The sequence below is a fragment of the Brachyspira alvinipulli ATCC 51933 genome (genome assembly GCF_000518245.1).
Taxonomy (GTDB): Bacteria; Spirochaetota; Brachyspiria; order Brachyspirales; family Brachyspiraceae; genus Brachyspira; species Brachyspira alvinipulli.
Map to the genome: position 1 here is coordinate 1 of NZ_JADF01000023.1, position 48485 is coordinate 48485.

Here is a 48485-nt window from a genome sequence, read left to right on the forward strand (position 1 = left end):
TGTGTAAACTTCCCAATTAATAACTATATATAAAAAAGCTATGTATATTGTTTTGCTTATATATTTGTTTTTTAGATTGTATATTTCTGTTTGATATTTTTTTATAGCCTCCTGATAATTAAACTGTTTTTCAGTAGGTACTTTTATATTTAAATTATTAAGCAGTTTTTCTTCATTTATTTCTTCGCTGCTTAATATTTCTTTTTTTACTTCTTTTATTTTATTGTCAAAATTAGAATTAATATTGAACTGATGCCCGTCTTTATGCTTAGCTTCAATATTAATATCTTTCATCTTGTCTTTAACATTTCCAAAAATATAATAAAGAAACCTTAAAAATAAAATAAAAGCTAGAAACCCTGCCATTATTGAAATAAAAGTGTATAAATCCATTTTAATCCTTTTTTTAGCTTTCTAATATTTTTAGTATTCTCTCAAATCTTTTCTGTCTGTCAGCTAAACCATTGTAACCGCCGTTTATGAGTTTAGTTACCGTTTTCACATCTCCTAATTTAGCATATAATCCGCATTCCTTTTCTCTCCAAAAAAGTAATGCTATTTCTATTGCTGTGTTAGGTTCTTTTGCTAAATCCTGATTATTAACTAAATCAGCATGTATTTTTTTTGCCGTAGTAATTATAATTATTTTTTCCTGTAAGCTGAATAATTCCTCTTCCTCTGTATTTGTATCCTTCATCTTTAGCATTACCTAATCTTCCGCCGTAAACAAAATCGCCTATTGCTTTAGCTCCTTCATTACATAATCTTTTAGCATTTTCTAAAGTGCCTACTCTTTTTTTAAAAACTTCAAAAAGTCTTTTAGGGCTATAATTAAAACTCTCTTCAAGTCTTTTATAATCATTGCTTTCATGTGTAGTCTGTGCCAAGAACATTGCTTTTTCATTTGCGTCTGTGATGGCATATTTATTAAAAGCATTATTCAAAGGCTCTAGCCATTTTTCATCTATTCCGATTTTTAATATTTTTTCTTTATTTATCATATTATTGCTATGTTCGCCTCGCCTAAAAGTTCCGAGTAATTTTATTACTCGGAGGCTTCGGCTCACTTCCTCCTTTAACTTTGTTTTGGGTATTCTTGTTTTATTATGTCTATTTCTGTATTTATGGCATCAAGAATTGCTTTATCCTCATCAGATAAACTGTCTTTATTTTTATTTAAAAAGTTTCTCATTAATTCTATTACTTGCTTATCTGTTTTATTATTGTATTCTTTTTCACGTTCAGCATTCATAATTGTATTATATTCTTCTTTAGTAATTAAACTGTCATTTAGTTTTTCTTCTGCTGTTTTTTCTACTATTTCGTTGTTAACGATTTTTTGAGTTTTCTCTATTGTTTGAATAACATCATTGATTAAAACTTCATTTTCTTTTAATATTATTAATCCTTTTTCAATAGCTTCTTTATTTGAAAGTATTTTGTCATTAACAACACGATTTAAATTAAGTCCTTTATAGTAATAATCTTTTTTCTCTTCTATCCTATAATTAGATTTATAAATACTTTTCTCTTTTATCTTTTCTTTATCATCAATTTTTATCATCTCTACAATGACATTATTTTCATCAATCAATACATATTCTTTTTTGTTCATTGTTGTTATATTCGAACTCGCCAAATATATAATCGGTAATTTATTACCGATTAGGCTCGTTCTCATTTTCCTCCATTTATTGTTATATTTTCTATAATCTGATAATCAATACTCCAAGCTGTCAGTTGTTTTTGTGTAATAAAATGCAGGGTTTAATCCTTTTCTAAGTGTTTCAGGAGCAGTATTGTAATATAATTTTTTTTGTACTCAATATATGAACGAATTGGGAATTATATATATCATAAGTAGAACGAGGGGCTACAATTACAGTATTATTATTTGCCTCTAATATAGAGTACCATTCATATATAGCAACATATCAATTTCCCATTCATTACTATCTGTATTTAATATCTCATTTTTTTGAAATTGTTTTTCAAAAGCACGGTAATAAATAGGCTTTTTCCCACTATCAGCATTATAATAATAGGTCCCAGTCGGATGTTCCTCTCCGTCTGCTATTATGTCTAATTTATCAAGCCGTTCTGTTAAAGCCTCACCTAATTGCTGAACATTAGTAACTGCCGCAGTAGTAAGATCTACAGTAGAGTTTTTATCAGGTGTTAAATTAAGTGTAAATACATCATCAGTGTTTATTGTGCTTCCGTCCTGATATGCTATAACTAAATCAACCGCATTTTTATAAGAGGCATTTAGCATAAAATAGTATTTTACCGCTTTGCCCGTGCTTGATGTAATTTGAGTTGTATTTACATAGCTTCCAGTCGAAACTAAATTAAAATAGTCATTTAGAGTTGCTATAAAGCTGCATAACGATGTAGTAGCTGAAGAATCGGTACCTGTGCCTGTTAAAGTGCCAACTAATTTAACAAAACCATTATTATTTTGAAGATTTAAGTATGATAAATAATTAGTAGCAAAATTTTCTCCTGCTCCTACAAAATATGTATCAATAGAATGAAACTGCCTATTTTTTATAGTTAATGTAATATTATATGTACTACCTGTATCAAAATCAGTATTATCTGTTTTTGATATAAATATAATTTTATTTCCGTTTAAATCAATATTGTTACCTGCTGTTAGACTGCCTTGTTTGTCAGATTTTAATTTCTCTATTGCTTTTTGAACCGTATTTGTATTGTTTCCAAAGCCTGAATTAGTATCATCATAAAAAGTATTTGAAGCTTTATTTAAATAATTTATTTTTTGGAATTGTAATAATTCATCAAAAGTATAATTCTCAGAAGTAACTAAAACCAAATAACAAAAGTCATCTTTTAATATTATTTGATTTTTATAAACTTTTTTTATATTATCATTCCATTCTATGATTTCCTCAATAGGTTTTAATACATCATTTAAATTAGTAGCTTCTTCATAAGTAAAATCACTCTGTACAGTAAAGAAATTATTATTATATTCAACTAAATCATTTATTTTATATTCAGTATTTAATTCTATTTTTTTGAATGGTGTTATTAAATTACAATTATTTATTAAATAATAATCTGTATCATCGCTTGTAAAATCTTTAAAAACTCTATAAAGATAGCCGTTATATTTTATAATGTCATTGATTTTATAATCCGTATCCTCATAAAAATTTTTAATCGGAGCATTAACATCAATAACATTTAATTTCTTAGCAATCTCATCAAACATAAATGCTGAAAAAGTAGAGCTGTAAGTTGTGATTGTGTATTTAAAATTTTTATTTAAATCAGCAGACGGAAAGAAAATTATACTTTTGAAATTAATATCATTTTTTACTAAATATATTTCATTATCTTTAACATCTACGCTTTTTAAATTCTCTAATTGTTCAAGAAGTACAGGATATACTTTTATATCATCAATTAAAAACTCCATTTCTTCTAAAGCTCCATCAACAGCATATCCAATATCTGCACAGAATAACCTTTGTCCTTCAAAAATTTTTACTTGTACATTATTTTTATTAAGTTCAAGTTCTCCTTTAATTGTATCAAGTTCAAAAGTATTTTCACTTATTTTATATTTAAAAGGCGCTTGTATATTATTCTCATTTAACATATTATATTTTCCTTGTAAAATTATATTTGTACTTTTTTATGTTGCTTTTTCAAAAATAATGATTAAAAAAGTAAACTATAAGAGGTTTTGTTTTTTTATAAATGTATTATAATAGTATAAATGGTGTGTAATGATAAAAAAAGTTATTTTAATTATATTGTCTTCTATTATGTTGATATCATGTTATCAATCATCTAATGGTAAATATAATCCAATTGTATTACCTACTCCAGATCCTAATATAAATGGCGAGTATGTAAAATATGATCCTATGGATATTGTAATATATGCATTTGGAGAATATGATACATATAAAGAATATTTTGTCTCTTCTCATAAAATAACAGAATACAAATGGAAGAAAGAAGGTGAAAAATATTATCATAGAGTATTTAATGCAAATGAAGGATGGAGACAATTTAATTTAGTATATATAGATGCCAATACTATAATGATAGATGGTGTTAGATATATTAAAAAATAGATAGCTAGTTTTCCGTATATTCTGTGAAAAAACTGTAAACTATAGTAGGGGAGCTTGGCTCTTTTAAAACAACTTCTATACTTGCACTTCCATTTTTTGGAGTGAAATTATATAAATAGAAGTCTACTGATAAAGCACCAATTGATACAAATACATCTCTCATAAATATATTATTTTTATTAGGAGTGCTTATATTTATAGTATGTTTTGAGGTTACTCCTCCTGTTCTTCTATAAGATCCTGAATAAAATTGTCTGTATACCTGTTTATTATTATATTTATAAGGCATTTTGACAGCTTCATTTTTATTTTGAATATTAGATTCTGATAAGTTATTTCCGTCTCCTATTTTTTCATAAATATCTTTTATATAATTATTTATTTGTTCTATATATGACGGTACTCCTGTAGTTCTTTTAAACATTTCATTTAATACAGCACTTGTTATAGAAGTTGTTATATAGCGTCCGTTTATTATTCTAAATTTCTTACCAGCATAAGATGAATGCAGAAAATAAGTGCCTCTAAGCCCATCTTTATTGAACCAAAATACTTGATTCTCTTTAGGCATATACTTATCATTTCCAAGTTCGCCTATAACATTTTGCAGATCCATTATTTTTTGATTATTATCCGGATCTATTACAGCAAAATTACCGTCATTTAAAAATGATAATGATGTAGTTAAAAGTCCTGTACTTACAGCTACATATCCTGCATTAACAAAAGGTTCTGAAGCTGGTATTTCAAAATCTAAATTCTGAACTATCTGCAAAGCATTCTCATCAGTAAATGGATTATATGTATTTGAAAGTCCGAAATAATTTAATATAGTGCCTTTCTCACTTGATACTATTATATTGCTCATACGTTTTTTTATCTCCTAAATATTTGAACTTAATAATTGCTCTAAATTTTTTCTTCTCTCTTCCTGTTCATATAAATAATTAGTGAGTTTAACATTCATTTTTGCAAGTTCTAAATTTATATTTAAAGCATTATTATCAAATTTATAATCAATAGTGCGTACATTCATATTCACTATCCTTGAGCCTACATCAAAAAAGCATATAAATTTTTCATATAAAATATTTCCTCTCTCAGATGTTATTATTATATCTCTTTTATCATATCCCTTTACATCAAATACTCCAAATCCATTTATACAATACTTCCTTTGCAAATTATTTTTATCTTCTATTTGAAATACTGATGATATATTATTATTACCCTCTCCGTCAGAAAAGAATATTACTATCTTAGTTATATTATATGACTGATTGCAAATTTCTTTATAATATCTGTCTATATCAGTAAGTGCTACGGAATACTGCTGTTTGTAGCTTGGGTATTTTCTGTATTCTATTTCATTATCAATATCAATGATATCAGAAGAATAAAGTTCATTTAATCTGCTTTCGGTAATTGTAAACTCATTAAAATCTATTACCTGATAAAAATTATTAACAGGTTTTAGTATGCATTCTACACATTCATTTATATAAATATCCTGTTTCTTAGTATCAAGGCTTTTTATTTTTACAGTTTCTTTTTTTACTTGATTGGTTAAAAATTGATAAGCAAATTCATAAGCTAAGTCATAAGTTTCCAATTTGTAGCCTAATTCAAAAATATCAGTTTTTATTCCTATTTCTTTTTCTAATGGTATAGGCGGATATAATTCATCAGCTCCTACTATCTTTGGAAGAGTTCTGTATACTTCTTCTTCATTCCCTTCATCATCCGTAATTGTTTCTTTCATTTTTATAATATATCTGCTTACCAAATTGTCGGAGTCTACTTCATATTCGCTTTCTGCAAAATGATTGTTATGCCAATTTAATTTTTTATTTGGAACATCTAAAAATTCTTTAAAATAAAAATTGCTGTCAAAGTCTACTCCCCAGCACCAAGTACCGGATAAGTTTTCTTCTACTTCATCCAATATATCAGATATGTTTCTTCCGTTGAAAGACATTGTTATTTGCTTATTATTATTAAGATTAATATTTTTTAAATCAAATATTATCCCCATTTCTTTTATTTTTTCTTCTAGTGATAATACAATATCCAAAGCTCCCATTGTTGATTCTAATATTAAATTTCCCTGTATATATTGATGAAGAAGTTTTCCCCAAATAGGTATTATTGTTAAATTAAGTCCGGCATCATCTATACTCTCTACATATCCTGCAAATCTTTTTTGCCCATGAAGATAATATTCAACTTTATCATTAATATTAAAATAGTTTACCGGAATATTAAAACTTATGCTTCCGGTATCTCCTCCTCTTTTATTAACTTTAAACTCGTACGAAGAATAATTTTCTATATAGATATTGTCATTAATTTTTATATAACTTCCGCTTTCTTCAAAACTTATATATGGTGCTGGGGGAAGTTTGTATATTTTATCTCTAAGGAAATGATAAGGCATTATCATATTAAAATACCTCTTCTATATCTTATAGAAGCATTTAGACAAGTTTGATTGCTTTCTAAATAAAAAACATTGTTTCCTGGGTTTAATTTTGGCTGTATGCCTTTGTAATTATATGATACTCCGTCTATGGTTAAAGATTTTCCGTTAAAATCGATATTATATACTCCGTTTCTTAATTCGGCATGGCATTGTATTCCAAAATTTTGTCTGTTTGCAAATAAAAATTCAAGTACTCCTCCTACAACTAAAAACTCCAAATTAAAATTAATTGGAACAGGTACTAAGCTAAGAGATTTATAATTTATATCCTGTTTGGCATCCTCTGTTATTAATAATTTATATTCTTCCTCTCTTTGTCTTAAAAATGTTTTATCTAATGCTTCCAGAGAAATATCTACAACTCCCAAATTATTTATATATTTTATATTGTATCCGCCTACAGATTTTATAATATATTCTGATTCATAAATTTCATCATTAAATATGGTTCTTAAAAAATATCTTTTTATACTGCTTGATAAAATCATGCTTGTATATTTTGAATATTGTTCTTCTATTTTTACCCAAGTACCTAAATCATTTTTATATTCGTATATTGGAATTCCTATATTAAAAGATCGGCCTGATGATATATCGCCTATTCCTGTTTTGATACTGCTTTCAATAACTTTGTAATCTGTTTTTATATCGTCTGCCTTTATGTTTTGAGCCATATTGATAATGTCAAAAATTTCTTCTGTATATTTATCTCTTACTACTAATTTAAAATCAAAAGCCATAATAATACTCCTATATTATAAGCAAATAATATAAGAAATTATAATTATTATTGTCTTTGAATATTATCATAATTTAAAACTTTAATGACACACCCCGCCCTGCAGTATTTTTTGTTTAATAAAACAATAAAATCTATTTATACATTTTATTTTTATATAAAAAGCAAGCCCGCCCAAGTTTTAATTAGATTTTGAATTTCTATACCGCACGGTTAATAAATTTTTATATATAGTTATAGTTTTAATTATTAATTAATTTATATCTATAATTTTGTTAAACGTGCGGTATAATAAGTAATAATATAAAAAATACTAGGGCGGGTGTTAAAATTCTATTTAAGATGTAAGAAATAAAAAAATAAAAATTATGAATTTAAGTTAATAAAAATAAAGGGCGGGGTATGTTATTAGTGCTAAAAAATAAATAGGCAGCAACATATGAAATATTACTGCCTATTTTCTATTTAATTATTGATTTTCTTCTTTTTCATTTGACCAGTTTTCTCTAGGTTCTTCTTTATCCTGAGGAGGTTCTTTTCCTGTTTCAAGATATTCTATAGCAGCCTTTAATTGCTTGTCATATTTAAGATCATATATCTCTTTATAATTATCTAAATTACGTTCATTATATATTAAACGCTCAAGAAGATAATCACTAGGTACTATGTTTTGTTTTAAAAGCTCTTGCTTGAATGCAGGCAAAGCAGTAGCATCTGAACTTTCATTAGGATATTTTTTGGCGTATGCTGTTATTTGTCCTCCTTTTCTAAGCTCAGTTAATGCTGTTATATCTGTGCTGCTTAATTTAGGTTCTACTACTACAAAGTCAGGAGTTAATCCTTTACCATGAAGTCTTCTTCCATTAGGAGTGTAATAATGTGCTACTGTAAATTTGAAAGAAGTATTATCTCTGCTGTCCAATGGAAGTACATATTGAACGCTGAATTTACCGAATGTAGTTTCACCTAAAAGTTTAGCTCTTCCGCTGTCTTGTAATGCACCTGAAAGTATTTCTGATGCAGAAGCACTGTACTGATTAACTAAAACTATCATATCGCCTTCAAGCCATTCATCGCCTTTTTTGGAAGCATAATAATCCTGATTTTCATTTTTAGTTCTTCCTCTAGTATATACTATTTTTCCGTCTGTTAGGAACTCTTCTACTATATTTATTGCAGTATCAAGTCTTCCGCCAGGATTATTTCTTAAATCAAGTATAAGTTTTTTCATGCCTTGTTTTTTAAGATCTATTAATGCATTTTCTAAATCTTTAGCAGTATCATCTCCGAAAGTAGTTATTCTTATATATCCGATTGTGTTATCAACCATTTTGTATTTAACACTTTTTATTTCTATGATTGCTCTTGTAAGAGGATATTTAATAGGTTCAGCTACACCGTCTCTAACTATTGTTAAAGTTACTTTTGTGCCTTCTTTTCCTCTCATTATATTTGCAGCATTATCAACAGACATATCTTTTGTGCTTTTGCCGTCTATTTCTATAATAGTATCTCCGGATAATATTCCAGCTTTCTCACCCGGGCCGTCTTCTATAGGAGAAACTACCATTAATCCTTTATCAGCATTTTTAGATATTGAAAGTCCTACACCACCGTATCTTCCGGACATTTCAGTATTTAATGCGGTATTTAATTCTTCATCTAATAGAAATGTGAAAGGGTCATCAGTAGCTTCAAGCATTCCTTTAATGGCACCGTACATTAATTTTTTTGTTGTTACATTGTTTGTATCAACGAAGTTCTGCTGAAGTGTTGCAAAAACTTTTTGAAACAATCTGCTGTAATAGTAAAAATCATTATCTGACTGAGGGCTTCCCTGCTGAGCTATTGCAAGAGAAGGGCTTTTAAAATTAAAAAATGAAATTGCCACTACAAAAATTAAAAGAAATATCCATAAAAGTCTTTCTTTGTTTTTCATCATGTTTAAAATCCTTATGAATTAAAATGTATTTATAAAAATCTGTATTGATTACTGAAATATATAATATATAAGTTAATTATAACATAAATAGTAAAAAATTCATATATAAAAAACGATAAAAATACTATGATAACTTAATAGTTGTAAGTAGATTTTTATGTAAAAATGCTATATTATAAAGGATAATATATTCGGATTAAAAATTATGGATAAAAACAGCATAAAAATATTTTTTCTAAAAAAAGAAATAAGAAGATTAAAAAATAAAGCTGAAAATACGGACTTAAAGGAAATAAGAAGCGATTTAGTATTAGAGGCAAAAAAACATATAAAAAATATAGTAATCCGTTTTGATGATGCTTTAATTTCTGATAATATTGATGGTATGATAGATGAACTCAATAAAGAGATAAATTCTTTTAATGATGAGATGAATATCATAATGAAAAATAGTGCTAATATATCTTCATTAGTTTATATAATGGAGGATGTAAATGAAGAGGATTATTATAAGAGAAGAACATTTATAGAAAATATTAATGCTGAGGATAATGAGTATTTTAATAGATTTGCTGATAATAAATATATTAATGATGAGTTATTAGAGAGAATTATTTTATTAGATGAGAAAATAGAAGAAGCATATGCAAATAATAATAAAGAAAATATAAAGAATTTATTTAAAGAAAGAGCAGAAATATACAATCAATTATCAATGCAAAGCTATGCAGTAGAAGACTGTAATAAGGCTATAGAAATTGATGTGAATGATATAAACTTAAAACTTTTGAAACTAGATATTTTGAAGAAAGATAATAAAGTAAATGCTGATGATATAATAAAATGCTATGATGATATAATTAATTTGGATAAGAACAATTTAGAAAGCTATTATAAAAAGATAGAATATTTACAGAGTTTAGTCGGAAGACAAAAAGAAATTATTAATTGCTGTAATGAAATATTAAATATTAATTCTAATATAATATAAAAGCTCTATGCATTATTGCTGATGAGTACAGAAAACAGGCGGATAAAACTTCAAATAAAAATGATTTATAAAAAGGCATTGGAATATTATAATAAAGTAAAAAGTTTAGATGAAAATTATAATAATATTCAATATTATGAAGAATACTGCTTAAATAAAATAAATCACGATGATAACCTACAAAAAGAAATAAAATATTATTATGATAAAACAGAGGCATTTTTTGAGATTGGAAAGTATCAGAGGCTTTGAATTGTGCTGATAAAGCTGTTTCATTAGATGATAAATATTATAAGTCATATTATCTTAAAGGCTGTTTATAAAAAAAAATGAATAAATATGATGAAGCTATAGTATGTTTTGATAAAGCAATAGAAATTAATGATAAATATACCAACTCTTATTATAATAAAGCTTTAATTTTATTTGAACTTAAAAAATATAATGAATCAATAGAAGTGATTAATATGCATTTAAAAATTGATGATAAAAACAGTAATTCTTATTATTATAAAGGACTTTCTTTGTTTGAATTAAAAAATATGATGAAGCATTAAAGAGTTTTAAAAGCACAAATAATTTTTATAAATATGATATGTATTATTTTATGGGAGAGATTTATGAGATAAAAAATAACTATTAAAGAAGCTATTAAATATTATGAAAAAGCTTTAAAAAATTATAAAGAAAAAAATAATTCAAGAGATTATTATATAATGGGTATGATATTATATAAATTATCCGAGTTTGATAAGGCCATAGATAATTTTAATAAAGCATTATCATTCATATTTGAAGATAATAAAAATACTGAAGATATTTTGAATTACTGCAATAATATTTTAAAACTTGAAAAGAATAATAAAGTTTTTTACGCTTATAAAATAATAGCTTTGATTTTGTTAAACGGATATGATGAAGCATTATCATTATATAACAATATATCAAAAAACAATAAATCTTTAAGCAAAGATAAACTTTATCAAAAAGCTTTAAATATATTAGAAAAAAATGAAATAGATTTTAATGATGAAGATAATGAATATATAAATAATGATATAGAAAGCCTTAGAGCAGAAATAAATTTATTAAAGAGCAAAGAAGAATACGATTCAGTTATAAAAATTTATGATAAGATAATAAAGTTAAACCCAAATAAATATAGAAAATTATAGAGAAAAAATAGAGTTCTTAGAATATTTAGCTAATAAATTATTAATGTCAGAGAAAAATATTATGATTTAGTCATAGAATGTTATGACAAGTTAATAAGGTTAAACCCTTTAGAAGCATATAAAGGTAAAGCTGATATATACAGAATATTAGGTATTGAATATTATAATGATAGAGAACAATATTATAAATTAGCTATAAAATATTATGACAAGGCTATAGAGTTAAAGCCTAGCAGTAAGCTTTATAGTTATAAGAGTTATGTTTTAAATCTACTAAACATGCGATCTGAATCTGATGAGTGCAATAGAAAAGCTGAGGAGTTAAAGAAGTTAGGAGAATAATTTTTTAGTGTATATTTATTTTTTGGCTGCTCTTTATTCTGGGGTTGCTTTCTAGTATTAGATATCTTTTTCTTCGTTCTTTTTTGTTTCGTCAACGCTGCAGGCGGACTTCCTCAAGAACCAAAAAATCCGACTTACTTTTTTGTTAAAAAAGTAAGTCAAAAATATAACTTGTATTTTAATCAATATCTAGTATTATAAAAATATTCATTATTTTATTAAGAGGTTTTTATGCCGAAAGTTTCTGTTATGCTTCCTATATACAATGTTGAAAAATATTTGCCTAAATGTATAGAGAGTGTTATTGCTCAAACATTAAAAGATATAGAAATAATATGCATTAATGACTGCTCTAATGATAATTCAGAGAATATAATCAGAGAATATATGAAGAAAGACGATAGAATAAAAATTATACATAATGAAAAAAATATCGGAGTTGGATTTTCAAGAAATATCGGTGTTGATTGCAGTAATGGAGAATATATTTCTTTTATAGATTCTGATGATTTTATAGAAAATGATTATTTAGAGAATCTATATAGTACAGCAATAAAGTACGATGCAGATATAGTTTTTACTAACAATATATATACAGTTAATGAAGTTAAAGGATATATAAAGCTTTATTATCATAATAGATTGGAAAAATGGAAAAAAGATTTTAAAGATAAATGTTTTGAAGGAAAAAGTAATTTCAATGTAAGTACAACAGAAAAAGAAAATACACCTGAATATCCGCTTGTCGCTGTTTGGAATAAATTATACAAAAAATCATTTATTTTAAATAATGATTTGAAATTTCAAAATTATATTGTCTCTGAAGATAGTGAATTTTTTTATAAATATTTAGTGTATAATCCAAATATGTATTATAATAACAAAGCTAAGTATTATTATGTTCAAAGAAAATCATCAGCTGTGCATTCTATAGAAAAAGATGAAAAAACAGTATCAGATGCTTTATCTGTATTTAGAAATATATTTAACTTTTATAAAGAAAAAAAAATTAATCTATTAAAAGAATCTAGTTTTTATAATTTTAATTCTTTTTTATTTGTATTTAATAATTATAAAGCAGATAATAAAAATGAATTCTATAAAAAATGCCACGAGTTGATGAAGGAACTTGATGTTGAAATAGACAGAGAAAAGCATGCATTCATGGCTTATTCATGCTATATAATGAAAACTTATGATGATTATAATATTTATGGAGAAAAGATTGAATCTATAAAGAAGAAAGTGTTTGATATTGCTTGGTGGATACCTTCTATCAATTTGAGAGAGAAATATAAAAAAATAAATCTCGATAAACTCGCAAATAAAAATTGGAATAATTAGATTGAAATGTATATTTAATCTGATTATTAATTGAAATCAAAGCTTTTATCTATTAAAAAAAATTATAATATAATTTACAAAGATATAAAATTAATATACTATTATATATAAAATAAATTATAGGACAAATATTCTATGGAAGATTTAGAACAAAAACAAAAGAAAGATTATTTATTAATTAAATTATTTATAGGTATAGTTATTGGTATTGTATTAGGTACATATTCAAGTTCTGCTGTAATTAATGTAATACAGTCTATAAAATATGTTCTTAATCAGGTAATATCTTTTATGGTTCCTTTGATAGTGCTTGGATTTATTGCACCTGCCATAACTAGAATGGGAAGTAAAGCAAATAAAATGCTTGGCGTAATGCTTATACTTGCTTATGTATCATCAGTTGGAGCTGCTTTATTTTCAATGACTGCAGGATATATAATAATACCTAATTTGAATATACCTTCTGCTGTTGAAGGCGGAAAAGAATTACCTGAGATTATATTTAAATTAGATATTAATCCGGTGTTTCCTGTTATAACAGCATTATTTTTGGCTATATGCGGAGGTGTTGCTGTTGTAAAGACAAAGTCAAAATATTTTGAAGGTTTATTGGATGAGCTTAATAATATAATTTTATTTTTAGTAAATAAAGTAGTAGTTCCTATACTTCCTTTTTATATTGGAAGCACATTTGCAACTTTAGCTTATGAAGGCACTATAATAAAAAGTGTTCCTGTATTTATAATAGTTATATTAATAGCAATAGTAGGACATTTTATATGGCTTACTGTATTATATTCAATAGCAGGTATAATATCTAAAAAGAATCCTGCAAGAGTGTTTAAGCATTACGGACCTGCTTATCTTACAGCTGTAGGTACTATGTCATCAGCAGCTACTTTGCCTGTGGCATTAAAATGTGCAAGCAAATCGGATGCATTGGATAAAGACATTGTTAACTTTGCAATACCTATGGGTTCTACAATACATTTATGCGGTTCAGTATTAACAGAAACATTTTTTGTTATGACTATATCAAAAATATTATATGGTTCTTTGCCCGGTATTGGTACTATGATTTTGTTTGTTATACTTCTTGGTATATTTGCGGTAGGAGCTCCGGGAGTACCTGGAGGAACTGTAGTTGCTTCTTTGGGTATTATAATTTCTGTATTGGGATTTAATGATGATGGTACGGCATTGATACTTGCTATATTTGCTTTGCAGGATAGTTTTGGTACCGCATGCAATGTTACAGGAGACGGTGCTTTAGCTTTAATGCTTCAAGGAATATTCAAAAAAGAAATCTAATCTTTATTTATTAAAATATTAATAAAAGGCTTGGTATTAATTTACTGAGCCTTTTTTATTTTTCAAGAACTTATAATCACTTATATTTTTTGCTATAGGTATAGAGATAATAAATAATCTCTGATTTTTTAGAACATTAAATAATTATAAGTATTAAATTGTACATAATTGAAATTCTGTAAATGACAAAACTTATTATTTGGTCTGTTTATCTTTTATGTTTTTAACAATGCAGTTAGATCATTTGCGTTTTTTGCGAAGCGTATCTGAAAGATAAAAACTTTGGCGTGTGCGTCAAAAAAGTTGATAAAATATTTATATAGGAGCTAGTATGCTAAAGAAAAAATATAAAATTTTAGGTGATAGTTTCAAGCAGTATATACCGCTTTCAAAAAATACTTTTGCTGAAACTAAAACTAATAAGATTACAGAAAAAAATATTGATGAGCTAACAAAATCATTTGAAAAAAAGAGCATAGAAATATTTGTCTATAAGGGACATAAAGAAGATGAGGAAAGAGAAGCTATTGGAAAAGTTTTAAGTTTAGAAAAAGACAAAGAGGCTGTTGGACTTTATGCTGTTATAGAATGGTTTGATGATAGCATAACAGAGAAAAAATCTTTTTATCCTTCTATTGAGATGATTGGAAAAAAAATCTTATGAAGATGAAAATTTTATTTACTGGGAGAATTGCAAAATTAAAGCAGTTGCTGCAGTGGAATATCCTGCAAGCCGTAATGTCGATTTGCTTTGTGCTAGTGCAATTATCAGTAATGAAGAAAATATTAATGGAGAGTATATGCAAAAATTAAAAACAGTATTAGAAAAGTTAATTAGCGAAGAAAAAGAAATAGAAAAGCAAGCAAGAGATGAGTTTGTTTATTTGTTTAGAAATGATGAAGAGATTCAGAATATTATTATTGACATTGTAGTAAATAAATTAAAAGAAGATAATTTAAAAGAGAATAAAAGTAATTCAGATAAACAAAATTTAAATAATGCAAATAATGGAAATAAAGAATTAAATCTTTCAGCTATAACTTACGGAGATTGGTGCAATGAATATGCAGAGAGTCAGAATGCAGTAAGATGTTCTTCAAAATCAGAAAGCTCCACATTTATAAAGGCAAGAAAACTTTTCAAAGCTGGATTAAGCAAAGAAGAAATAATGTCAATAGTGAGAAATGATTTAGTACCTATCGGAGTAGGAGGCGGAGAGAAAATCAACTTATCAGCATTAAGCGAAGAAAACAAATACAGCGAGATAGCAAAACTATTTAAATGATAATTATAAAATTATATTCATTGAAAAACTATTGATATTGACTATACGAATTCGTTTTTTGCTTCTTATTTGTTGGCTAGTTTTTGTTTACTACAAATGAAATTTAAAAGCTAATCTAATTATGAAGTAAATTTATTATAAATAGTATTTGTTCAACTTTTTCCCGCCGCAAAAAGTTGCAAAAAGTGCAAGTATAAAATTGATATATTATAAAGTTTTTCAAATATTAAAATTATAATAAGTTTAACGGAGTTTGAATGGCACAAGGTTCTATAATAAAAGCTGGTATTCATAGCGATGAAGCTAATTTACCAAAAAGAGGATTTCCTGTATCAATAAAAGATGATAATGGGAAAGGAGTTTTTTCACTTTATAGTGAAGGTTCAGTGTTTGTTGGAGTTGCTTTGGAAGATGCATTCTCTTATAAAGAATTTGGATTAAAGCCAAATACAATATCAGTTTGCTATGAAGGAATAGTGAATGCAGTTGTAGCTGAAAGTGTTATAGCTGGTGATATTGTAACAGCATCAGATAAGGGATTCAAAAAATCATTAGACGTACATGGAGTAGGAATAGTTATAAGAGGCGGAAGCAATTATGCAGAGATACTTTTAAAAAGTGTATAATATTAATTTCTTATAACTTATTAAATATAGTTTTTTATTTATTATATATCTAAACAACTATATTTTATTAATTTTTTATTGTTTTTTCCCGCAGCACGCCTGCCGACACCATAGGTGGACTTCGTCGGCACACTTCGCGAGGCGGACAGCATCAAAGAACCAAAAAGTGCAAATATAAAATTATAATTTATTATATTAAGTATTTTATATTCATAGCTAATTATTATTTTTATATAAAAATAAGTCTTTTTGTTTCTTGCTGTATGTGGGATGTGCCTGCGGCGTGTATAATCAAAATTTAATTTATAAAGGATTCAAATATGAGCATACCTAATTTACAAAATATACAAAATAAACTTTTTCCAATAATCAATAAAGAAATGCCTAGATATATGGGGCAGACTAATTTTGTGAGTAAATATATACCTGAAATTTTTGTCGGTGTTTCTCAAGGAGCTATTGGAGGAGATTTAGATAATACAGCTTTCAATCTCAAAAATATGTATGGAGGTACTTCATTAGGAGATTTAAATATTTTCAATGAGTATCCTAAACATGAGGCCAGAGTTTTTAAAATGGAGCCTGAAGAATATTATATTGGAATAGATATTAACAGAATAGAAGAAATAAATGAGCTTTATGCAAGAGATGAGAAAAAAGCAGGAGAAGAAATTTTAAATTATATTGCACAAAAACTTGTATCAAGACTTGGACTTTTAAGAGAAAGAAATTTAGCTGCAAAAGTTACAGATGCGGAACTTTACGGAAGTACAAACACTGTTGATTTAACTGCTAAACCAATAAGCACTTGGACAGAGGCTGATATTGATAATTTCTTTTCTTCATTTATAGATTTAGCAAAATATTTGAATTATGCTGTAGGCGGAAATTTATTTAATGATAAGATGGAGCTTCAGGATAATGGACAGAAACTTTATATAGTTATTCCAATAGATGTATATATAAAACTTCAAGGCTTATTCAGATTATTTTCTAATTATATATCAATGATAGGAAATGATGCTAATGGAAAATATAAAGCATTCAGACCAGATATTTTTAATGCAGTAACAAGCGGAATTACTGTTGTAGGAACTGCATTCAGAGTTGCTGATGATCATGAAGTTGATCAAAAGTATCAATTAGAAAATCTCACAGATATATGGACAGGCTCATCAATTTATATGTTTACAACTTCATCTAATGTTTTGGATATGGCTTCAATAAAAGAGGTAGTATATTTAAATCATGATATAAGAGAGGTTGATATATTAGGCAATAATTTGTGGAGAACAAGAACAAAGAGATGCACAGTAGCTTCTAACCCTTACGGCTTCTGTAAAATAGATTTGAGCTTGTCTTAATTTAAATCAAGTATATATACCTAAACGACTATGTTTTGTTAATTTTAGTTTTTTCAATTTTATTGTTTGTGGTGGCTTTGCCCCACCGCTCTGCGTACTTCGTAACCCCACAGTTCTTTTGGTGACCATACGAAGTACGCCTGCGGCGAGAACCAAAAAGACTGCATTTTTAGGATATATCCTATATTTAATAGGTATGTTTTTTAATATAAAGTTATAGCAATTGCGTTTTTTGCAACTTTTTTGAGCGACAAAAAAGTACATTAATAAATATAATTGAGAGGCAGTATGTCAAAGAAATCTTTATTATTTTTTTTAGAGAATAGTATTACAAATAAAGAAATAAAAGCTAATGATTATGTTGTATCAAGAGTGGGTTATTTCTTTAGAGATGTGCATGAAAGAAGATGCAAAGTTATAGTGGAAAGCGATTTAAATATATCTTTAAGCGATTCATTTTTGATTATAAGCAAAGAGGAAGCAGAGGAGCTTATAAGAGAGAAGATGAAGCCTAATGATGTAATAAATTATCTTAAAGAAGAAAATAAAAAATTAAAAGAGAAAATAAAAGAGCTTGAGGCTTGATTTATTTTTTATGTGCTGTCTTAAATTATATTTCATTATATTTGAGACAGTACATTAAAACTAAAAAGGAATTAATATGCAGGAATATATTTATGAGCCTGATATAGATTATTTTAAAAGCATATTTAAAATGTTCAACTATGATGATATCGATACAGAATTTTTAAAAGATCAGCTTAAAAATTATACTATTCAATTTAGAAGAATGATTTTAAATATGAATTATACAGAACCTACGGAAGAAAACGGACTTCCTTTTATATCTATAAAAAATTATATATGCTATGAAGCAGCGAGACTTTTAACAGTTAATTTTGTTTCAAACAGCGACTTAATAAATTTTATACGCACAGAAAGTTTGCGTTTAAAAGAACTTGCTATAAAAGATTTATCAAGCATTGTAGTTGGAGAAAATAGTTATGACAGTGTTCGTTTGGACGGAGATATAAAGAAGCCTTAATAAATATTGATACTATTTAAAACTTTTAAGTTTGTCAATTTTATATTTTTAATTTTTTTTATTATTTGTGGGGACTAGCCCCCACACCCCCACTTCTTTTATTGGTATAAAAGAAGCAAAAGAACTGCATATTTATATTATGTAGTTTTTATATATCCATATTATATTAGTAATTATAAAAAAGGTTATTATATGATACATTTCAAAAATAGTGTTATATATGTTTTAGATAATTTCATGAATTTTATGGCTGATGAATATATAGATTTTTCAGGAAATAAAGTTCATGGAGAAAATAATTTAAATAGCCTATTAGATGATAAATTGAAAATAGATTGTTTCAGTTTAGGTGCTGTTAAGTCTATGAGCAAATCATTTCTTTGGGCTACAATATCAGAAGGAGAGAGCAGAGGAGATAAATCATATATAGGAGATTCAGCAGGTTTTGCAGATGACATATCTTTAAAAGCTACAGTATATAAAGAGCTTAAATCAGGAGAATCATTTCTAGCATATACTATGATTCCTTTAGCACTCAATCAGGCTTCGCGTTATTGGATATCAAAGTTAAATGATGAAGGAGAGCGTATAGCCTTATCGCCTGTTATTAAATGGGAATCTCCTTCTTTTGACAGTGAAAACAATAAAAGACAATTTAATGATTTTTCATCTATAAGAGGCGTGAGTTTTTCTCTTGATATTAATTTTAGAATTATGACTGGGAGTTATTTAAATGAAGTTCTTTACTAATTTAATTAATAAAGCATTTAATAAAAAAGTTTATGATTATGTTCAAAATAGAGATAAACTTTATAAAATAAAAATCACTTCTTCTCCGGAAAATGCTGTCATTACAATGAATGAAGAAGAAAAATATTTTGGTGCTTATAAAAATGGAGAAGTTATAAATTATCAAGTGAGTATGGAAGGCTATCAAACAAAAGAAGGAAGTATAACAGTTGATAATAGAGATGTTTTGGAGAATGTAGTTTTAGAAAGTGTGTAATTATTAAAATATTATCAGCACGCGGTGAATAAAATTGTATATGTAGTTTAAATTATATTAAAATTTGATTTATGTTTTTGTATGAGTTTAACGCGTGTTAATTATGGTGTTTATTTAATTGAAGTTTGGGGTGGGCGGGCAGGGGGATAATATTGAATTTTTAATATTGTAAAGCTAATCATAAAAATTGTGAGCCTATGGCAAGTTTGCTTGACATAGACTTTGAGCGAACAATTTTTATTAGCAATAATAAGAAATAATAATTTTTAAATATTAGAATTGAAATATAAAAGCGAGCCGAAGCCCTTAACTTAATTTATTAACTTAAGCCTTTAGGCGTAGGCGAGCATAACAATAATAAAAAATATTATTTTGAAAATTATATTTTTATTTGTGAGAGTATAACAATGAGCATTTTTGATTTGAAAGGTAATTTAATGAATGATGAGGACGGCTTAACTGTTGTAAGCGGTTCTAGTTATAAAGTTAGAATAGCAAAAACAAAAAATAGAAATGAAAAAGTAGATTTTACTTCCGATGATGTTAAAGGAAAATATTTAATATATCCTTCATCAGTGGGACTTACTCCTACTACAGAATCAATGAGTAAAGAATATGTAGGTGCTCCTTCTTCAGAAAGTTATGCAGGTGCTACTACTTATGCAGGCGATATTTCTTACGGAGCTTTCCCAAATACAAATGCATATTATGCTAGTTTAATTTGGGCTAATGTTCATACAAAAGAAACCACAGGTAATTTACTTTGCATTAACTCTTTTAATAATTTTGCTGTGAGGTTTAATAAATCTTCAGAAGATGAAAGTATTAATATGCTTGAAATTATAACTGAAAATGAAGAAGGTTATAATAGTAATTTTATTGATGTATATGATTCAATGAAGCAGAAAGATTTAATTGAATCTATAAATAAAATAAAATATATGAAAGCATTTTTAATAACAGGAAACGAAGAAGATGAAGTTGATTTTACTAATATAATAAATGAATTAAGAGAATATAACAGCGGAAATAATCAAACAGAATATTTACTTAGTTTTAAAAGAGTTGGCTTAATAGAAAGCGGTGTGTTTAGTGATGAGTCTAAAAAGAAATATCCAAAATATCAAAGCATAATATCTCCAAGGTTTGGGGAGGCACAATATTATAATATAGCTTTGTATGATGGTTCAAAAAATATGGACGGTAATCAATATATAGGATGTGAAAGTAAATCCATGAATTTTAATTTTGCTAATAAAGCTATGACTGAAATTAGTTCTTCTTTATGGGCTTTAGATGAAGTAACAATAGATAAGGATTCTGTTTTGTATGAGGATAGAGCAGAAGAAAGAGATGTTGTTATGGCACAGACTTCAAAGTATCCTACAAAACTTTTTATTAATGGCACTGAAGCTACTTCTGTAAGCGATGTTGCTTTAGCTTTTGAATGGACTAAAGAAGAGAAATATAATATATCTGCTAGAAGATACGGATTTCCAAATTCAAAATTTACATTGAGTTTTTCAGGAAATGCAGTTTTTAATATTCAGTCAAAAGAACTTTTTTATGATAGAGTTTTAAATGGCAACAGACAATCATTTATAATATCATCAAAAACAAGATTTAAAAATAAAGATTATCCTTTTATATTTATAAGTACAGATGTAGGAGGAAGTCCTTCTTTTCCAGCAATAGAGCCTAAAGAACTTTCAATATCTTTAAATAATTTTAAAGCTTCTGAGCAGTCTATCGATATGAACAGTAATTATTTGATTGCATTTACCGATAGAGCAGATTTGTTTTAGTAAAAAGACTTTTTTTATTTATTGACTAATAAAAAACTTTTGTTTATACTTAATATCAAAAAAATTAATTAATATTATAAGGCAATAGTAGTATGCTAGGTAAATTAAAACAAAGCATTAATTATAATGATATGCAGGAGATGAATCGTTATCTTATTATTAAACTTTTGATGCAATTAGGAGTATGTTCAAGGGTAGAATTATCTAAATTATCCGGCTTGAAGCAGGCTACTATAACTAATATTATTAATGATTTTATAAAAATAGGATTAGTTTCTGAGATTGGTTCAAAGAATGGAAGTAAAGGAAGAAGATCTATTGCTATTTCATTAAACAGTGATAGATATAAATTTATAGGAGTGAGATTAACTCGTAAATATATATCTATTGGTTTATTTGATATAATTGGAAAACATTATTTTTTAAAGAAATATAAATTTGATGTTAATGATGGTGTAAAAAATACATTGCATATAATAGAGAATGCTGTTTATGATGTTCTTGATAAATATTCAAAAGACAATATATTAGCAATAGGCATTACATTACCTGGACCTTTTATTAGAACTACAGGTACTATTAGTGTTAATGAGTTTCCTGGATGGGAGCAGGTTTTAGTAGAAGAATATTTTAATAATGTTTTTAAAATACCAGTATTTTTTGAACATGATGCTAAAGCAGGAGTTATGGCTGGTTGGTATTTGAATAAATATAATAATACTAATAAAACATTTGCTTATATAATAGCCGGACATGGTATAGGTGTAGGTGTTATTGTAGATGGTAAATTAATAAGAGGTTCTACAGGTACATTTGGTGAACTTGGTCATACAAGTATAAATTTTGATGGGCCTTTATGTCAATGCGGCAATAGAGGATGTCTTGAAAATTATTGTTCTACAATATCTCTTTCAAGAAGAATTAAAAAAAGATTAGCCTCAGGAGAAACATCAAATTTAAAATATGATTTTGAGTTTTTTGATATAGTTGATGCTTATAAAAATAAAGATCCTATTGTATGCGAGGAAATAAATAAAAATACAGAATATCTTAGTATAGGTATAATAAATTTAGTTAATTTAGTTAATCCTGATGTAATTGTTATTGGCGATGAAATGGTTCATTTCGGGGATGATTTTTTGTTAATGCTTAAAGAAAATGTTAGAAGTAGGATAATACCTGATTTGTATGACAATCTTGATATAAGATTAGGAAGCAAGGATGATGATGAAGTGCTTGTAGGTGCTAGTATTGTAGCTATAGAGGCCATTCTTAGAGAAGGTTTGCTTTTAAATAAAATATCAAAAATGATATAAAATGTTGTAAAAAAATTGACTATTGTGCTTTTTTGAATATACTAATATATATTGTTTAATTGAATTAATTAATATAATTAATTCAATTAATTATATATTTTAAGGAGCTAAAAATGAAAAAGCTAATAGTTATTTTTTCAGTTTTATTTGCCATATTGCTTTTTGTTACATCATGCAATAGAGGTACTGAGCAGAGCAGTGGAAGAAAATTTGGATACACTGCCATGACAATGAACAACCCATTCTTTTTGACAATCTCTGAATCTATAAAATCAGAATTAGAAAAAAATGGTGATACTTTAATAGTATTAGATCCTCAGCTTGATCAAGCTAAACAAATATCTCAAGTTGAAGATATGATTGCACAAGGTATAGAATTACTATTCTTAAATCCTGTAGATTGGCAAGGTGTAAAACCAGCATTAGATGCTGCTAAAGCTGCTGGAATACCTATTGTAAACTTTGATGCAGATGTTTATGATACAGATTTAGTTGATGCTATAGTTATATCAGATAATTATCAAGCAGGATATTTATGCGGAGAAGATTTGGCTAAACGTATGCCTAATGGAGGTAAATTAGCTATTATAGAACATGCTGTTGCTAAATCTGTTTTAGATAGAATAAGAGGATTTTATGACGGATTAGGTGCTGTTAGCAATAAATTTGAATTAGTATCAAGACAAGATGGTTTGGGTCAATTAGAGATAACATTACCTATAGCAGAAAATATACTTCAAGCTAATCCTGATGTACAAGTATTTTTTGGCGGAAATGACCCTATAGCTTTAGGAGTAGTTGCTGCTTTAAAAGCTGCTAATAAAACTGGAGTATTAGTTTATGGTGTTGATGGTTCACCTGAAATTAAAGCTTCTATAAAAAATGGAGAGGCTACAGCAACAGGAGCACAATCTCCAATTAATATAGGTAAAAAATCAGTTGAAGTTGCATATAAAATATTAAATAACGAACCTATAGAGAAAAATATAAGTGTTGAAACTGCCCTTATAGATCAAAGTAATGTTGATCAGTATGGTATAGATGGCTGGCAATAATATTTTTATTTATCTAAAATAATAGTACATATATCATATATGAAAATTATATGATATATGTACATATTTTATATGAGGTTTGTTTATATGGTTAGACTAAAGGCTTTGAATATTTGCAAAAAATTTCCTGGGGTAATTGCCCTTAATAATGCCTCATTAGAAGTTGAAGGCGGAGAAGTATTAGCCCTTTTAGGAGAAAATGGAGCTGGAAAATCCACAATATCTAAAATAGTGTCAGGAGTTTATACAGCTGACAGTGGGGAAATATTTATAGATGATAAACAAGTTAGTATATCTTCTGTTTTAGATGCTGAAAAAAATGGTGTGAGTATAATACACCAAGAAATAATGCTTATACCTGAAATGAAAATATTTGAAAATATTTTTTTGGGAAGAGAGATTAAAAAGAAAAACGGATTAGCAGATGATAAAAAAATGATAGAAGAAACTAATAAGTTTCTTGAAAAATTTAATTTTGATATTTCAGCAAGTACTAAGGTTGGAAAATTAAGTATAGCACAGCAGCAGATGATAGAAATTATTAAAGCTGTTTCATTTAATAGTAATATAATTTTTATGGATGAACCTACAAGTTCCTTGACAGATAAAGAAGTAGAATATTTATTCAAAATTATAATGGATTTAAAATATCAAAATGTAAGTATAATATATATTTCTCATAAATTAGATGAGCTTTTTGCTATAAGTGATAGAATAACTGTTATGAGAGATGGAAGCACTGTAGGAACTGTAAAAACTTTAGATACAAATAAAGATGAACTTATATCAATGATGGTTGGAAGAACTCTCAGCAATTATTATAAAAGAACATTTAAAGATGATAATACTGATAAAGAAAAAGTTCTTGAGGTTAAAAATTTATATGGAAAACCGTATTTGAAAGATATCAATTTTTCTCTTTATAAAGGCGAAATATTAGGATTTGCCGGCCTTGTTGGTGCGGGAAGAAGCGAACTTATGAAAATAATATTCGGCATAGATAAGAAAGAAAAAGGAGAAATATATATAGATGGAAATCCTGCATCTATAAATGATGTGGATGATGCTATTAAATATGGAATAGCTTTACTTCCAGAAAATAGAAAAGAGGAAGGACTTATATTAGAAAATAAGGTTGGATATAATATAACTTTATGCATACTTAATCAATTTATAAACTTTATAAATGTTAATAAATTAAAAGAAAATTCAATAATAAAAAAATATATTTCACAGCTTTCAATAAAAACTAGTTCATCAGAACAGGTAGTAAAATTTTTAAGTGGCGGAAATCAACAGAAGATAGTATTAGCTAAATGGCTTGCTACATCGCCTAAAGTTTTAATACTTGATGAACCTACAAGAGGAATAGATGTAGGAGCAAAATCTGAGATATATGAAATAATGGATGAGCTTGTATCTAAAGGAGTTTCTATCATATTAATATCCTCAGAACTTCCTGAGGTTATAGGTATGTCTGATAGAATAGCTGTTATGCATGACGGGTGTATCACAGGTATTATAGGTAGAGATGAATTTTCACAAGAAAAAATTATGCATTTGGCAACTTCTTAATTTTATTTACAAGGATATTTTATGAAAAAGAATATGAAACTATATATTGAAAAATTATCATCAAATAGATTTTTAAGACCTTTTGTAGGATTTGTTGTAACGAATTTTGGTATACTTTTGGGATTAATATTTATATGTATTTTAATGGTTATATTGACTCCCAATTTTTTAAAAGCTAATAATATTATAAATATATTAAGACAGGTAACTACAAATTTGAATCTTGCATTGGGAATGACTATCATAATTATAATAAATGGTATAGATCTTTCCGTAGGTTCTATAGTAGCATTGTCAGGAACTGTAGCAGGGGAATTAATAGCATTTGCAAATTGGCCTTTGCCATTAGCAATTTTTACAGCTGTTTTAGTAGGAACATTATGCGGATTATTTAATGGTGTTGTGGTAGCTAAAACTCAAATACCTCCTTTTATAGTAACTTTAGGTATGCTTAATATAGCAAGAGGTATTGCTTATGTATCTACCGGCGGACAGCCTGTAAGAGTTATGAATGAGTCTTTTAATATTATAGGAGCAGGATATATAGGTGCTATACCTTTGCAGGTTATTTATACTTTGATATTTGTTATTATCATATCTCTAATTTTGAGAAAGACTAAATTAGGACGTCATATATATGCTATAGGAGGAAATATAACAGCTGCAAGATTCTCAGGTATAAAAATTGTTTTTGTTACAATATTTGCTTATACTTTATCCGGATTTTTATCAGGTTTTTCAGGTGTGGTATTAGCTTCAAGAATGTACTCAGGACAGCCTACAGCAGCACAGGGTTTTGAACTTGATGCAATAGCTGCATGTGTATTAGGTGGTACAAGTATGAGAGGAGGAGTTGGTACTATAGGAGGAACTGTTATAGGTGCTTTGATAATAGGCGTACTTAATAATGGATTAAACTTACTTAATATAAATTCTTTTTGGCAGCTTATAGTTAAAGGTGTTGTTATATTGTTAGCAGTTTATATAGATTTGATGAAAAAAAGATAAAATAAATAATAAAAAACAGGAGAAATAAATGAAAAAGATTATATTAGTTTTTTCTATTTATTTTGCTTCTCTTATGATTTTTATATCATGTAATAGAGGTGCAGAACAAAGTACAGGCAGAAAATTCGGATACACTTGTTTTACAATGAATAATCCGTTTTTCATTACTATTGCTGATTCAATTAAAGAAGAATTGGCAAAAAATGGAGATACATTAATAGTATTAGATCCTCAATTAGACCAAGCAAAGCAGATATCACAAATAGAAGATATGATATCTCAGGGTATAGACTTAATGTTTTTGAACCCTGTTGATTGGAAAGGTGTTAAACCTGCTTTGGATGCTCTTAAAGCAGCTGGAATACCTATTGTAAATTTTGATGCTGAAGTTTATGATAAAGATTTAGTTGATTCTGTAGTTGTTTCAGATAATTTCCAAGCAGGATTTGTATGCGGTCAAGATTTAGTTAAGCGTATGCCTAATGGTGGTAAATTAGCTATTATAGAATATGCTGTAAATAAACCTGTTCTTGATAGAATAGAAGGTTTTTATGCTGGATTAGGGGATGTAAGCAATAAATTTGAATTAGTATCAAGACAAGATGGTGTTGGTCAATTAGAAATATCTTTGCCTATAGCAGAAAATATACTTCAAGCTAATCCTGATGTACAAGTATTTTTCGGCGGAAATGATCCTATAGCTTTAGGAGTAGTTGCTGCTTTGAAAGCTGCTAATAAAACAGGCATATTAGTATATGGTGTTGATGGTTCTCCAGAAATAAAAGCATTTATTAAAAGCGGTGAAGTTACAGGTACTGGTGCTCAATCTCCAATTAATATAGGAAAAAAAGCTGCCGAAGTTGCTTATAAAATATTAAATGGTGAATCTTACGAAAAAAATATAAGTGTTGAAACTTCTCTTATAGATCAAAGCAATGTTGATCAATATGGCATAGAAGGTTGGCAATAAGTTTTTTCATATTTTATAAAGCCTCATACAAAAGTATGGGGCTTTTTAATTTAGTAATTGTCAGTATTTATTTTTTATAATTGAATTATATTTATCTTTTTCTATAGTTATCATATTTGATAAGAATGTGCTGTTTGAATATTCAAAATTAATTTTATTAGGTTTGTATTTAAAATCGAAAGTATTTTTAGATAATGAATATAGATTATAATAAATGTTTGATTGATTGTTTAGAGTGAATTCATTAGTTAAAATATTTTTATTATATCCAATTTCAAATATATAGAAATAATTTTTTATATCATATGAGAAGAAAATATTATTAAAAGAATATAATTCTAAACAGAAAAAAATAAAAATTAGTACAATAGCCTTTCTTTTCATAATCATATTATAAACTTCAAATTAATTATATCAATATAAAAAGTAATTGGAATATAAAATTTTTGAACATATTTTATGGCGATGTAACTGTTGTAGGCTTTTAGTGAAAAATTGAGGAGAATTTAAATCTGCTCCTTATATTTTTTGAGCCTATGACAATTGAAAATTGGCATAGCCTTACAGCGAAAAAAATTAAGGAGTATATAGATGAAAAAATTAGAATTTAAATGCGTTGATTTCTTTAATAGATATATTATAGAAGAAATTGTTTATAAAGATGATGGAGAAAGTATTGTTCCAGTAAAAATATTCAGCCGTTCTACTTTGGGAAATAAATTTAAAAGCGATGATATTATAAGCATTAACCGTCCTAGCTTCAATGAAAATATTAAATATGTTAGAGAGAAAGAAGAAAAAATTATTGACGATGATATTTTCAAATGGCTTGATGTGAAAATAAATAATAATTCTGCTGTAAGTCTTCTTGATGAATGGAGTACAAAAGATATTAATGAGTTTGCTCAGGTGATAAAAAGTTTTTTGCTAGAGAGAAGAATCATGTAATAAATAACTTTCCTGTTTTTTCTTTAATGGAGCAGACAGAAATTGATAATCTTGTAAATTATGCTTTTAAGAATAGGCAGGTTAAATATGATGATTTTTGTTATTTTAATGACGGGCTTATAAGTTTGTATACAGCTTCTTTATTTTGGAATAAAATTATACTTGAGGCTTGGTATCAGGTAATAAGCGGAAGATTTGTATATTGTCATTATGATAAAGATGATTATTTAAGATTTGGACTTAATTATGCTGTATTTAGATTTAAACTTTTGATAGACAAGTCATTTAATGGTATTAAATAAATATTTTGCTAAGAGGTTTTTTATATGATTTTAAGCAGTACTAATAAAGAATTACAGAATATAGAGGCTGGTATAAAGAGAATAAATGCAGCTTATGAAAGCTCTTCATTTTTTAATGATTCAAAAAGTTTATTTGATAATTTCATTAACGGCAGCGAGGATGCAAAAAACAGTGTAGATGATATTGAAGATTCTGTATCCTCTTTAAATAGCAACATAAAAAATATTGATATAAAAAGTTTTTCTAATGGAATAAAAGATTCTCTTTCAAGCATATCAAGTATATATAGAGATTTGAGCGCAAGTTTCTCAAGTTTTTTCTATTATGATTTAAGTTCTTATGATGCGGCAATAGAAGAAGCTAAAAATAAATTGCAGGAGTTTGATGATTATCAAAAAGAATTAAAAGAAAATAAAAAAGCTGAAGATGATGAAGATTATGAAAATTATTTAGCAAGACTTGATGAAGAATTAGAATTAGCAATTAATAATAAAGATGCTATGAGTGCAGAAGCTATACGCATAAAGCAGGAAGAGTTAAAGAAAAAACAGGAAAAGGAAAAAGAGGATTTACAAAAAGAGAAGGATATACAAGCTCAAAGGGAATTATTAGAAAAACAGCTTGCTCAAGCGGAATATAATAAAGCTTATGCTCAGTGGGATAATCAGGTAAAGTTGGCAGAGATGGAAAAAGCAAAAGCAATAGCAGATGCAGTTTTAATTCCATCTCTTGCAATAGCTCAGTCTGCTTTAGGAGTAACAGCTTCATTTGCACAAGGAGGACCAGCCTGTTTTGCGGCAGGACTCATAATATCAGCTACCGCAATATCTTCTGCCCTTGCCGCAGCTTCTGGTATAGTTTCATCAGCCAATGCTTTAGATAGTGTAAAATCTAATCCGCCTCAAGCTCCTAAATTCGGATTTGGTACCGCAGGATATATTATTCCGGATGGCGGATCTGCCATAGTAGGAGAAATGGGAGCAGAACTTATAACTAATAAATCCGGAAAGATACAGGTTCAAAGTAATGCCCAAATGCAGGAACAAGGTTTTTCTAAAGGCGATATTTGGAATGTAACTATAAATGTAGAAAAACCTTTAAATCCGGATGAGGTTTATAAACTTATGAACAGTTATAAAGCTAGAAACAGTCAGAAGTACACAAGATAAAAAATTATGGTTTGTTAAATCTATTGCTGTTAATCAAACTTGATATTATATGGTTTTTAGATTTGTCTTTAGCTTCTAATATTTCATTAACATCATTAATAAAATCTTGAAACTGTCTGTTGTAGCAAAGTTTATGCATAGTGTCTATATCTAAATAATTTCTTTTTTTGGCAGAAAATAATATTTGAGAATCTTCGGGATTATCATAATCTTTATTATTGTTATACTCGCCTCAGCCTATAATCAGCAAATAAATAAATTTATTTGCTGGCTTCGGCTCGTTTTCTAATTAGTCTTTATATTTAATATAAAGTTCATCTTCCATATCAAATTTTTCTATCAGATATTTAATCAAATAAAATTTTCTATCACTGCTATAATTGTTTTCCGCAAAATATATATCATCTATATCTATTGGATACTCAGATCTAAGTTCATCTTTATTTTTTGTTATCTGAATTAAATTTTGCATTTCTTCAGTGAAAAAGAAATTAGGGTTTTGATTATAATAATATTTTAATATATAGCTAAATAATTTTGATACATCAGTAATATTTATTTTCTCTCCATTAAATATTGCATACTCTAATTTCTTACCTGTAGGATCATCTGCTTCAAATATATCTATTTCAGAATTTATCGTATTGTCAATTTTTATATTAGGATATTTCCATATATTTATAAATCTTTCGCTCAAAATATTAAAACGTTCTTCTATTTTTTTAATATTCCACTCATCTATAGTTTTTAAATATTCATTAAGCCAAAGACGGCTGTATTTATATCCTTGTTCTTTATTATCTATATTCATATTCTTCTTCTCAGAAAAAGTTTTATTTCCTAGTTCTCCATTATTAGCTGAAATTGTTAAATTAGCTATAGTATGCAATTTATTTTCCATATACTTATAATCTTCTTTAGATAGTTCTTTCTTCCATTCCTTTGTCGGCTGTTGTGGGAAAATGTGTTCTATAGTATAGTTTGTATCATTGAAACTTACAATCTCTTTTGAATCTCCTTTTTCTAATTTACGAAATAAATACATTTTTCTTTGTTGATTTTTATCTTTATATATATTTTTATCTCTAAGATTATTTTTTATTTCATTATCATTTGGAAATCTAAATTTAGATAAATACATTTCTAATGCATTATAATAATTTTTTTCATCTTTTATTTGTTTATATAATGCGGCAAAAATTTTATTTAATTGACTTGTTTTTATATCACATATAAATCTTCTAAATACAAAAGATTCTATTAAATTAAGAATGTTTATAAATGTATTTTTATCTATAATCTTGTTATTATAATCTTTATATATATTTAAAAAGAATGGATATGATACATTTACCTCTATAGATTTTATATCATCTAACTTTAACGATATATCTTTATCTTTTTCATTTTTAGGGTTGATTAACTTGTTATAATAAATAGAATATTCTTTTAATTCTTCTAAATATTTTTTTATTTCGTCTAAATTGTTTATAGAATATTTCAATTTAAATTCCTCATAAACCCTATTTTTATTTGGAATCTTATTATCTTTACTTGTTATAAAATCTCTAATAAAATCTGATACTATATCCTTATTAAGAGTTTCATCTCTTGCATTTTTTTCTATATATTCCCAATAATTTTCATAAATATATTTTTGTTCCGAAGAATTCAACTTCATTAAGATATAATTTCTTATTAAATCTGCCTGAGATAAAGCTAATCCTGTAGAGTTTAAACTTTCAAATATACGCTGAGGATCATCATATCTTTTATCTAAAGACATATCAACAAATATTAATTTTTTTAGTCCATTTAAAATATTTAAATAATTATTTTCGTCTATAGATTTTTCAAAAAAATTAAAATTATCTATTATATTAGATTTTTCATTAAAATCCATATTTGAAAAAATAGATTTTAATGCTTTATCATTATTTTCTGTTGTTTTTAATTTTATCTTATCATCTATTTTTGCATGTTTATTTACTAAATATAAATCATATATTTCATTTTTTAAATTATCATCTTTCAATTCTTCAGCTAATTTATATATTCTTAAATAAATTAAGATTATAGTTGTTAATCTCTGCTGACCATCTACTATTATCAATTCTTGTACACTTGTCATTGTATTATTATCATTAACATATACTATACTTCCTATAAAATGTTCTCTATTTAGTTTACCAGCATCTTTTATATCATTTAGTAATACTTTACATTCTTTTATACTCCAATCATAATTTCTCTGATAAATTGGAATAACAAACTGAACATTACTCATAGTGATAAATTTATTTAAACTAGATTCATTTGCTTTCATAATTTGCTCCTAAAACTTCATAATATACCTTAATTTTAATTTGCTAAAAAAGAATCATCTTCATTATATTTTCTATTCTCTTCATAATAGAAAGGCATTTTATCTACTCTGTAAACTCCCCAAGTTTTTATACCAAATTTTAAATGATAGACTACTTCTCTAGTATCTTTATTAACTTCCATTATCTGAGCATTGTTTCCGAAATCCAAAAGCATATTTCCATTAGTTAAAAAATCTATATCCGATACATAATGAGAATATAATTTATTATCTGTTTTGTATTCATAAATTTTTTCAGCTTTCCAATTTCCATGAGAACCGCTTATTTTATATTCTATATATCTTGAGCCATTAGGATTTTTCTCTTCATCTCCTTGATTGTCGAACATGCCTATAATATTAGTTGATATTAAAAATAAAGCATGCTGATTCTTAGGTCCGTCAATGTTTCCATCTCCAAGAACTTTATAAGGATCAAGCGATTTTATATCTTTTAAATATCTTCCGTAAGGATTGTATGATTCCATAGTATCTAATGTATCATCTGCCATATACCATATAAGTTCCCATTCGCTGTAATCAACTGCCATAACTGCTAAACTCCTTACGGATAAATAAAGTATATCATTAACTTCATCATATACTAAAGAATTACAATGTGCCCAATCCATAGGAAAATCTTTTTTTCTTCCTATACTGTAATATCTGTTATCTTTATCAAATATTAATTTTTTTAAATATTCTTTTTCTTCTTCATCTCCATTTTGATTAACTATTTTTTTTATCAAATCTCCTACATACAGATCCCTAATCATATTTCCATTAGTATCAACTTCGCAGATTCTATCCTCCACTCCCCATTCCGAATTGGCAAGCATTATATAATTGCTGTCAGAGTTTTTTCTAATAACATCATGGTGAATACCTATATCCAAATTTATAGCATTAAGTTTGGCATTTCCAAGTAAATCGCTTACACCCATAGTATCATAAATTACAATATCATTATCCTCATTAATTACTTTAGCTATTTCATTTGTTAGGTAAAAATTTGAATAATTTACATAGCGTAAATTTCCGTTTCTGCTTACTCCCATTAAAAATACACCTTTTTGACTTCTATTTATAACAGGACTTACAAAATATATTTCTGCATTATTATCTTGTAAATTGCTTATAGAACTTTCATCATTAATATTAAAGAAATATACATTTTCCTCCGGTTCTAAATTTCTTATAACTCTATTAGTGGCAGGTACATAAATTTCATCAATGGATAATTTTCCTACTATTATATTGGTAGTTATTCTGTTAGTACCATTTATTATATGTATAGTATTTGTATTTTCTGAATAAAGCCCATGTATTGCAAAGTTAGAACCGTAATTTTGAGGATAAGTATGTATTATATTTTCATCTCCTAGTCTTCCTTCTGTGATTACGGTAACAGGATAATTATTATTAGTTTCTATTTTATATACTAGTGATAAAGGAGTTTGTCCATTTGGATTTAATATAAGTTCTCCTATTTTATCATCAGGAAGCGGAGTAATTTTATTTGAGCATGACAATAAAGCCAATGATGAAACTATAAATAATAATTTCATGTTTGTTAAAATATTATTAATTTTTGATGTAAAAGAAGATAATAATTTGTTTTTCATAATATAGATGATACCTTAATAAAATATGATTTTTTTTATTCTAAATAATAATACAATTAAATGCAATAAAAATCATATAAAAATTGCCTTTGATTTGAATATATTGTTATAATATCATGCTTTCATAAAATGAACAAATTTTTCTTATATTTGTATTATATGTATAGTATTTATGTATACTTAATATTTGCTTTGTCTGTTTTTATATTTTTCATATAAAAATACCAATAATTAATATTGTAAAAAAGATTTACAATATTATAATATTTTATGGGAACTATTTTTCATATTTATTCGTCTAATAATTAAAGTTTAGATATGTAATAACTTGATATTTTTAACTCTAAGTTTATAATTGAAATTCGTATGTAGGAAAATTAATATAAACTTTTCTAGGAGCGGATAGTGAGATTTTATGCTACTTTAGTTTTAAGTTTATTAGTATTTAGTTTTGTTTTATATTCTCAGGATACAGTGCAGGAAGAGGAAATCGCAACTAATAATAGAATAACCATTACCTTAGAAGATGCTCTAAATATGGCCTTCGATAATGACAAAACATTAAAGCAAGCAGAATATGATGTACGTATAGCACAGGTTCAGAAGGATGCTTCGTTTTCTGATTTGTTTATGCCTTCTTTAAGTATAAGCGGAGGATTGAATTTAGCTGAATCAAAAGAATATTCAATAAATGAGGTAAATACTGGTATTTATTCAAGTCCTGATACATGGTCAGCAAGTGCCACTTTATCAAAAACTCTATTTACAGGGTTTAGAAATTGGAATACTGATAGGGCAAGAGATGTTAATTTAAAGATGCAGAAAGATATTTATTATGATGAGAGGAAAAATGTTGACCTTAATACAAAATTGAATTTCTATAATACTTTTGTAGCACAGGAAAATTACAGAGTATATCTTCAGCAGCAGCTTAATTACAGCAATAGAATGAGGGAAGCATATATAAAATATAGAAATGGTCAGGTTTCAGAGTATGAATATTTGAATGCTAAAGTACAGTATGAAACTACAAAGCCTCAGGTTGTAACATTAAGCAATCAGTATCAAAGTTTGAAATTGACATTTATACGTCAAATAGGTATTACAAATGTTGCGGACGATGTTGATTTGATAGGAAGTATATTAGATGCTACAAATATAACATTACCGGATATACCTTATGATGATTTGCTTACTATTATAATGAACAATAATATAGAATTGAAAAATATGAGCAGCAATTTAGAAATGCTAGAATATAATAGGAAAGTTGCAAGAAGTTATTTATGGCCGACATTATCAGCAAATGCTAATGTTGGAGTTACTAGTGTAGATAAAATAAAGATGAATAGTAATAGAGAATTTTATAAAGATAGAACAGGAGAATTCAGCTGGGGAGTAGGATTTTCATTAAATTATGCTCTTGATTCATTGCTTCCTTTTTCATCTACGGCAAAAGGTGCTGAAGAAATTGAACTTAGTATAAGACAGATGGAAGTTAATTATGAACAATTAAGAGATACTATAGAGGTAAGCAGCAGAGATTTGATTGCCACAGCTAAATCCCAAGCACTTAATTTACAGTCTCAGGCCGAGAACGCAAAGACAGCAGCTTATGCTTTACAAATGGCTCAAAGACAGTACAGAGGCGGTACTTTATCAACACTTGAAGTTAATGACGCCGAAGTAACTTATTTGAATGCACAGCTTGCATATTTACAGGCTATATATGAATATTTTTCAAGCACATTACAAGTATTAAAGCTTTTAGGGGCTTAATATAGGAGATATATGATGAGATTTGAAAGAGTAATTATTTTAATATTATGTTTGACAATATTTTCTGTTTCATGCGGAAAAAATAAGGCAGATTTAAAGAAGAAAGAAAATCCTATAAGTGTATTAGTTGCTGCTCCAATAAAACAGCATTTGGATGAATATTTGGAACTTTCTGCAGAGATTAAGGCTATAAAAGAGGTTGAAATATCATCTGATGTTCCTGGAAAAATAGCTAATATATTGAAATATGAAGGAAGTTTTGTTAATAAAGGCGATACTATAGCATTAATTGATAGATTTGTTATAGGGGCAAATTATGCTTATGCTCCAGCTAGAACTCCTATTTCAGGTTATGTTACAACTACATATATGGCGGTAGGTGCTTCAATAGCCGCTTCTACTCCTATAGCAAATGTTGCTGATATAAGCCAATTAGAAGTGGAAATACAAGTTCCGGAACGCTCTATTGCTGGTATAGAATTAGGACAAAAAGTATTTATAAGAGTTCCTTCATCTCCTAATAAAGAAATAGAAGCTACTATTACAAAAAGAGATTATGCAGTTAATCCTTCTACACGTACTTTAATGGTTAAGGCTTTGATAGATAATAAAGATAGGCTTCTTTTACCTGGTATGTTTTCGGATGTGTCAATATTGCTTAATTCTGCCGATAATGTATTCGTTATACCAAACAGTTCTGTTTTCAGTGATGATGTAGGTAAGAATTATATATATGTAGTTAAAGAAGATAATTCAAATAATCCTCCAGCAGAAGGCAAAGTAACTGAAAGTACAAATATGCAGTATAGAGCATATACAAGAGAAGTTAACATATTATTTACTTCTAAAGATAAAGTAGCTTTAAGCGGCGGACTTGAAGAGGGAGAAGAAGTAGTTATGTTCGGACGTGAATTCTTAAAAAATGGTTCATTAGTTAATAGAATAGAAAATGACCCTACAATATTAGAATATATAACACCTCCTACAACATTGGCATCTGCTCAAACAAATACATCCAATGATACAAATTCAGGAGTAAATAATACAAATACAAAACCTACTAGACCATCAACTGCTACTAGTAAGCCCGCAACAACAGTAATAAATACGAATACTACTAAACCTGCAACAACAGTTAGAAATACAAATACTACTAAGCCTGCTGCAACGGTTAGAAATACGAATAATACAACTACAAGACCTTCTACTTCAAAAGAAAATAATAATACTCAAAATGGTTCCGGAGATGGTATTTATTCTATTGGGGGTTGATTTATATAATTTGATGTAATTGTTTTTTTATTTAAGGAGCGATTTTTTATGAGAAGTTTTATTGAATTAATAGTAAAAAGACCGGTTGCCGTATTTATGGGTATAGTTGCTGTAGTTATACTTGGTGCTGTAAGTTTATCTAGGCTGCCGGTAGATTTTTTGCCTGATATGGAACTTCCTTTTATTAGTATTAGAACAACTTATGATAATGCTGGTCCTGAAGAAGTTGAAAAATCTGTTTCAAAGATTATTGAGGGAGCAGTATCTTCTGTTAATAATATTAAAGAAGTAAGTTCATCTTCTGAGGAGGAAGATTCAAGAGTTTTTGTAGAATTTAACTGGGGAAGTGATTTAGCTTCTGCTACAGCTGATATTAGGGAAGCAATAGATAGAATAAGAAAATCTTTACCGGATGATGCAGAAAGCCCTGCCGTTTATAAATTTTCTACTGATAATATACCTATTATGGAAGTATCTTTCTATGGTACAGAAAACTTATCTGCATTATACAATTTAGTAGATAACCAAGTATTAACAAGTATAGAACAGGTAGGCGGTGTAGCAATGGCTGAGATTAGGGGGGGGCTAAAAACTCAGGTAAAAGTTGATGTTGATATGAACAGACTTCAGGCTTACGGACTTGATATTAATTCTATTGTAAATACTTTGGCATTAGAGAATCAAAATATATCCGGCGGTGAAACTTATGAGGGAGTTTATAAATATACTTTGAGAACTACTGGAGAGTTTAAAAATGTTAATGATATAGGTAATGTTGTTGTGGCATTAAAAACTAACAGTACGCCTATAAGACTTAGAGAATTGGCTACTATTTATGAAGGATATGATGAAGATGGAGATGTTATTAAAGTTAATGGTACTCCGGCTGTTACTGTTTCTATAAATAAAGAATCCGGAGCAAATACTGTTGCGGTTTCTGATGGTATAAAGAAGAGACTTGATACTCTTAATCTTCCGGAAGGAATTAAATATGAGGTATTATTCAACAGTGCTGACAATGTTAATAAAGCTATAAAAGGGGTTCTTGATACTGCTTGGCAGGGAGGTTTATTCGCTGTTATAATATTAATGCTTTATTTATGGAATGTAAGAACAGTATTAATTATTGCTGTATCAATTCCTATGTCTATAATTGTTACATTTACATTAATGTATTTCTTCGGAACTACTTTAAATATTATATCGCTTTCAGGACTTGTACTTGGTATTGGTATGATGGTTGATAACTCCATTGTTGTACTTGAAAATATATTCTTCTATAGGAATAATGGTTATGGTAAATATTCATCTGCTATAGACGGTACTTCTACCGTTGCCCTTGCAATATCAGCTTCTACACTTACAACAATAGCAGTATTTTTGCCTTTCCTTTTTGTTGAAGGTCAAACAGGTCAGATGTTTAGAGACTTATGTATAACTGTTACTGTTTCTATGATAGCTTCTTTGGCTGTTGCTTTAACTATAGTTCCTATGTTGGGTGCAAGACTTGTAACTACAAAAAAATCTAAGCATTTAGTAAAATTTGAAAATTTCTTTGATAAGCATTTTCACTCTAAAGTTAATTTTATATATGAAAAGGTATTAACATATTCTATAGGTCATAAAACTAGAGTTCTAATACCTGTTATATGTTTAGTTGCTTCAGTAATTGTCATTGGTATTATATTTATAGGTAAAGAAGGTTTTCCAGAATCTGATGAAGGCCAATTTAGAGCTCAAATTACAATGCCTGTTGGTACCAGAAAGGAACAAACTTCATCATTTGTTGATAGAATGAGAAAAGATGTAGAAGAGGTTGTAGGCAAGGATTTAAGCAGGGTTCAGACTAGAGCAAGATCTGGTTCAGATGCCAACAGAGGAGAAATCAGAGCTCAGTTAATAGATAAATCTCAAGGCAGAACTATGGAAACAGAAGAATATGTAGAGCTTGTAAGAAAAAAATTATCAAGCTATCCTGCTACAATCAACGTTGACAGTGTTACTAGTATGAAAGGAAGCGGAAATAGCGATTCCAGCGGTATAGATATAGATATAGTTGGAGAAGATTTAACAAGAGCTAGAGAACTTGCTAATAGTGTAATAGCTGCTTTGCAGGATGTTCCAGGACTTAGGGACGTACGTTTGAAAAAGAGTGATGCAAGCCCTGAGCTTAATGTTACAATTAACAGAGATTTAGCTTCTAAAATGGGGCTTAATATAAATACGGTTGCAAATTCTATTAAAACTAGTTTCGGTGGAACTACTGCTACTAGAATGACTCCTGAGAATTCAGATGTTACAGATATTGACGTTATAGTAAGACTTAATGAAAGAGACAGAATCAATATAGATGATGTTAAGAGAATGCTTATACCTACAAGTGCTGGAATGGTTCCTGTTTCTTCTGTTGCCAATGTGGATAAAACTTTTGCTCCTAGCGAGATTAATAGAAAGAATGACAGCAGAATAACTTCTATTACAGCTTCCGGATATGGAAGACCTATGAACCAAATAATGATAGATATTCAGGCTGCTATCAATGAGAAAGTATTTGTACCTTCCGGATTTACTATAGTTTATTCAGGAGATTATGAGGACATGCAGGAGGCATTCGGACAGCTTATACAGGCATTATTTTTGGCTTTAGTATTAGTTTATGCTATTATGGCAAGTCAGTTTGAATCTTATATTGCACCTTTCGTTATAGCTTTAGCAATACCTTTCGGATTTGCAGGTTCTCTTGTATTATTATTAATATCCGGACAAACTTTAAGTGTATACAGCGGTATTGGGGTTATAGTTCTTATTGGTATTGTAGTAAATAATGGTATTGTACTTATTGACTATATGAATCAGCTTATGCATGAGAAGAAAATTAATGGGGATGCTGCTGCTTTAATAGCAGGTCCTAGACGTTTAAGACCAGTTCTTATGACTTCTCTTACAACAATACTTGGTCTTCTTCCTATGGCATTGTCAGGCGGCGAGGGTAATGAGATGTATCAGCCTTTATCATTAGCGGTTCTTGGTGGGCTTACAGTTTCTACTATGTTTACTCTTGTTATAGTTCCTACTGTTTATGCTGCTATTAGAAACAGAATACCTCTTAAAGATTATGAGGCTAAAGATATTGAAAGTAGAGAAACAGCTGGTATTGATGATGCTTTAAGCACACCTGGTAAATAAAAATATAGAAAATAATTAAAAGGCTTGAGTTTTTATAAACTTGAGCCTTTTTTATTTACTAATGTTAATTAAAATTTTAAGCCTAATAAAAACTTGGGCGGGTATGCTTTTTTAATTAAACAGTAAAATTAATTAGAATGCTATTTCTGTAAAGGTATTAAATTTATAAGGGCGGGGTATGTAATTAATTTTTTTTAACTTAAATTACATTTATCCCACCCTTTATATTTTTTGTTTTATTTTTCATTTTTATGTTATTTTTCTTTTTTATTTTATTCTGTTATTTTAGCTGCCCACCCAAATATTTTTTAATTTGTGTATTTTATTAACCGCACATAATACTAAGTTAAAATATATATTTATTTTTGATTCAAATTTTTTTATATTCAAAATTTTGTTTACCGTGCGTTATAGTTAAAATTTTAATAAATAAATCAAAAAAATTTATTTTTTATAATAAAATTTGATTTTTCATATAAAAATCTTATATTTAAAACATATAAAATGATTAATAAGAATAAAGAAAATTAAGGATAAAAAATGAAAACTAAACTATTTTTAATATTAGGAATTTTGATTGTTGCTATATCATGCAGCAGCCCATCAAATCCTACAACAGATTATAATAATACATCTAATACAGTTTCAGATACTAAAAAGAATACTTTGGAAGTTGATGAGTATTATCCTGAATTAGTATATAAAGGTGAAGGCGTATATAGAATTAATGGTGAAACATTTCCTGAAGGAGAAAGTATAAGAATAGAAATATATGATGATAATTCTATAGATGTCTTTAGATCAAAAAAATATTTTATGTTTGAGAATGTTAAGGTAAAGAACAATGTATACACAGCAGAACAATATCATGATGGTTATAGACATACATTTGAGATGACAGTTACAGGAGATAAAGCTAAAGTGGTGTATACTATACAAGGAAATAATGAAAACTATCATTTTGAATCTGATCAAATTGTAAAAGTAGTAAAATAAAGAAACTTATATACTTACCAACATTAATTTATAATATGTTTATATCTTAATAGGTGAATGAAATATTTATAAATTTCTTTCACCTATAAGTTTTTAAATAATATAAAATACCGCATCTAATTATTTTATTATGTTTTTATATCGATAGAAATATAGCGTACATTCTAGAATTAGATTTATATACTGAAAGCACAACAAAATTAATATATTATTATATTAATTAAAATAACTATTTTATTCTAAGCCGTATATTTTTAAGAATTCATTTAATATAGTATGCATTATAATTCTTTTTTTATCATAATCTAGGTTTCTTGTAAGTTCTATACCAAAGGCTTCTATATTTTTTTTAGCAGCATAAAATGTTATTGTTGTAGGCATAGGATAATACATTTGTCTAAATTTAAATTTCATAGGCTCTATTCTTGAGTTGATATTATTTAATACTTTTACAACCTTATCATCAAGTTTTCTGCTGTCATATATAATAGAATCTCCAAAGAATTCTTTAAATCCGTTTCCTTCATGAAGAGTTAAAACAACATCAATATCATATTCATCAAGCATATCCATATATTCTTTTGCCAATTTATCAGTATCAGTTCTATTAATTTTCTTATCGAAAAATCTATTATTGATATCTTGACCTTCTATTGCTCTTGTGTTTAGTCTGTATGCTTCAGGTACAGCAATAGGAACAACAGTTAAACTTCCTTTTTTTATAGGCATATTAAGTCTTTCCATAGCCACATCGGTTCCTACTCTCTCATTTCCATGAGGCACTATTAAAAATATATTAGGACCTTTTTGCGGATGAACTATTCTGTATATTGTGGTTTCATTTTTAGTGCCTTCCATAATTTTAAAGCTGTATCTGTCTATATCTTCATTTAGATGAGTTGCAACTTCTCCTTCTAACTGTCTTGATACGCTTTCTATTAAACTTTTTTCATTTGCTGTAGTTCTGTAAGGTCCGTTCATTGTAGGTATTATTGAAGTTTTATGATGCGGTTCTAAATAGTAGCTCATTCCTAATTCAATTTCAGGGGTAATTTTTACAGCATTATCGCAGGTTATAACAGAAACTTCATTATCATATGAAATAACAGCAAAAGACTTTCCTTTAAATTTAAATACTTTATCGTCTTTATTTATTGTCATTTGAACATCATCATTATGTTTGCTTTTTATGTACATATATCCTGAATGTAAAGTAAATTGTTCATTTTCATAAGTAAGTTTAGAGCTAGGCATTAAGATAATAGATTTTTCCCCATTATCTATAACAATATAGGATTCTTCTTTTGTAGATATAGAAAAATAATCATCAGGAAAACTCTTGTTCAAATCAGAATCTGCATATTCTTCATTAACAATTACAGAAGCTTCTCCCTGTCTTGATATAACTCTGAAACTATTAGCGAATGCAATGCTATCTATTATAAAAAATAATACAAAAAAGATGTATATACTAAGCTTCATATAAAAACCATAAAATAAAGATACTGTTTTTATTATCGTATATTATAGAAAATGCTTTAAATAAAAGTTTTATTTAAAGCATTTGAATTTTTATTGTTCTTTTGAATAAAGTATATTTCCATGAGATATTGTATTCACGTTTTTTATATATTTTGCTGAGGCAGGAGAACCATCATTTTTTAACTTTATATCAAGGCGATAATTATCATCAATATATTCAAAATATATACTAGGCAGTATGCTTGCATTTTTACTGTTATAGGCATTTATAGAAACGCCGTAGTATAAGAGTCCAAGCATTACAGTATATCCGTAGAATCCGTCTCCTTTTGATAAATCAAAAAATGATGCTGGTATTGTTACTTTAAGTTCATCGTTTTCGTAATATGAAACAAAATTTTCCTGTACATCAACCGTTCTTTTAATTCCATTATATATACAGCTTCTTTTTCCCGTATATCCTTTATTTATTCTTTCTTTAGGAGCAGGGGATTTATCAAGCATTCCTACTATCATATCTGAAGAATTTTTATTTTTTATATAAACATATCCTACAGTTTCATCTTCATAGATAGGAAATTGAATCTCTCCAACCCAATTATCATCGCTTATAATATATCCGTAATACCTACCATAATATAAATTTTCTTTTTTAATTTTGCTGCTGTAAATGCTCTCTTTATCAAAATTAACTTTTTCTGATTTGTTTGAAACAATTAAACCTTTTATCATTCCATTATTGATAGTAACATCAACTGGTATATTTCCTGTTTTGTCGGCATTAAAGAATTTCCATGAGGCATTATATTTGCTGTCTAATCCTTTAATTGTGTAACCGCTTTCAGATGATTTAAGAGGAGAAGTTACATTATTAGATTCCTTACTGCAGCTTAATGCAAATAATATAATTATATTAATACAAATTATTTTTTTTATCATACCGTTTATCCTTATTGAATAATATGTTAGCATACATCAAAATATTAATCAATATTATTTATTTACTAATAATAATTATTAAATAATCTTTTTTTACAATACTAATAACTTTATAAAAAAAATAAACATTAAATATTTAATTTCAAATATTCTTTATAATTTATATTAAAAAAGGCCCGAATCTAATTAAAGATTCAAGCCTAATATTCAATAAGGGATACAATTACTAAAGTTATGCCAATAAAACCTGTCCGTTATGTCTTATTGATAATTCCAAAGAGTTAGTTAATCTTATTTTATAGAATTCTATTCTTTTATTAATTTCAAATACATGAGCATTGTTGTATTTTTTCATAATTTTTTTAACCTTGTCAGCTATATTTTTTGGAAGTATATTTTCAGATAATTTGTCATCGCTGCTTATATAGTTCCAAGCTCCGTTTTTATCGAAGTTTATATAAATACCGTTATTTAATTTTATTTCATATTCATCTTTTATTTTGTCTATATAAACTATTTTAGCTTTGCTGTAATTAGAAGCTATAAATCTTCTAATATTTTCTGGTAATTGGCTAGGTGTAATTTTTATAAAAAGTTTTAAGTTGTTAGTCATAGTGTATCTCCTTATTAGTAGTATGTAAAATCTTTTTACAATTATAATTATAGCAGATTGTAAAAATTAAGCAATATTTATTTACAAATAATTTACAATAAATTTACAAAACTTATAGTGAAATATAGTATTGTAATACATATAAAACATATAGAAGATTGTATATTGATAATTAATGTAAAATATATTTACAAATATTATGAAATTAGCTGTAAATACAGTTTTTAATATGAAAATTAGAAATAAATTAAAAAATTTTATTTACATACCCCGCCCTTTATATTTTTTAATTATTTTAATAAATTCCTATTTTAATTTTCTTTATAGCTATAGTATAAAAAGCACACCCGCCCAAGTGTTATTTAAATTTTTAATCTATATTAACGCACGGTAAATAGATTTTTATATTTTGTTTTAGTTAAATTAATAATGGACTCTATATTTTAAATTTCGTTCTGCGTGCGCTATACGTATTATAATTTAAATACGATTAGGGTGGGTGTAAAGAAATCTAATTTGACTAATTAAAAAATAAAATATAAATTGCATATTTAAATTGTAAGTCTAGAGGGCGGGCATATGAAATGGCTGTAATAATAGATTTTAGGTTATATTTATATAATTTTTTAAAAAAAATTACTAAAATCATTAAAGATTAAGAAATATAATGCTTCAAAAATAAGAAATTTAATATAATAGATATTATTTTTTTATAATTTTCATAATAAATTCAATGGCTTTTGTATAGAAATAATAGTATTTCCAAGATTTTTTCATATTTTATGTAAAAAATGTAGTGTATATCGTTTATTCTTAGATTTTTTGAGAAAAAAAGAGAAAAAAATACTAAACTAACTTAAACTTTATTCCGATTAGGTCGAAAATTATTGTATAGCAAAATGAGAGTTCAAGTATTTGACGGTCTCGAACTCCCTGTTTGCATAGTTGATACCATATAATAAATGTATTTATTGGCGTAAATACATTTTGTAGGATTTAATGGTATTTTTGGCAACTTTATATAGTCACTAAGGATTGTCGGAATACCTTAAATTCTCTTTAATATTTTTTGCCAATTAGGCACGGATGCCTTTTTGAATAAATATCATGGAGGATGACGATGATCATCAATAACAATATTAGTGCTATAAATGCACAACGTACTTTAAAATTCAGAAATGTAGACCTTTCTAAAGATATGTCTGCTTTATCTTCTGGATTAAGAATCAATAGAGCTGGAGACGATGCTTCTGGACTTGCAGTATCTGAAAAAATGAGAACACAAATCCGCGGTTTACGTCAGGCTGAAAGAAACACTCAAGACGGTATATCTTTCATTCAAACTACTGAAGGATATCTTCAAGAGAGCCAAGACATTTTACAAAGAATACGTGAATTAGCTGTACAATCTGCTAACGGTATCTATACTGATGCTGACAGAATGCTTATCCAAGTTGAAGTTTCTCAATTAGTAGATGAAGTTAATCGTATTGCTAGCCATGCTCAATTCAATACTCTTAACATGTTAACTGGTAGATATTCTAACCCTAATGAAGGTGGAGCTCCTGTTGCTTCTATGTGGTTTCATATTGGTGCAAACATGGATGAGAGAAGAAGAGTTTATATAGGAACTATGACTGCTGCTGCTTTAGGTATTCAAACTCCTGAAGGTACTGGTGTGTCTATCTCTTCTATAGACAAAGCTAATACTGCTATAGGTTTAGTTGATGAAGCTTTAATGAAAGTTTCTAAACAAAGATCTAATCTTGGTGCTTATCAGAACAGATTGGAACTTACTGCTCAAGGTTTGATGATCGCTTATGAGAACACAGCAGCTTCTGAAAGCAGAATAAGAGACACTGATATGGCTGAGACTTCTGTTAAATTCGCTAAAGACCAAATCTTAAGTCAGGCTAATTTGGCTATGTTGGCTCAAGCTAATACTATGAACCAAGGCGCTTTACGTTTGATTCAATAATTAAGTACGTTTTATAGCAAGCTAATTTAAAAATAGCTGGCCTCATTAATAAAATTATGGGGCTGGCTATTTTTTATTTTAAATTTTTAATTACAAACCCGCCCTTTATTCCTCATTACTTTTATTTCATTTTATAAGTCTTAAATATTTTTTAATTCTGAAATAAAAAAGCATTCCCGCCCAAATGATGATTAAATTTAGAACCAATTTAACGCACGGTGTATCATTTTGATATTTTATTTTAGTTAAATTAATAATTGAGTTTATATTTTTTTATTTTGTTCTGCGTGCGTATGTGCAGATTAAAAATTTAAAAAAGCTAGGGTGGGGCAGAAAATTCTAATTAAAGTTTAAAAATATAATGGATCTAATTTATTAGAATTTAAATGATAAAAAATAAAGGGAGGGCTGAAAACAAAGTTTTATTTCTTAGTTTGTTTTATTTCCAAAAAGTTTGGCATATAATTCATCCTGCTCTTTTAAATGTATAACAAAACCTACAGCTATTTTGTTTTCTGTAGCTTCTATTATTTTTCTAGCTCCTTCTTCTCCAAAAGCTCCGCAAAGTTCTATACAGTCTATTCCTTCTTCTTTTAATTTCTTTGCTGTTTTAATAGCATCATCTATATCTGATACTCCTATTATTTGAGAAACTCCGTTATGTATGGAAGATATATCATTCTTGGAATCAAATGTTTTTCCCATTATTAAATATGCAAACTTCATGTTATACTCCTAAAAAATAATGATAAAATTTTCGGATTATAAACTGCCCGCCCTCTATATTTTCTGCCAAAAATGATATTTTTGCGTATAATGTTTTGAAATTTTAATATATTAATAAGTTACCCGCCCTTTACCGCACGATATATAAAATTAAGAAATAAAATTCAATAATAATATAATTAAACAATAAAAATAAGCGTATTAACCGTGCGTTAAATTTGATTTTATATATAAAAGAGAATTAGGGTGGGTATGCATTTTTTAAGTTATTTGCTGAGGATAATATGTTTTGAGTTTTTATTAAATGCCGTAAATTTATAGGGCGGGGTATGTAATTAGTTTTTTATAATTGTATTTTATTTATATATAAACTATAATTATTGAAGGATTTTGTATTTATGAAAAATATAGTATTTATTTTAATTTTCACTATTTCTTCTATTGCTTATTCTATTACTTTTTATGCTGATGAGAATTTTTTAAAAAAACATTTTAATTATGATAAGAAACTAGATACTTATGTTTTTAATAAAAATAAGGTTAATACATTGTCTTTTCACACTTTAAAAGTGGAGGATGATTTATTTGTTGTGCAAACTATAATTAAGCAAGATAAAGAATTATATGGATTAAAAGAGGTTCGCTTCAACAATAAAGAAGAAGATATTTTTGTTATTCCTAATATTGATTTGATGCATGTTGCGGATACTTTAGTTTTTATAAGTTTGTCAAATATTGATGATGATAATTCGGATAAATTAATAGAATTTTTTAGTAAAGGTAATGTTTATTTAGAATATGTTGCAGAAGATGATATTTATAGATATAAGATAAATAATAAAACAAGTAAAATATTTGCTGAAGTATTAAAATGCAATATAAAGAAACTAGATGAATAAGATATAGTCATTATATAATTTTATATTAAAAAATGATATCTATGTTATATATTGTTTTTATTAAATTTAAAAATACTTACTCTTTACTGCATTCATAATGAAACCAAGATATAAAATTCAATAAATATTAATGAATTAATCATGCGTCAAAATGACATTTTAAGTATGTTATAGAAAGATATATTTTTTATTAAGAATTAGATTTATAAAGAAAACCAGTAACTATAACTATTATTCCTATAAGCATAGTAAAAGGAGCTAAAAATCCCATAAAACCTTCAGGATGCTGACCTACCATTGCTATAAATAAGAAACTTAAAGCAAATACTGCAAGCCCTATAATTAAGATAATTATATTTTGTTTTGAAAGTTTATCGTGATTATTTACCATATTTACTGTATAAAAAAAGTTCATAGCTTAAACAGCCACAAACCTTATATTCTCCATTATTGTTTTTTGCTCGGGGCCGGAATCGAACCGGCACGGTCACAAGGACCAGCAGATTTTAAATCTGCTATGTCTACCAATTCCATCACCCGAGCTGGTAGTTGCCTAGTATATTAGCATAATTAATAAAAAAAATCAAGTTTTAAAAATACAAATTTACTAAAAAATTTCTAAACTACAATTTATTGACAAGGCTATTTTTGGGAGTTAATTTTTATATATTGCTTAATAAAAATTGTGAGCGTATTGTAAGTTTACTT

General features: G+C 27.3%; 45 protein-coding genes, 1 tRNA gene and 2 pseudogenes. 30 read left to right on the top strand and 18 right to left on the bottom strand.

All coding sequences use genetic code 11. The annotated features are described in order from the left end of the window. The 4 genes and pseudogenes from T324_RS0104125 to T324_RS16710 all read right to left on the bottom strand — a co-directional run. Positions 1-393 (bottom strand): annotated as a pseudogene (locus T324_RS0104125) (hypothetical protein); the annotation flags it as partial. A 13-nt stretch (positions 394-406) separates the two neighbouring features. Further along, positions 407-1001, bottom strand: a pseudogene (locus tag T324_RS16705) (glycoside hydrolase family 19 protein). Positions 1002-1075: 74 nt separating this feature from the next. Then, positions 1076-1615 carry a hypothetical protein gene (locus T324_RS0104135; protein ID WP_028329093.1) on the bottom strand — a complete coding sequence of 180 codons (540 nt, stop codon included), beginning with the start codon at positions 1613-1615 and terminating at the stop codon, positions 1076-1078. Between the two features lie 285 nt (positions 1616-1900). Further along, positions 1901-3631, bottom strand: a complete 1731-nt coding sequence (locus T324_RS16710; RefSeq protein WP_051436788.1) for a hypothetical protein — start codon at positions 3629-3631, stop codon at positions 1901-1903. A gap of 130 nt (positions 3632-3761) precedes the next feature. Here T324_RS16710 and T324_RS0104145 point away from each other — a divergent pair, with 130 nt between their 5' ends. Then, complete coding sequence (locus tag T324_RS0104145; protein WP_028329094.1) at positions 3762-4115, top strand: hypothetical protein; 354 nt, start codon at positions 3762-3764, stop codon at positions 4113-4115. A gap of 4 nt (positions 4116-4119) precedes the next feature. Here T324_RS0104145 and T324_RS18395 read toward each other — a convergent pair whose 3' ends face one another. The 4 genes from T324_RS18395 to T324_RS0104165 form a co-directional block, all read right to left on the bottom strand. After that, the gene (locus T324_RS18395; protein ID WP_245580625.1) at positions 4120-4971 is read right to left on the bottom strand and encodes a phage tail protein; all 852 of its coding nucleotides are present in this window, start codon (positions 4969-4971) and stop codon (positions 4120-4122) included. A gap of 27 nt (positions 4972-4998) precedes the next feature. Beyond that, positions 4999-6558, bottom strand: coding sequence for a hypothetical protein (locus tag T324_RS0104155; protein WP_028329095.1), 1560 nt, complete (start codon positions 6556-6558; stop codon positions 4999-5001). Continuing rightward, entirely contained in the window at positions 6555-7337 is a 783-nt protein-coding gene (locus T324_RS0104160) for a hypothetical protein (RefSeq protein ID WP_028329096.1), read from the bottom strand. Before T324_RS0104160 ends, T324_RS0104155 begins: the two co-directional genes overlap by 4 nt. Before the next feature lie 468 nt (positions 7338-7805). Then, on the bottom strand, positions 7806-9278 hold the full coding sequence (locus tag T324_RS0104165) for a S41 family peptidase (RefSeq protein WP_028329097.1): 1473 nt from the start codon (positions 9276-9278) through the stop codon (positions 7806-7808). A gap of 205 nt (positions 9279-9483) precedes the next feature. On the opposite strand from T324_RS0104165, the gene T324_RS0104170 reads away from it, so the two are divergent. The 20 genes from T324_RS0104170 to T324_RS0104265 all read left to right on the top strand — a co-directional run bounded on the left by T324_RS0104170 (position 9484) and on the right by T324_RS0104265 (position 27497). Continuing rightward, positions 9484-10269, top strand: a complete 786-nt coding sequence (locus T324_RS0104170; RefSeq protein ID WP_028329098.1) for a hypothetical protein — start codon at positions 9484-9486, stop codon at positions 10267-10269. A 21-nt stretch (positions 10270-10290) separates the two neighbouring features. Next, complete coding sequence (locus T324_RS0104175) at positions 10291-10521, top strand: hypothetical protein (RefSeq protein WP_156920146.1); 231 nt, start codon at positions 10291-10293, stop codon at positions 10519-10521. A gap of 77 nt (positions 10522-10598) precedes the next feature. Then, on the top strand, positions 10599-10826 hold the full coding sequence (locus T324_RS0104180; protein WP_028329100.1) for a tetratricopeptide repeat protein: 228 nt from the start codon (positions 10599-10601) through the stop codon (positions 10824-10826). Positions 10827-10985: 159 nt separating this feature from the next. After that, positions 10986-11444, top strand: a complete 459-nt coding sequence (locus T324_RS0104185; RefSeq protein WP_028329101.1) for a hypothetical protein — start codon at positions 10986-10988, stop codon at positions 11442-11444. Positions 11445-12017: 573 nt separating this feature from the next. Continuing rightward, a complete protein-coding gene (locus T324_RS0104190; RefSeq protein ID WP_028329102.1) occupies positions 12018-13130 on the top strand; it encodes a glycosyltransferase family 2 protein in 1113 nt (370 codons plus the stop codon). 135 nt (positions 13131-13265) lie between these two features. Then, positions 13266-14441, top strand: a complete 1176-nt coding sequence (locus tag T324_RS0104195; protein ID WP_028329103.1) for a dicarboxylate/amino acid:cation symporter — start codon at positions 13266-13268, stop codon at positions 14439-14441. Between the two features lie 331 nt (positions 14442-14772). Then, positions 14773-15105, top strand: coding sequence for a hypothetical protein (locus T324_RS18400; protein ID WP_245580623.1), 333 nt, complete (start codon positions 14773-14775; stop codon positions 15103-15105). Further along, positions 15086-15727 carry a hypothetical protein gene (locus T324_RS16720; RefSeq protein ID WP_245580624.1) on the top strand — a complete coding sequence of 214 codons (642 nt, stop codon included), beginning with the start codon at positions 15086-15088 and terminating at the stop codon, positions 15725-15727. Before T324_RS18400 ends, T324_RS16720 begins: the two co-directional genes overlap by 20 nt. Before the next feature lie 257 nt (positions 15728-15984). Next, positions 15985-16353, top strand: a complete 369-nt coding sequence (locus tag T324_RS0104205; protein ID WP_028329104.1) for a hypothetical protein — start codon at positions 15985-15987, stop codon at positions 16351-16353. 320 nt (positions 16354-16673) lie between these two features. Then, positions 16674-17717, top strand: a complete 1044-nt coding sequence (locus T324_RS0104210; protein ID WP_014486618.1) for a hypothetical protein — start codon at positions 16674-16676, stop codon at positions 17715-17717. A 288-nt stretch (positions 17718-18005) separates the two neighbouring features. Continuing rightward, positions 18006-18302 (top strand): hypothetical protein, encoded by a 297-nt coding sequence (locus T324_RS0104220; RefSeq protein ID WP_028329105.1) that lies wholly within the window; start codon positions 18006-18008, stop codon positions 18300-18302. 76 nt (positions 18303-18378) lie between these two features. Continuing rightward, a complete protein-coding gene (locus T324_RS0104225; protein ID WP_028329106.1) occupies positions 18379-18762 on the top strand; it encodes a hypothetical protein in 384 nt (127 codons plus the stop codon). A 192-nt stretch (positions 18763-18954) separates the two neighbouring features. Next, complete coding sequence (locus T324_RS0104230) at positions 18955-19512, top strand: hypothetical protein (RefSeq protein ID WP_028329107.1); 558 nt, start codon at positions 18955-18957, stop codon at positions 19510-19512. Further along, positions 19496-19768, top strand: a complete 273-nt coding sequence (locus tag T324_RS0104235) for a hypothetical protein (protein WP_028329108.1) — start codon at positions 19496-19498, stop codon at positions 19766-19768. Before T324_RS0104230 ends, T324_RS0104235 begins: the two co-directional genes overlap by 17 nt. Positions 19769-20175: 407 nt before the next feature. Beyond that, the gene (locus T324_RS0104240; RefSeq protein ID WP_028329109.1) at positions 20176-21573 is read left to right on the top strand and encodes a hypothetical protein; all 1398 of its coding nucleotides are present in this window, start codon (positions 20176-20178) and stop codon (positions 21571-21573) included. Between the two features lie 92 nt (positions 21574-21665). Continuing rightward, positions 21666-22889, top strand: a complete 1224-nt coding sequence (locus tag T324_RS0104245; RefSeq protein WP_028329110.1) for an ROK family transcriptional regulator — start codon at positions 21666-21668, stop codon at positions 22887-22889. Positions 22890-23002: 113 nt separating this feature from the next. After that, a complete protein-coding gene (locus tag T324_RS0104250; RefSeq protein ID WP_028329111.1) occupies positions 23003-23944 on the top strand; it encodes a sugar ABC transporter substrate-binding protein in 942 nt (313 codons plus the stop codon). 87 nt (positions 23945-24031) lie between these two features. Beyond that, complete coding sequence (locus T324_RS0104255; RefSeq protein WP_028329112.1) at positions 24032-25519, top strand: sugar ABC transporter ATP-binding protein; 1488 nt, start codon at positions 24032-24034, stop codon at positions 25517-25519. Between the two features lie 21 nt (positions 25520-25540). Further along, complete coding sequence (locus tag T324_RS0104260) at positions 25541-26527, top strand: ABC transporter permease (protein WP_028329113.1); 987 nt, start codon at positions 25541-25543, stop codon at positions 26525-26527. Between the two features lie 28 nt (positions 26528-26555). Further along, entirely contained in the window at positions 26556-27497 is a 942-nt protein-coding gene (locus T324_RS0104265) for a sugar ABC transporter substrate-binding protein (protein WP_028329114.1), read from the top strand. 60 nt (positions 27498-27557) lie between these two features. Here the strand turns inward: T324_RS0104265 and T324_RS0104270 are convergent, their stop codons facing one another. After that, positions 27558-27887, bottom strand: a complete 330-nt coding sequence (locus tag T324_RS0104270; RefSeq protein WP_028329115.1) for a hypothetical protein — start codon at positions 27885-27887, stop codon at positions 27558-27560. 201 nt (positions 27888-28088) lie between these two features. On the opposite strand from T324_RS0104270, the gene T324_RS0104275 reads away from it, so the two are divergent. From T324_RS0104275 to T324_RS0104285, 3 genes are read left to right on the top strand one after another with little or no spacing between them, the layout of a single operon-like run. Next, positions 28089-28445, top strand: coding sequence for a hypothetical protein (locus T324_RS0104275; RefSeq protein ID WP_028329116.1), 357 nt, complete (start codon positions 28089-28091; stop codon positions 28443-28445). A 26-nt stretch (positions 28446-28471) separates the two neighbouring features. After that, positions 28472-28747 (top strand): hypothetical protein, encoded by a 276-nt coding sequence (locus tag T324_RS0104280; protein ID WP_028329117.1) that lies wholly within the window; start codon positions 28472-28474, stop codon positions 28745-28747. Between the two features lie 24 nt (positions 28748-28771). Next, positions 28772-29917 (top strand): hypothetical protein, encoded by a 1146-nt coding sequence (locus tag T324_RS0104285; RefSeq protein ID WP_028329118.1) that lies wholly within the window; start codon positions 28772-28774, stop codon positions 29915-29917. A gap of 4 nt (positions 29918-29921) precedes the next feature. On the opposite strand, the gene T324_RS18735 is transcribed toward T324_RS0104285, so the two are convergent. The 3 genes from T324_RS18735 to T324_RS0104295 all read right to left on the bottom strand — a co-directional run bounded on the left by T324_RS18735 (position 29922) and on the right by T324_RS0104295 (position 33850). Then, positions 29922-30056 carry a hypothetical protein gene (locus T324_RS18735; protein WP_281171796.1) on the bottom strand — a complete coding sequence of 45 codons (135 nt, stop codon included), beginning with the start codon at positions 30054-30056 and terminating at the stop codon, positions 29922-29924. Between the two features lie 150 nt (positions 30057-30206). Further along, positions 30207-32243 carry a DUF262 domain-containing protein gene (locus T324_RS0104290; RefSeq protein WP_028329119.1) on the bottom strand — a complete coding sequence of 679 codons (2037 nt, stop codon included), beginning with the start codon at positions 32241-32243 and terminating at the stop codon, positions 30207-30209. 35 nt (positions 32244-32278) lie between these two features. Continuing rightward, positions 32279-33850, bottom strand: a complete 1572-nt coding sequence (locus tag T324_RS0104295) for an aryl-sulfate sulfotransferase (RefSeq protein ID WP_028329120.1) — start codon at positions 33848-33850, stop codon at positions 32279-32281. Between the two features lie 462 nt (positions 33851-34312). Here T324_RS0104295 and T324_RS0104300 point away from each other — a divergent pair, with 462 nt between their 5' ends. The 4 genes from T324_RS0104300 to T324_RS0104315 all read left to right on the top strand — a co-directional run bounded on the left by T324_RS0104300 (position 34313) and on the right by T324_RS0104315 (position 41140). Continuing rightward, positions 34313-35686 carry a TolC family protein gene (locus T324_RS0104300; protein ID WP_028329121.1) on the top strand — a complete coding sequence of 458 codons (1374 nt, stop codon included), beginning with the start codon at positions 34313-34315 and terminating at the stop codon, positions 35684-35686. A gap of 12 nt (positions 35687-35698) precedes the next feature. Continuing rightward, complete coding sequence (locus T324_RS0104305) at positions 35699-36958, top strand: efflux RND transporter periplasmic adaptor subunit (protein WP_028329122.1); 1260 nt, start codon at positions 35699-35701, stop codon at positions 36956-36958. Between the two features lie 48 nt (positions 36959-37006). Next, positions 37007-40144, top strand: coding sequence for an efflux RND transporter permease subunit (locus T324_RS0104310; protein ID WP_028329123.1), 3138 nt, complete (start codon positions 37007-37009; stop codon positions 40142-40144). Between the two features lie 540 nt (positions 40145-40684). Next, positions 40685-41140, top strand: coding sequence for a hypothetical protein (locus T324_RS0104315; protein WP_028329124.1), 456 nt, complete (start codon positions 40685-40687; stop codon positions 41138-41140). A gap of 234 nt (positions 41141-41374) precedes the next feature. Here T324_RS0104315 and T324_RS0104320 read toward each other — a convergent pair whose 3' ends face one another. From T324_RS0104320 to T324_RS0104330, 3 genes are all read right to left on the bottom strand, one after another. Next, entirely contained in the window at positions 41375-42622 is a 1248-nt protein-coding gene (locus tag T324_RS0104320) for a M14 family metallopeptidase (RefSeq protein ID WP_028329125.1), read from the bottom strand. Positions 42623-42712: 90 nt separating this feature from the next. Then, a complete protein-coding gene (locus tag T324_RS0104325; protein WP_028329126.1) occupies positions 42713-43561 on the bottom strand; it encodes a hypothetical protein in 849 nt (282 codons plus the stop codon). A 232-nt stretch (positions 43562-43793) separates the two neighbouring features. Beyond that, positions 43794-44174, bottom strand: a complete 381-nt coding sequence (locus tag T324_RS0104330; protein WP_028329127.1) for a PepSY-like domain-containing protein — start codon at positions 44172-44174, stop codon at positions 43794-43796. Positions 44175-45294: 1120 nt separating this feature from the next. On the opposite strand from T324_RS0104330, the gene T324_RS0104335 reads away from it, so the two are divergent. Then, on the top strand, positions 45295-46152 hold the full coding sequence (locus T324_RS0104335; protein ID WP_028329128.1) for a flagellin N-terminal helical domain-containing protein: 858 nt from the start codon (positions 45295-45297) through the stop codon (positions 46150-46152). A gap of 429 nt (positions 46153-46581) precedes the next feature. On the opposite strand, the gene T324_RS0104340 is transcribed toward T324_RS0104335, so the two are convergent. Then, on the bottom strand, positions 46582-46878 hold the full coding sequence (locus T324_RS0104340; RefSeq protein WP_028329129.1) for a DUF6506 family protein: 297 nt from the start codon (positions 46876-46878) through the stop codon (positions 46582-46584). A 398-nt stretch (positions 46879-47276) separates the two neighbouring features. On the opposite strand from T324_RS0104340, the gene T324_RS0104345 reads away from it, so the two are divergent. Then, positions 47277-47777 carry a hypothetical protein gene (locus T324_RS0104345; RefSeq protein WP_028329130.1) on the top strand — a complete coding sequence of 167 codons (501 nt, stop codon included), beginning with the start codon at positions 47277-47279 and terminating at the stop codon, positions 47775-47777. A gap of 190 nt (positions 47778-47967) precedes the next feature. On the opposite strand, the gene T324_RS0104350 is transcribed toward T324_RS0104345, so the two are convergent. Continuing rightward, positions 47968-48168 (bottom strand): hypothetical protein, encoded by a 201-nt coding sequence (locus tag T324_RS0104350; protein WP_028329131.1) that lies wholly within the window; start codon positions 48166-48168, stop codon positions 47968-47970. 67 nt (positions 48169-48235) lie between these two features. Next, positions 48236-48320: transfer RNA gene (locus tag T324_RS0104355), tRNA-Leu, on the bottom strand. Positions 48321-48485 lie beyond the last annotated feature (165 nt).

What these genes read in the sequence shown, in the direction of transcription:
- T324_RS0104350 (WP_028329131.1), bottom strand. Translation starts at nt 48,168, where the DNA reads ATGGTAAATAATCACGATAAACTTTCAAAACAAAATATAATTATCTTA.
- T324_RS0104170 (WP_028329098.1), top strand. Translation starts at nt 9,484, where the DNA reads ATGGATAAAAACAGCATAAAAATATTTTTTCTAAAAAAAGAAATAAGA.
- T324_RS0104235 (WP_028329108.1), top strand. Translation starts at nt 19,496, where the DNA reads ATGAAGTTCTTTACTAATTTAATTAATAAAGCATTTAATAAAAAAGTT.
- T324_RS0104145 (WP_028329094.1), top strand. Translation starts at nt 3,762, where the DNA reads ATGATAAAAAAAGTTATTTTAATTATATTGTCTTCTATTATGTTGATA.
- T324_RS0104315 (WP_028329124.1), top strand. Translation starts at nt 40,685, where the DNA reads ATGAAAACTAAACTATTTTTAATATTAGGAATTTTGATTGTTGCTATA.
- T324_RS0104155 (WP_028329095.1), bottom strand. Translation starts at nt 6,558, where the DNA reads ATGATAATGCCTTATCATTTCCTTAGAGATAAAATATACAAACTTCCC.
- T324_RS0104340 (WP_028329129.1), bottom strand. Translation starts at nt 46,878, where the DNA reads ATGAAGTTTGCATATTTAATAATGGGAAAAACATTTGATTCCAAGAAT.
- T324_RS0104345 (WP_028329130.1), top strand. Translation starts at nt 47,277, where the DNA reads ATGAAAAATATAGTATTTATTTTAATTTTCACTATTTCTTCTATTGCT.
- T324_RS0104220 (WP_028329105.1), top strand. Translation starts at nt 18,006, where the DNA reads ATGTCAAAGAAATCTTTATTATTTTTTTTAGAGAATAGTATTACAAAT.
- T324_RS0104335 (WP_028329128.1), top strand. Translation starts at nt 45,295, where the DNA reads ATGATCATCAATAACAATATTAGTGCTATAAATGCACAACGTACTTTA.
- T324_RS0104260 (WP_028329113.1), top strand. Translation starts at nt 25,541, where the DNA reads ATGAAAAAGAATATGAAACTATATATTGAAAAATTATCATCAAATAGA.
- T324_RS0104325 (WP_028329126.1), bottom strand. Translation starts at nt 43,561, where the DNA reads ATGATAAAAAAAATAATTTGTATTAATATAATTATATTATTTGCATTA.
- T324_RS18735 (WP_281171796.1), bottom strand. Translation starts at nt 30,056, where the DNA reads ATGCATAAACTTTGCTACAACAGACAGTTTCAAGATTTTATTAATGAT.
- T324_RS0104195 (WP_028329103.1), top strand. Translation starts at nt 13,266, where the DNA reads ATGGAAGATTTAGAACAAAAACAAAAGAAAGATTATTTATTAATTAAA.
- T324_RS0104270 (WP_028329115.1), bottom strand. Translation starts at nt 27,887, where the DNA reads ATGATTATGAAAAGAAAGGCTATTGTACTAATTTTTATTTTTTTCTGT.
- T324_RS0104245 (WP_028329110.1), top strand. Translation starts at nt 21,666, where the DNA reads ATGCTAGGTAAATTAAAACAAAGCATTAATTATAATGATATGCAGGAG.
- T324_RS0104205 (WP_028329104.1), top strand. Translation starts at nt 15,985, where the DNA reads ATGGCACAAGGTTCTATAATAAAAGCTGGTATTCATAGCGATGAAGCT.
- T324_RS0104280 (WP_028329117.1), top strand. Translation starts at nt 28,472, where the DNA reads ATGGAGCAGACAGAAATTGATAATCTTGTAAATTATGCTTTTAAGAAT.
- T324_RS0104295 (WP_028329120.1), bottom strand. Translation starts at nt 33,850, where the DNA reads ATGAAATTATTATTTATAGTTTCATCATTGGCTTTATTGTCATGCTCA.
- T324_RS0104240 (WP_028329109.1), top strand. Translation starts at nt 20,176, where the DNA reads ATGAGCATTTTTGATTTGAAAGGTAATTTAATGAATGATGAGGACGGC.
- T324_RS0104135 (WP_028329093.1), bottom strand. Translation starts at nt 1,615, where the DNA reads ATGAACAAAAAAGAATATGTATTGATTGATGAAAATAATGTCATTGTA.
- T324_RS0104185 (WP_028329101.1), top strand. Translation starts at nt 10,986, where the DNA reads ATGGGTATGATATTATATAAATTATCCGAGTTTGATAAGGCCATAGAT.
- T324_RS0104265 (WP_028329114.1), top strand. Translation starts at nt 26,556, where the DNA reads ATGAAAAAGATTATATTAGTTTTTTCTATTTATTTTGCTTCTCTTATG.
- T324_RS0104275 (WP_028329116.1), top strand. Translation starts at nt 28,089, where the DNA reads ATGAAAAAATTAGAATTTAAATGCGTTGATTTCTTTAATAGATATATT.
- T324_RS0104175 (WP_156920146.1), top strand. Translation starts at nt 10,291, where the DNA reads ATGAGTACAGAAAACAGGCGGATAAAACTTCAAATAAAAATGATTTAT.
- T324_RS0104165 (WP_028329097.1), bottom strand. Translation starts at nt 9,278, where the DNA reads ATGATGAAAAACAAAGAAAGACTTTTATGGATATTTCTTTTAATTTTT.
- T324_RS0104190 (WP_028329102.1), top strand. Translation starts at nt 12,018, where the DNA reads ATGCCGAAAGTTTCTGTTATGCTTCCTATATACAATGTTGAAAAATAT.
- T324_RS0104305 (WP_028329122.1), top strand. Translation starts at nt 35,699, where the DNA reads ATGATGAGATTTGAAAGAGTAATTATTTTAATATTATGTTTGACAATA.
- T324_RS0104330 (WP_028329127.1), bottom strand. Translation starts at nt 44,174, where the DNA reads ATGACTAACAACTTAAAACTTTTTATAAAAATTACACCTAGCCAATTA.
- T324_RS0104210 (WP_014486618.1), top strand. Translation starts at nt 16,674, where the DNA reads ATGAGCATACCTAATTTACAAAATATACAAAATAAACTTTTTCCAATA.
- T324_RS0104160 (WP_028329096.1), bottom strand. Translation starts at nt 7,337, where the DNA reads ATGGCTTTTGATTTTAAATTAGTAGTAAGAGATAAATATACAGAAGAA.
- T324_RS0104180 (WP_028329100.1), top strand. Translation starts at nt 10,599, where the DNA reads ATGAATAAATATGATGAAGCTATAGTATGTTTTGATAAAGCAATAGAA.
- T324_RS0104250 (WP_028329111.1), top strand. Translation starts at nt 23,003, where the DNA reads ATGAAAAAGCTAATAGTTATTTTTTCAGTTTTATTTGCCATATTGCTT.
- T324_RS0104310 (WP_028329123.1), top strand. Translation starts at nt 37,007, where the DNA reads ATGAGAAGTTTTATTGAATTAATAGTAAAAAGACCGGTTGCCGTATTT.
- T324_RS0104230 (WP_028329107.1), top strand. Translation starts at nt 18,955, where the DNA reads ATGATACATTTCAAAAATAGTGTTATATATGTTTTAGATAATTTCATG.
- T324_RS0104285 (WP_028329118.1), top strand. Translation starts at nt 28,772, where the DNA reads ATGATTTTAAGCAGTACTAATAAAGAATTACAGAATATAGAGGCTGGT.
- T324_RS0104290 (WP_028329119.1), bottom strand. Translation starts at nt 32,243, where the DNA reads ATGAAAGCAAATGAATCTAGTTTAAATAAATTTATCACTATGAGTAAT.
- T324_RS18400 (WP_245580623.1), top strand. Translation starts at nt 14,773, where the DNA reads ATGCTAAAGAAAAAATATAAAATTTTAGGTGATAGTTTCAAGCAGTAT.
- T324_RS16710 (WP_051436788.1), bottom strand. Translation starts at nt 3,631, where the DNA reads ATGTTAAATGAGAATAATATACAAGCGCCTTTTAAATATAAAATAAGT.
- T324_RS0104255 (WP_028329112.1), top strand. Translation starts at nt 24,032, where the DNA reads ATGGTTAGACTAAAGGCTTTGAATATTTGCAAAAAATTTCCTGGGGTA.
- T324_RS0104320 (WP_028329125.1), bottom strand. Translation starts at nt 42,622, where the DNA reads ATGAAGCTTAGTATATACATCTTTTTTGTATTATTTTTTATAATAGAT.
- T324_RS0104225 (WP_028329106.1), top strand. Translation starts at nt 18,379, where the DNA reads ATGCAGGAATATATTTATGAGCCTGATATAGATTATTTTAAAAGCATA.